General features: G+C 72.6%; 55 protein-coding genes, 4 tRNA genes and 1 pseudogene (2 of these 60 only partly in view). 17 read left to right on the forward strand and 43 right to left on the reverse strand.

Going from position 1 to position 56,213, the window contains the following annotated elements; translation table 11 throughout:
- Positions 1–425, forward strand: the 3' portion of a protein-coding gene (locus BUE43_RS00550; RefSeq protein ID WP_073479355.1) for a hypothetical protein. 79 nt of this gene lie to the left of the window's left edge; 425 of the gene's 504 nt are visible here — the last part of the coding sequence; its start codon lies beyond the left edge, outside the window; its stop codon occupies positions 423–425.
- Between the two features lie 40 nt (positions 426–465).
- Here the strand turns inward: BUE43_RS00550 and BUE43_RS00555 are convergent, their stop codons facing one another.
- The 6 genes from BUE43_RS00555 to BUE43_RS00580 all read right to left on the reverse strand — a co-directional run bounded on the left by BUE43_RS00555 (position 466) and on the right by BUE43_RS00580 (position 4,779).
- Positions 466–2,829, reverse strand: a complete 2,364-nt coding sequence (locus BUE43_RS00555; RefSeq protein WP_073479356.1) for a cation-translocating P-type ATPase — start codon at positions 2,827–2,829, stop codon at positions 466–468.
- 77 nt (positions 2,830–2,906) lie between these two features.
- Entirely contained in the window at positions 2,907–3,113 is a 207-nt protein-coding gene (locus BUE43_RS00560) for a DUF397 domain-containing protein (RefSeq protein ID WP_073479357.1), read from the reverse strand.
- A gap of 17 nt (positions 3,114–3,130) precedes the next feature.
- On the reverse strand, positions 3,131–3,379 hold the full coding sequence (locus tag BUE43_RS00565; protein WP_234995461.1) for a DUF397 domain-containing protein: 249 nt from the start codon (positions 3,377–3,379) through the stop codon (positions 3,131–3,133).
- 33 nt (positions 3,380–3,412) lie between these two features.
- Positions 3,413–3,649 carry a DUF397 domain-containing protein gene (locus BUE43_RS00570; protein WP_327083417.1) on the reverse strand — a complete coding sequence of 79 codons (237 nt, stop codon included), beginning with the start codon at positions 3,647–3,649 and terminating at the stop codon, positions 3,413–3,415.
- Positions 3,650–3,712: 63 nt separating this feature from the next.
- Positions 3,713–3,919: a DUF397 domain-containing protein gene (locus BUE43_RS00575; RefSeq protein ID WP_073479360.1), complete on the reverse strand. Its 207-nt coding sequence runs from the start codon at positions 3,917–3,919 to the stop codon at positions 3,713–3,715.
- A gap of 17 nt (positions 3,920–3,936) precedes the next feature.
- Positions 3,937–4,779 carry a helix-turn-helix domain-containing protein gene (locus BUE43_RS00580; RefSeq protein WP_234995462.1) on the reverse strand — a complete coding sequence of 281 codons (843 nt, stop codon included), beginning with the start codon at positions 4,777–4,779 and terminating at the stop codon, positions 3,937–3,939.
- Positions 4,780–4,969: 190 nt separating this feature from the next.
- On the opposite strand from BUE43_RS00580, the gene BUE43_RS00585 reads away from it, so the two are divergent.
- Positions 4,970–5,275 carry a hypothetical protein gene (locus BUE43_RS00585; protein WP_143173884.1) on the forward strand — a complete coding sequence of 102 codons (306 nt, stop codon included), beginning with the start codon at positions 4,970–4,972 and terminating at the stop codon, positions 5,273–5,275.
- A gap of 70 nt (positions 5,276–5,345) precedes the next feature.
- Here the strand turns inward: BUE43_RS00585 and rplA are convergent, their stop codons facing one another.
- The 5 genes from rplA to BUE43_RS00610 all read right to left on the reverse strand — a co-directional run bounded on the left by rplA (position 5,346) and on the right by BUE43_RS00610 (position 8,162).
- A complete protein-coding gene (gene rplA, locus BUE43_RS00590) occupies positions 5,346–6,062 on the reverse strand; it encodes a 50S ribosomal protein L1 (RefSeq protein ID WP_073479361.1) in 717 nt (238 codons plus the stop codon).
- Between the two features lie 96 nt (positions 6,063–6,158).
- Positions 6,159–6,593, reverse strand: a complete 435-nt coding sequence (rplK, locus tag BUE43_RS00595; protein ID WP_073479362.1) for a 50S ribosomal protein L11 — start codon at positions 6,591–6,593, stop codon at positions 6,159–6,161.
- A 94-nt stretch (positions 6,594–6,687) separates the two neighbouring features.
- Positions 6,688–7,524 carry a transcription termination/antitermination protein NusG gene (nusG, locus tag BUE43_RS00600; protein ID WP_073479363.1) on the reverse strand — a complete coding sequence of 279 codons (837 nt, stop codon included), beginning with the start codon at positions 7,522–7,524 and terminating at the stop codon, positions 6,688–6,690.
- A 118-nt stretch (positions 7,525–7,642) separates the two neighbouring features.
- On the reverse strand, positions 7,643–8,056 hold the full coding sequence (secE, locus tag BUE43_RS00605; protein WP_073479364.1) for a preprotein translocase subunit SecE: 414 nt from the start codon (positions 8,054–8,056) through the stop codon (positions 7,643–7,645).
- Between the two features lie 33 nt (positions 8,057–8,089).
- Positions 8,090–8,162: transfer RNA gene (locus BUE43_RS00610), tRNA-Trp, on the reverse strand.
- 304 nt (positions 8,163–8,466) lie between these two features.
- Between BUE43_RS00610 and BUE43_RS00615 the strand changes: the two genes are divergently transcribed.
- Positions 8,467–9,711, forward strand: a complete 1,245-nt coding sequence (locus BUE43_RS00615) for a pyridoxal phosphate-dependent aminotransferase (protein WP_073480139.1) — start codon at positions 8,467–8,469, stop codon at positions 9,709–9,711.
- Between the two features lie 100 nt (positions 9,712–9,811).
- Here BUE43_RS00615 and BUE43_RS00620 read toward each other — a convergent pair whose 3' ends face one another.
- The 7 genes from BUE43_RS00620 to BUE43_RS00650 form a co-directional block, all read right to left on the reverse strand.
- Complete coding sequence (locus tag BUE43_RS00620; protein WP_073479365.1) at positions 9,812–10,237, reverse strand: MaoC family dehydratase; 426 nt, start codon at positions 10,235–10,237, stop codon at positions 9,812–9,814.
- The gene (locus BUE43_RS00625; protein WP_073479366.1) at positions 10,234–10,707 is read right to left on the reverse strand and encodes a MaoC family dehydratase N-terminal domain-containing protein; all 474 of its coding nucleotides are present in this window, start codon (positions 10,705–10,707) and stop codon (positions 10,234–10,236) included. The genes BUE43_RS00620 and BUE43_RS00625 overlap by 4 nt, the downstream gene beginning before the upstream one ends.
- Before the next feature lie 178 nt (positions 10,708–10,885).
- Complete coding sequence (gene rpmG / locus BUE43_RS00630; protein WP_073479367.1) at positions 10,886–11,050, reverse strand: 50S ribosomal protein L33; 165 nt, start codon at positions 11,048–11,050, stop codon at positions 10,886–10,888.
- A 490-nt stretch (positions 11,051–11,540) separates the two neighbouring features.
- A tRNA-Met gene (locus BUE43_RS00635) sits at positions 11,541–11,613 on the reverse strand.
- Positions 11,614–11,682: 69 nt separating this feature from the next.
- A tRNA-Thr gene (locus tag BUE43_RS00640) sits at positions 11,683–11,755 on the reverse strand.
- 64 nt (positions 11,756–11,819) lie between these two features.
- Positions 11,820–14,441, reverse strand: a complete 2,622-nt coding sequence (locus BUE43_RS00645; protein ID WP_073479368.1) for a putative bifunctional diguanylate cyclase/phosphodiesterase — start codon at positions 14,439–14,441, stop codon at positions 11,820–11,822.
- A 401-nt stretch (positions 14,442–14,842) separates the two neighbouring features.
- Positions 14,843–15,637 carry a PhzF family phenazine biosynthesis protein gene (locus BUE43_RS00650; protein WP_073479369.1) on the reverse strand — a complete coding sequence of 265 codons (795 nt, stop codon included), beginning with the start codon at positions 15,635–15,637 and terminating at the stop codon, positions 14,843–14,845.
- Between the two features lie 54 nt (positions 15,638–15,691).
- Here BUE43_RS00650 and BUE43_RS00655 point away from each other — a divergent pair, with 54 nt between their 5' ends.
- The 4 genes from BUE43_RS00655 to BUE43_RS00675 all read left to right on the forward strand — a co-directional run bounded on the left by BUE43_RS00655 (position 15,692) and on the right by BUE43_RS00675 (position 18,553).
- Positions 15,692–16,072 (forward strand): hypothetical protein, encoded by a 381-nt coding sequence (locus BUE43_RS00655; protein ID WP_143173885.1) that lies wholly within the window; start codon positions 15,692–15,694, stop codon positions 16,070–16,072.
- On the forward strand, positions 16,012–16,935 hold the full coding sequence (locus tag BUE43_RS34915) for a thioesterase, FlK family (protein WP_234995463.1): 924 nt from the start codon (positions 16,012–16,014) through the stop codon (positions 16,933–16,935). The genes BUE43_RS00655 and BUE43_RS34915 overlap by 61 nt, the downstream gene beginning before the upstream one ends.
- A 74-nt stretch (positions 16,936–17,009) precedes the next feature.
- Complete coding sequence (locus BUE43_RS00670; RefSeq protein WP_073479373.1) at positions 17,010–17,540, forward strand: flavoprotein; 531 nt, start codon at positions 17,010–17,012, stop codon at positions 17,538–17,540.
- A 182-nt stretch (positions 17,541–17,722) separates the two neighbouring features.
- Positions 17,723–18,553 (forward strand): DUF998 domain-containing protein, encoded by an 831-nt coding sequence (locus tag BUE43_RS00675; protein WP_234995464.1) that lies wholly within the window; start codon positions 17,723–17,725, stop codon positions 18,551–18,553.
- A gap of 242 nt (positions 18,554–18,795) precedes the next feature.
- Here the strand turns inward: BUE43_RS00675 and BUE43_RS00680 are convergent.
- Positions 18,796–18,877: transfer RNA gene (locus BUE43_RS00680), tRNA-Tyr, on the reverse strand.
- Between the two features lie 114 nt (positions 18,878–18,991).
- On the opposite strand from BUE43_RS00680, the gene BUE43_RS00685 reads away from it, so the two are divergent.
- Complete coding sequence (locus BUE43_RS00685) at positions 18,992–19,483, forward strand: YajQ family cyclic di-GMP-binding protein (RefSeq protein WP_073480140.1); 492 nt, start codon at positions 18,992–18,994, stop codon at positions 19,481–19,483.
- Between the two features lie 17 nt (positions 19,484–19,500).
- On the forward strand, positions 19,501–20,382 hold the full coding sequence (rfbA, locus tag BUE43_RS00690) for a glucose-1-phosphate thymidylyltransferase RfbA (protein ID WP_073479375.1): 882 nt from the start codon (positions 19,501–19,503) through the stop codon (positions 20,380–20,382).
- Between the two features lie 79 nt (positions 20,383–20,461).
- On the opposite strand, the gene htpX is transcribed toward rfbA, so the two are convergent.
- From htpX to BUE43_RS00710, 4 genes are all read right to left on the reverse strand, one after another.
- Positions 20,462–21,340: a zinc metalloprotease HtpX gene (gene htpX, locus BUE43_RS00695; protein ID WP_073479376.1), complete on the reverse strand. Its 879-nt coding sequence runs from the start codon at positions 21,338–21,340 to the stop codon at positions 20,462–20,464.
- 225 nt (positions 21,341–21,565) lie between these two features.
- Positions 21,566–22,108: a 4Fe-4S binding protein gene (locus BUE43_RS00700; RefSeq protein WP_083959206.1), complete on the reverse strand. Its 543-nt coding sequence runs from the start codon at positions 22,106–22,108 to the stop codon at positions 21,566–21,568.
- On the reverse strand, positions 22,105–22,686 hold the full coding sequence (locus tag BUE43_RS00705; RefSeq protein ID WP_073479377.1) for an NADH-quinone oxidoreductase subunit C: 582 nt from the start codon (positions 22,684–22,686) through the stop codon (positions 22,105–22,107). Before BUE43_RS00705 ends, BUE43_RS00700 begins: the two co-directional genes overlap by 4 nt.
- The gene (locus tag BUE43_RS00710) at positions 22,683–23,135 is read right to left on the reverse strand and encodes an NADH-quinone oxidoreductase subunit B (protein ID WP_073479378.1); all 453 of its coding nucleotides are present in this window, start codon (positions 23,133–23,135) and stop codon (positions 22,683–22,685) included. Before BUE43_RS00710 ends, BUE43_RS00705 begins: the two co-directional genes overlap by 4 nt.
- A gap of 97 nt (positions 23,136–23,232) precedes the next feature.
- On the opposite strand from BUE43_RS00710, the gene BUE43_RS00715 reads away from it, so the two are divergent.
- The gene (locus BUE43_RS00715; protein WP_073479379.1) at positions 23,233–23,475 is read left to right on the forward strand and encodes a DUF2630 family protein; all 243 of its coding nucleotides are present in this window, start codon (positions 23,233–23,235) and stop codon (positions 23,473–23,475) included.
- Positions 23,476–23,553: 78 nt separating this feature from the next.
- On the opposite strand, the gene BUE43_RS00720 is transcribed toward BUE43_RS00715, so the two are convergent.
- Complete coding sequence (locus tag BUE43_RS00720) at positions 23,554–23,859, reverse strand: hypothetical protein (RefSeq protein ID WP_073479380.1); 306 nt, start codon at positions 23,857–23,859, stop codon at positions 23,554–23,556.
- Positions 23,860–24,029: 170 nt separating this feature from the next.
- The gene (gene ddaH / locus BUE43_RS00725; protein WP_407697072.1) at positions 24,030–24,923 is read right to left on the reverse strand and encodes a dimethylargininase; all 894 of its coding nucleotides are present in this window, start codon (positions 24,921–24,923) and stop codon (positions 24,030–24,032) included.
- A 75-nt stretch (positions 24,924–24,998) separates the two neighbouring features.
- On the opposite strand from ddaH, the gene BUE43_RS00730 reads away from it, so the two are divergent.
- The 4 genes from BUE43_RS00730 to BUE43_RS00745 all read left to right on the forward strand — a co-directional run bounded on the left by BUE43_RS00730 (position 24,999) and on the right by BUE43_RS00745 (position 29,738).
- Entirely contained in the window at positions 24,999–25,445 is a 447-nt protein-coding gene (locus tag BUE43_RS00730) for an Lrp/AsnC family transcriptional regulator (RefSeq protein WP_073479381.1), read from the forward strand.
- A gap of 98 nt (positions 25,446–25,543) precedes the next feature.
- Positions 25,544–26,305 (forward strand): enoyl-CoA hydratase, encoded by a 762-nt coding sequence (locus BUE43_RS00735; protein ID WP_073479382.1) that lies wholly within the window; start codon positions 25,544–25,546, stop codon positions 26,303–26,305.
- Between the two features lie 455 nt (positions 26,306–26,760).
- Positions 26,761–28,674, forward strand: a complete 1,914-nt coding sequence (locus BUE43_RS00740; RefSeq protein ID WP_073479383.1) for a 2-oxoacid:acceptor oxidoreductase subunit alpha — start codon at positions 26,761–26,763, stop codon at positions 28,672–28,674.
- Positions 28,671–29,738: a 2-oxoacid:ferredoxin oxidoreductase subunit beta gene (locus BUE43_RS00745; protein ID WP_073479384.1), complete on the forward strand. Its 1,068-nt coding sequence runs from the start codon at positions 28,671–28,673 to the stop codon at positions 29,736–29,738. Before BUE43_RS00740 ends, BUE43_RS00745 begins: the two co-directional genes overlap by 4 nt.
- A 395-nt stretch (positions 29,739–30,133) precedes the next feature.
- Here BUE43_RS00745 and BUE43_RS00750 read toward each other — a convergent pair whose 3' ends face one another.
- Both BUE43_RS00750 and BUE43_RS00755 read right to left on the reverse strand, forming a co-directional pair.
- Positions 30,134–33,193, reverse strand: a complete 3,060-nt coding sequence (locus BUE43_RS00750; protein ID WP_073479385.1) for a sunset domain-containing protein — start codon at positions 33,191–33,193, stop codon at positions 30,134–30,136.
- 12 nt (positions 33,194–33,205) lie between these two features.
- Positions 33,206–34,333, reverse strand: a complete 1,128-nt coding sequence (locus BUE43_RS00755; protein WP_073479386.1) for an OmpA family protein — start codon at positions 34,331–34,333, stop codon at positions 33,206–33,208.
- Between the two features lie 128 nt (positions 34,334–34,461).
- Between BUE43_RS00755 and rarD the strand changes: the two genes are divergently transcribed.
- Positions 34,462–35,412, forward strand: coding sequence for an EamA family transporter RarD (rarD, locus tag BUE43_RS00760; protein WP_083959207.1), 951 nt, complete (start codon positions 34,462–34,464; stop codon positions 35,410–35,412).
- A gap of 216 nt (positions 35,413–35,628) precedes the next feature.
- On the opposite strand, the gene BUE43_RS00765 is transcribed toward rarD, so the two are convergent.
- The 16 genes and pseudogenes from BUE43_RS00765 to BUE43_RS00840 all read right to left on the reverse strand — a co-directional run bounded on the left by BUE43_RS00765 (position 35,629) and on the right by BUE43_RS00840 (position 54,631).
- Positions 35,629–36,603: a polyprenyl synthetase family protein gene (locus BUE43_RS00765; RefSeq protein WP_073479388.1), complete on the reverse strand. Its 975-nt coding sequence runs from the start codon at positions 36,601–36,603 to the stop codon at positions 35,629–35,631.
- A 70-nt stretch (positions 36,604–36,673) separates the two neighbouring features.
- On the reverse strand, positions 36,674–38,245 hold the full coding sequence (nuoN, locus tag BUE43_RS00770) for an NADH-quinone oxidoreductase subunit NuoN (protein WP_234995465.1): 1,572 nt from the start codon (positions 38,243–38,245) through the stop codon (positions 36,674–36,676).
- A gap of 40 nt (positions 38,246–38,285) precedes the next feature.
- Entirely contained in the window at positions 38,286–39,851 is a 1,566-nt protein-coding gene (locus BUE43_RS00775; protein WP_268844403.1) for an NADH-quinone oxidoreductase subunit M, read from the reverse strand.
- Entirely contained in the window at positions 39,848–41,818 is a 1,971-nt protein-coding gene (gene nuoL, locus BUE43_RS00780; protein WP_083959209.1) for an NADH-quinone oxidoreductase subunit L, read from the reverse strand. Before nuoL ends, BUE43_RS00775 begins: the two co-directional genes overlap by 4 nt.
- Positions 41,819–41,843: 25 nt before the next feature.
- Positions 41,844–42,143 (reverse strand): NADH-quinone oxidoreductase subunit NuoK, encoded by a 300-nt coding sequence (nuoK, locus tag BUE43_RS00785; RefSeq protein ID WP_073479389.1) that lies wholly within the window; start codon positions 42,141–42,143, stop codon positions 41,844–41,846.
- Between the two features lie 395 nt (positions 42,144–42,538).
- Positions 42,539–43,381, reverse strand: a pseudogene (locus BUE43_RS00790) (NADH-quinone oxidoreductase subunit J); the annotation flags it as partial.
- Positions 43,378–43,938, reverse strand: a complete 561-nt coding sequence (gene nuoI / locus BUE43_RS00795) for an NADH-quinone oxidoreductase subunit NuoI (protein WP_073479390.1) — start codon at positions 43,936–43,938, stop codon at positions 43,378–43,380. The gene nuoI and the pseudogene BUE43_RS00790, both read right to left, overlap by 4 nt.
- Positions 43,925–45,382 carry an NADH-quinone oxidoreductase subunit NuoH gene (nuoH, locus tag BUE43_RS00800; RefSeq protein ID WP_083959211.1) on the reverse strand — a complete coding sequence of 486 codons (1,458 nt, stop codon included), beginning with the start codon at positions 45,380–45,382 and terminating at the stop codon, positions 43,925–43,927. The genes nuoI and nuoH overlap by 14 nt, the downstream gene beginning before the upstream one ends.
- Positions 45,379–47,961, reverse strand: coding sequence for an NADH-quinone oxidoreductase subunit G (locus BUE43_RS00805; RefSeq protein ID WP_073479391.1), 2,583 nt, complete (start codon positions 47,959–47,961; stop codon positions 45,379–45,381). The genes nuoH and BUE43_RS00805 overlap by 4 nt, the downstream gene beginning before the upstream one ends.
- Complete coding sequence (gene nuoF, locus BUE43_RS00810) at positions 47,961–49,247, reverse strand: NADH-quinone oxidoreductase subunit NuoF (RefSeq protein WP_073480147.1); 1,287 nt, start codon at positions 49,245–49,247, stop codon at positions 47,961–47,963. The genes BUE43_RS00805 and nuoF overlap by 1 nt, the downstream gene beginning before the upstream one ends.
- Positions 49,248–49,329: 82 nt before the next feature.
- Positions 49,330–50,127, reverse strand: coding sequence for an NADH-quinone oxidoreductase subunit NuoE (gene nuoE / locus BUE43_RS00815; RefSeq protein WP_083959326.1), 798 nt, complete (start codon positions 50,125–50,127; stop codon positions 49,330–49,332).
- Positions 50,128–50,144: 17 nt separating this feature from the next.
- Complete coding sequence (locus BUE43_RS00820) at positions 50,145–51,506, reverse strand: NADH-quinone oxidoreductase subunit D (RefSeq protein ID WP_073479392.1); 1,362 nt, start codon at positions 51,504–51,506, stop codon at positions 50,145–50,147.
- Positions 51,503–52,279, reverse strand: coding sequence for an NADH-quinone oxidoreductase subunit C (locus BUE43_RS00825; protein ID WP_073479393.1), 777 nt, complete (start codon positions 52,277–52,279; stop codon positions 51,503–51,505). Before BUE43_RS00825 ends, BUE43_RS00820 begins: the two co-directional genes overlap by 4 nt.
- Positions 52,280–52,284: 5 nt before the next feature.
- Positions 52,285–52,836 (reverse strand): NuoB/complex I 20 kDa subunit family protein, encoded by a 552-nt coding sequence (locus tag BUE43_RS00830; protein WP_073479394.1) that lies wholly within the window; start codon positions 52,834–52,836, stop codon positions 52,285–52,287.
- 17 nt (positions 52,837–52,853) lie between these two features.
- Positions 52,854–53,219: an NADH-quinone oxidoreductase subunit A gene (locus BUE43_RS00835; protein WP_073479395.1), complete on the reverse strand. Its 366-nt coding sequence runs from the start codon at positions 53,217–53,219 to the stop codon at positions 52,854–52,856.
- 524 nt (positions 53,220–53,743) lie between these two features.
- Positions 53,744–54,631, reverse strand: coding sequence for an SCO4651 family lipoprotein (locus BUE43_RS00840; RefSeq protein ID WP_143173886.1), 888 nt, complete (start codon positions 54,629–54,631; stop codon positions 53,744–53,746).
- 159 nt (positions 54,632–54,790) lie between these two features.
- Here BUE43_RS00840 and BUE43_RS00845 point away from each other — a divergent pair, with 159 nt between their 5' ends.
- Entirely contained in the window at positions 54,791–55,369 is a 579-nt protein-coding gene (locus BUE43_RS00845) for a DUF4291 domain-containing protein (protein ID WP_073479397.1), read from the forward strand.
- 332 nt (positions 55,370–55,701) lie between these two features.
- Positions 55,702–56,213: the start of an LPXTG cell wall anchor domain-containing protein gene (locus BUE43_RS33195; RefSeq protein WP_159447670.1), read on the forward strand. 631 nt of this gene lie beyond the right edge of the window; only the first 512 of its 1,143 coding nucleotides appear in the window; the start codon lies at positions 55,702–55,704; its stop codon lies off the right edge, out of view.

The following is a 56,213-nucleotide window of genomic DNA, read 5'->3' on the forward strand; positions in this document are numbered from 1 at the left end:
TGAGCGACGACAGCGACCCCGGCACCGGGCAGGGCGGCCCGACCTACAGCCCGGTCTACTGGTCCAACCCGAAGGACGCCGTGCTCGCGGTGTACCAGTTCACCGCCCACGGCGACGCGGGCAAGGCGTGCGCGTTGTTCTCGCCGGAGGGCAGGACGGCCTTCGCCAGGAACTCGGGCGGTGGGGACTGCCAGCAGGCGGTCCAGCGGCTCCACGGCCAGGTGACGAACCGGACCAGCTACGCCAGCCCCGGTTTCCCCGAGGGCGCCGTCACCATCCAGGGGGACCGGGCCGACGTGCGGTCCTGCCAGATGCGGGTGGAGGGCGGCCAGCGGCTGGGGGCCTTCGTCCTGAGCCGACTGCCCAACGGCACCTGGGCCATCTCCGGCCACGAGGCCGAGCCCGCCGACTGCCGCACCGGCTGACGCCCGCCCAGGCGCGACCCTGGCGCGCGCCGGACTCTCGTCACTCCACCAGGCGTCGGCGCTCGCCACGCAGCCAGCCGTCCACCCACCAGCCCAGCTCCAACAGGGCGATGGCGACGGCCGCGCAGGCCAACGCCGTCAGCACGTGCCCGGTGTGGGTCGGGTCGAGCTCGAAGAACCGCTGGCCGACCGGCGTCAGCAGGGCCAGCAGGAACGCCGCGCCCATCGTGCCGACCAGCGCGATCTTCCACCACGTGTACGGGCGGGCCACGATCGCCAGCGCCCAGGTCGCCACGCAGTACAGGGCGATCACCGCGGCCGTGCGGTGCTCCACCTGGGTCGCGGTGTCGTCGACCCGCACGACCCAGTACGTGACGAAGGTGGTGATGCCGGCGACGATCCCGGCCGGCACCGCCATCCGCAGCACCCTGGGCACGAACCCGGGGCGGGCGCGCTCGGTGTTCGGCGCGAGCGCGAGGAAGAACGACGGGATGCCGATGGTGAGCGAGCCGATGAGCGTCAGGTGCAGCGGCTGGAACGGGAACGGGACGCGCACGACGCCGATGAGGATCGCCAACAGCACCGAGTAGACCGTCTTGGTCAGGAACAGGTTGGCGACGCGCTCGATGTTGCCGATGACCCGCCGGCCCTCCGCCACGACGTGCGGCAACGTGGCGAACCGGTTGTCGAGGAGGACGATCTGGGCCACGGCCCGGGTGGCCGGGCTGCCCGCGCCCATCGCCACCCCGATGTCGGCGTCCTTGAGCGCCAGGACGTCGTTCACGCCGTCGCCGGTCATCGCCACGGTGTGGCCGCCGGACCGCAGCGCGCCGACCATGTCCCGCTTCTGCGCCGGCGTCACCCGACCGAACACCGTCGACTGGTCCAGGCGTCGCGCCAGCTCCGCGCGGTCCTCGGGCAGCTCCCGCGCGTCGACGGGGTGCCGGGCGCCGACCAGGTCGAGCGAGGCCGCGACCGCGCCCACCGAGCGGGCGTTGTCCCCCGAGATGACCTTCACCGCGACGTCCTGCTCGGCGAAGTACCGCAGCGTGGGCGCGGCGTCCGGCCGGACCTTCTGCTCCAGCACGACCAGGGCGGCCGGCTCCACCCTGCCGGGCGCGGCCTCGTCGTCGACCCGCACCTCCGCCCGACCGAGCAACAACACGCGCAGGCCCCGGTCGTTCAGCTCCTCGGCGGTGCGCAGGGCGTCGCTGTCCTCGGGGAGCAACACGTCCGGGGCGCCGAGCACCCAGTCGCCCCGGCCGTCGAAACTCGCGCCGCTCCACTTCCTGGCCGACGAGAACGGCGCGACGGCGGTGGCCCGCCAGCCGTCCGACGGCGGATGGGCCTCGGCCACCGCCTGGATGCTGGCGTTGGGCCTGGGCTCGGTCGCCACGAGCGCGGCGAGCACCTCGTCGACCGGCGCGGAGTGGTCGATCCGCCGCACCTCGGCCAGCCGCATCCCGGCGTCGGTGAGCGTGCCGGTCTTGTCGGCGCACACCACGTCGACCCTGGCCAGCCCCTCGATCGCCGGCAGCTCCTGGACCAGGCACTTCCGGCGGCCGAGCCGGACAACGCCGACCGCGAAGGCGACGCTGGTCAGCAGCACCAACCCCTCCGGAACCATGGGCACCAGCGCCGCGACCATGCCCCGGACGGCGTCCGCGAGGCGCTGGGCGCTATGGAACTGGCTCCAGATGATCAGCGCGCCGGCCGGGACCAACAGCCAGGTGACGAACCGCAGGATCTGGTCGATGCCCGACCGCAGCTCGGACCGGACCAGGGTGAACCGGCTCGCCTCCTCGGCCAGCCGGGCCGCGTAGGCGTCGCGGCCGACCTTCGTGGCCCGGTACCGACCCGTTCCGGCGACCACGAAGCTGCCGGAGAGCACCTCGTCACCGGGGCGCTTCACCACCGGATCGGACTCACCGGTGAGCAGGGACTCGTCGACCTCCATGCCGTCGGCGGCGGTCACCTCGCCGTCCACCACGACCTTGTCGCCGGAGCCGAGCTCGATCACGTCGTCCAGCACGACCTCGTGCGGCGCCAGCTCGACGGACTCGCCGTCCCGGAGCACCCGGGGCCGGGCCTCGCCGATGATCGCGAGCCGCTCCAGGGTCCGCTTCGCGCGCAGCTCCTGCACGACGCCGATCAGCGTGTTGACGACGATGACCAGGCCGAACAGGCCCTGCTTGACCGGCCCGACCACCATGATGATCACGAAGAGCGCGCCGATGATGGCGTTGAACCGGGTGAACACGTTCGCCCGGACGATATCGCCGAAGCTCCGGCCGGCCCTGGCCGGCACGTCGTTCGTCCTGCCGTCGGCGACCCGCCGCTCCACCTGCGCGGAGGTCAGGCCCCGCTCGACGTCGACCTCGTCCACCTGCGAAGACCCCGACACCCGGCGATGGTATGCGCGTCCGCCGCACCCGGCCCATCCACCGATCGGCCACTCACCGGTCGACCCACCACCACCGGTCAGCCCAGATCAAGCGCCCCCGACCTGACCGAACGAACGAACGACCCCCACGACCCGGCACCGAACATCAGCACCGGCCCGGCCGGGTCCTTCGAGTCCCGAGCCGCCACCGCCCCGGACAGCCGCCCGACCTCGACACAGGTGCCGTTGTCGGCGCTGTAGCTGCTCTTCCGCCACCGCACGTCAGCCAGATCCAGGGCACCCATGGTTCCTCCAGTGCTGATCAGATTTGTCGCGTGCTCCCGATGCGGGGGCTCGGCAGGTCTCCCCCGAGGACCCTGCCGAGGAAGTCGTCGAACTGGCCGGCCGTGAACACCAAGTGGTGATCACCCGAGGTTCCGAACGCCTTCTTCGAGTCACGCACCCCAACCCAACCGTCACGCCGTGCGACGTGCACGCACTCCTTGGTGGGCTGACTCCGGCCGGCCTTGCGGAACTCGGGTTGGGAGAACGTCGGGCGGGCATTGCTCATCATCTGGCCTCCCGGGTCCGCCGACCAACGCGATCAGCTCTGGCCAAGCTCCCCATGCCTGAGCAACCGAACGAACGAGTTCCACGACCCGACACCGAACATCAGCACCGGCCCGGCCGGGTCCTTCGAGTCCCGTGCAGCCACTGCCCTGGGCAGCGGCCCGACCTCGACACAGGTGCCGTTGTTGGCGCTGCGACTACTCTTCCGCCACCTCACGTCGGCCAGATCTGGGGTGTCCATGGCTCCTCCAGCTGCTGCGCAGGCCCGCATGGAGTCGATGAAGGCTGATCGGATCGGCCAGATCACGGCCGCGAGTTGATGTTCCTCCAGCCGTCAGCGGAGGTCGAGCCGCCCGGACCTGATCACCCGGACGAACGAACCCCACGACGGGGGACCGAACACCAACGCCGGTCCCGCCGGGTCCTTCGAGTCCCGAGCCGCGACCACGCCCGACAGAGACGCCACCTCAACGCAGATACCGTTGTTGGCGCTGCGGCTGCTCTTCCGCCACTTCACGTCGGCCAGATCTGGGGTGCCCATGGTTCCTCCAGTGCTGGTCAGGCATTGAGCATGGAGTGGATGAACGCGATGGACTGGTCAGGACCAAGCGCCACCCGTTGAAGATTCTCAGCGACCAGCGTACAGGAGTGCACCTGATCGGGGTCCTGAATATAGATCGCTCCGTCATGTAGCTCTGCGTAGCCAATCGACCGGACGTGCTCGAAGTCCAGGACCACGAACGGCCCGGTCATCGCGGTGTGCAGCCCGTCCTCGGGACGGACCACCTGGATCGTGACGTTGGATCGTTCGGCGATGTCCACGAGATGCTGAAGCTGGGCCCGCCGAAGTTCGGGCGTACCCACACGCAGCCGGAGGGCAGCCTCGCCAATCACCGCGTGCAGATGGAGCGGTTTCTCCTGGTCAACAAGCCGTCGAGTGCGAGCCATGCGGAAGCCAACAAAACGCTCACCGTGGTCAGCGCGCACCCGGGGCGTCCCGTTGGTAATCGCTCGCGCGTAGTCCTCGGTCTGGAGCATCCCGGGGATCACGAGTGGCTCGTAGGAGAACTCGCGCTTGGCCAGGCCCTCCAGGCCGACGAAGGTCTTCAGCCAGTCCGGCACGACCTGTGCCCAGGGCGCCCACCAGGTGGAGTCGTCGGCGCGACCGGTGAGGGAGGTCAGGCGGTCGATGTCGCGCTGCTCGGCGCCGTAGGCCCGCAGCAGGGTCGCGATGTCGTCCGGGTCCTGCTGCTGGCGGCCGGTCTCCAGGTGTCCCAGCTTCGGTTTGCTGATCCCCGTGGCGGCACTCGCCGCCGACAGGCTCAGCTGTGCGGCGTTGCGGTAGCGGGCCAGCTCGACGCCGATCAGCCAACGCAGGGCGGAAGGCTCGCTGCGAACCACGGCACCCCTCCACTTCACCCGATTAGGTAGGCGTCTCATGATACGAATCACGCTACTCTTCGAGCGCGGTTCACCACGGACCGTACTCGGGCGGGTGGACACCCCTGGCGTGACCCCGGACGAACGAGTGGGAGAACGGGCACGGTCACCCGCCGCGACAGCCATGGGGGATTGGCGTGGAGGTGTGGGGATGAGCGTGCTCAAGGGCGGGAACGGGTGTGGCCGGTGGGACGAAGCGCGGTTCACGAAGCTGTTGACCCAGTTGGCGGTCGTCTGCGCGCCCAGGCGGTTCGCGCTGTGCGAGGTCCACGGCGACCGGGACGACGGCACGATCGCATGGTGGGGCATGGCGGACGCGGAGCGGGCCCACATAGTGAGCGTTGACGGTTTGTGCACGGCGAGCTTCGATTCCGCGGAGGACGCGCTCGACCGGTTCTCCCACATCGGCGAGATGCGGCTCGTCTGGATTGACGGCCCGCGCGAGCGGGAGGAGTGAGCGGAAGGGCCGGGAATGCGCGAGGGGCGCATCCCGTGCTGGGATGCGCCCCTCGTGTGGCTCGGTGCGATCAGGCGGTGGCCTCGTCGCTGAGCAGGTTGCGGGTCCGGTTCGGGTCCACCGGGATGCCCGGGCCCATGGTGGTGGAGAAGGTGATCTTCTTCAGGAAGCGGCCCTTGGCCGCCGCCGGCTTGGCCCGCAGGATCTCGTCCAGGACCGCGGCGTAGTTCTCCACCAGCTTCTCGGTGTCGAACGACGCCTTGCCGATCACCAGGTGCAGGTTGGCCTGCTTGTCCACCCGGAAGTTGATCTTGCCGCCCTTGATGTCCTTGACGGCCTTGGTCACGTCCGGGGTGACCGTGCCGGTCTTGGGGTTCGGCATGAGGCCACGCGGGCCCAGGATGCGGGCGATGCGCCCGACCTTCGCCATCTGGTCCGGGGTGGCGATCGCCGCGTCGAAGTCGAGCCAGCCGCCCTGGATGCGCTCGATCAGCTCGTCGGAGCCCACGGCGTCCGCGCCGGCGGCCTCGGCCTCGGCGGCCTTGTCGCCGGTGGCGAACACGATGACGCGTGCGGTCTTGCCAGTGCCGTGCGGCAGGTTCACGGTGCCACGGACCATCTGGTCGGCCTTGCGGGGGTCCACGCCCAGCCGGATCGCCACCTCCACGGTGGCGTCCATCTTGGTGGCGCTGGTCTCCCTGGCCAGACCCGCCGCCTCGAGCGGCGAGTACAGCTTGGTCCTGTCGACCAGCTCGGTGGCCTTGCGGTAGGCCTTGCTGCGCTTCATGTGCTGTTCCTCTTCGGATCAGTCGTGGTGTTCAGGCCAGCGCCCGGCCTTCCCACGGTGACGTGCTCGGTGGGGTGCGTGACCCCGGGGTCGAACTCAGCCCTCGACGGTGATGCCCATGGAGCGGGCGGTGCCAGCGATGATCTTCGCGGCCTGGTCGATGTCGTTGGCGTTGAGGTCGGCCATCTTCTGCTGAGCGATCTCGCGCACCTGGTCCATGGTCACCTTGGCGACCTTGGTGGTGTGCGGCTCGCCGCTGCCCTTCTCCACGCCGGCGGCCTTGAGCAGCAGCTTCGCCGCGGGCGGGGTCTTGAGCTTGAAGTCGAACGAGCGGTCCTCGTACACGGAGATCTCGACCGGCACCACGGTGCCACGCTGCGACTCGGTCGCGGCGTTGTAGGCCTTGCAGAACTCCATGATGTTGACGCCGTGCTGACCCAGCGCGGGGCCGACCGGCGGGGCCGGGTTGGCCTGGCCCGCCGTGATCTGCAGCTTGATGATCGCTGCGAGCTTCTTCTTCTTGGGCGGCATCTCGTGCTTCCTCTATTTCGTGAGGTGTTCCGCGCGTCGGCCCTGCCACGCCGCCACGCGGCCGATCCGCTCCCCGCCTGCGCGGGGACCGCGGTCAGATCTTGGAAACCTGGCTGAAGGAGAGCTCCACCGGCGTCTCCCGACCGAAGATCGAGACCAGCACCTTCAGCTTCTGGGCGTCCGGGTTGACCTCGCTGATCGTGGCCGGCAGCGTGGCGAACGGGCCGTCCATGACGGTGACCGACTCGCCCACCTCGAAGTCGACCTCGATGGTCGGCTTGGCCACGGCGGCGGGGGCCTTCTTGCCGGGGGCCGCCGGCGCCTTCTCCTTCTCCACCTGCGGGGCGAGGAACTTGAGCACCTCGTCCAGGGTCAGCGGCGACGGCTTGGAGGTCGCGCCGACGAAGCCGGTCACGCCCGGCGTGTTGCGCACCGCGCTCCACGAGGCGTCGTTGAGCTCCATCCGGACCAGGATGTAGCCGGGCAGCACCTTCCGCTGAACCTGCTTGCGCTGGCCGTTCTTGATCTCGGTGACTTCCTCGGTGGGCACCTCGACCTGGAAGATGAAGTCCTCCATGTCCAGGGTCTGGATGCGCGTCTCGAGGTTCGCCTTGACCTTGTTCTCGTAGCCGGCGTACGAGTGCACGACGTACCACTCGCCGGGAGCGCGGCGCAGCGCGTCCCGCAGCTCGGCGACCGGGTCCACCTCGACCTCGTCGTCGGCCTCGCCCACGGCCTCCTCGGCCGGCTCCGCCTCGTCGGCGGCCTCCGAGACCTCGCCGGCCTCCTCGTCAGCCGGCTGCTGCGGCTCGGCGGCCGCCCCGCCGACCGACTCGACGTGGTCGGCGTCGGCCGCGTCACCGGACACGGCGGCGGCGTCCACCTCGTCGATCCGGCCGGTCAGCTCCTGGCTGCCGTCGTGGGAGGTCACTGTCGGTCTCGCTTCCTCTCGTGCGTCGCGTGCCCTGGTCCTCGCCCCGGGTCCGAAGCCTGGTGCGGGTGTCCCGCGGGCCGCCCGGTGCGGGTGTCCCGCTGGCTGCGGTCGGCCGTCAGCCGAACAGCCAGAGCATGCCCTTGCCGAAGGCGAAGTCCAGCCCCGCCACCAGCAGAACCATGAAGGCAACGAAGACCAGCACCACCGCCGTGTAGGTCACCAGCTGCTTGCGCGTCGGCCAGATGACCTTGCGCAGCTCGGCGACGACCTCCCGGACGAACCGGCCCAGCCGCTTGAACGGCGAGCCCTTGCTCTCCCGGCGCTCCCTCGACGGCGTCGGCCGGCCCTTCGCCCCGTTGGCGTTCCCGCCCTCGGTCGCGCCCCCGGCCTTCGAGCCGACGGCGCGGCTGGCCCGGTCCTGCCGGGCGGCCGGGCGTGCGGAGGCGCGGCGCTCACGCCGCGCCGCGGCGGTAACCGGGCGGGAAGCGTCACGCTCCTCGGCCCGCTCCTGCTCGCGGTCCTCGCTCACGCCTGCATCCTCCGCTCGCCGTCTACTACGACGCAGGGGTGACAGGACTTGAACCTGCAACCTGCGGTTTTGGAGACCGCTGCTCTGCCAGTTGAGCTACACCCCTTCGCGCTGCCCCTCGCCCGGGCCAGTGCACCGCACAGCCTACGCGAGGATCACGCTCCTGGCCGCCTTCCACCCTCCCCACGTGGACCGTGGGGCGGTGTTCGGACGTTCCAGGTTGGCGAGTCTACGACACAGACCGCCCCAACCTCCAACCGCTTAGGTCAGAGGCCCTTTTCCACCCTCTCCGGCACCTCCTCGACACCCCTTCCGGCACCCTCCCGACACCTGTCAGGGAACCGTCAGAACACCCCCAGGATCTGCCCGCGCCGGCGGGGCGGGAGGTGTTCTCTGCCACGATGCTCGCCATGGCCGCACCCCACACGAACCACACCGCAGACAGCGACACCGGCCACCGCCGGGTGTCCGCCCGCGTCGGTGGCATCAGCGAGTCCGCGACGCTCGCCGTGGACGCCAAGGCGAAGGCGCTGCGCGCCGCCGGCCGGCCGGTGATCGGCTTCGGCGCCGGCGAGCCCGACTTCCCGACGCCCGCGCCGGTCGTCGAGGCCGCCGCCGCGGCCTGCGCCGACGCGCGCAACCACCGGTACACCCCGGCCGCCGGCCTGCCCGAGCTGCGCGAGGCGATCGCGGTGAAGTCCGAGCGCGACTCCGGCCTCCGCGTCCAGCCGAGCCAGGTGCTGGTGACCAACGGCGGCAAGCAGGCCGTCTACCAGGCGTTCGCCACCCTCCTCGACCCCGGCGACGAGGTCCTGCTCCCCGCGCCGTACTGGACCACCTACCCCGAGGCCATCGCCCTGGCCGGCGGCCGCGCCGTGGTCGTGCCCACCGACGAGACCACCGGCTACCAGGTCAGCGTCGCGCGCCTGGAGGCCGCCAGGACGCCGAGGACGAAGGTCCTGCTCTTCTGCTCACCGTCCAACCCGACCGGCGCGGTCCACCCGCCGGAGCTGGTCGAGGAGATCGGCCGCTGGGCACTGGAGCACGGCATCTGGGTGGTCACCGACGAGATCTACGAGCACCTGGTCTACGACGGCGCCCAGCACGCCTCCATGCCGGTGCTGGTGCCCGAGCTGGCCGACACCTGCGTCGTGCTCAACGGCGTGGCCAAGACCTACGCCATGACCGGCTGGCGGGTCGGCTGGATGATCGGCCCGACCGACGTCGTGCGGGCCGCCACGAACCTGCAGTCGCACCTGTCCTCGAACGTCTGCAACGTGGCCCAGCGGGCCGCGCTGGCGGCCGTGAGCGGGCCGCTGGACGCCGTCGCGCAGATGCGCGAGGCGTTCGACCGGCGGCGCAAGCGCATCGTCGAGCTGCTGTCCGCCATCGACGGCGTGACCTGCCCGGTCCCGCAGGGCGCGTTCTACGTCTACCCGTCGGTCAAGGGCCTGCTGGGCAGGGAGATCCGCGGCCGGCGCCCCGCGACCAGCGCGGAGCTGGCCGAGCTGGTGCTGGAGGAGGCGGAGGTCGCCGTGGTGCCGGGCGAGGCGTTCGGCACGCCGGGCTACTTCCGGCTCTCCTACGCCCTCGGCGACGACGACCTGGAGACCGGGGTCACCCGGATGGCCCAGCTCCTCGCCGAGGCCCGCTGACCGCTCGCTGACCCCGCCGGGTGGCGCGTCGACGACGAGCCGACGCGCCACCCGCGCGAGCGACAGGGGCGTGGCTGGCGTGGCTTCGGGAGAAGTGGGGTCAGGCGAGCCGGACGAGGGCGTTGGCGCCGCCGAGCACCGTCTGGCCCTGGAACCGGGCGGTCAGCGTGATCTTCACCACGTTGTCCTCCAGCTTCCTGGCGACCTTGCCGGTGACCTCGACGACCGCGCCCGCCTCGTCGTCGGGCACCACGACCGGCCGGGTGAACCGCACGCCGTAGTCCAGGACCGCGCCCGGGTCGCCGACCCAGTCGGTCACCGCGCGGCCGGCCAGCGCCATGGTCAACATGCCGTGCGCGATGACGTCGGGGAGCCCGACCTCCCGCGCGAAGCGGCCGTTCCAGTGGATCGGGTTGAAGTCGCCGGAGGCGCCCGCGTAGCGCACGAGGTCGGCGCGGGTGACGCGGTACTCCGTCGTCGGGAGCTGGTCGCCCTCGGCGACCTCGGCGAAGCGCGGCGGCGTCATGCCGGGACCCCTTCCTCGGCATCGGCGGCGGTGCCCCTGGCGACCAGGGTCGCCCGCGAGGTGCACACCCGCTCGCCGTCCTCCGTCGTGATCTCGGCGCGCATCGACAGGAAGTCGTTGCCGGCCCTGGTCCGGATGTCGTCGACGTGCGCGGAGGCGACCAGCCGGTCGCCGGCGCGGACCGGGCGGTGGTGGGTGAACCGCTGGTCGCCGTGCACCACCCGGCTGTAGTCCAGGCCCAGCTCGGGGTCGGCGATCACCACGTCGTGCGCCCGCAGGGCGAGGATGACGGCGAAGGTGGGCGGGGCGATGACGTCCGGGTGGCCGGCGGCCCTGGCCGCCTCCGGGTCCCGGTAGATCGGGTTGTCGTCCCCGATGGCGTCGGCGAACTCACGGATCTTCTCGCGGCCGACCTCCCACACGGGCATCGTGGGGAAGGCCCTGCCGATGAACGACTCGTCGAGGGGCACGTGCGGCAGGCTAGCCGCTCCCCCGCCGGGGGCCGGCGGCCGCCCCCGGCGCTGACCAGCGCCAACCAGGCCACCCGCCGCGCCGGCGGCCGGGCGAACCACCCGCCAACGCGACGAGCCGCCCCGCGGGAGGCGGGGCGGCTCGTCGAACAAGATCAGCGTCGCTGACCGGACGCGGTCAGCGGGTCTCCTTGTGCACCCGGTGCGTGTTGCAGTTCCGGCAGTACTTCTTCACCGCGAGGCGATCCGGGTCGTTGCGCCGGTTCTTCTTGGTGATGTAGTTCCGGTGCTTGCACTCCTCGCACGCCAGCGTGATCTTGGGGCGGACGTCGGTGGCGGCCACGGGGTGCCTCTCCTTCTCGTGCTCGCACCCCCGGTGACGGGGGCCCAGGGGCCTGCCCCTGGATGGGGTCTGGGGGCTTCCCCCCAGAGAACCTGCCCGCTCGCACCCCCTGACGGGGGTCCGGGGACTTCCCCGGCTCCGGGCGTGGGCGCTCGGCCCAGGACCACGGCGTGCGAGCCGTCTTCACGGTACCCGCTCACGCCCCCGGGTCGAGGGCCCGGGTCTCCCCGGCGTGGGTGTGGAGGCGCAGCCCCCACGATGACGCGAAGCGAGCGCTCCACCTGCGGCGGAACCGGATCGCTTCCGGGTGTCGAGACCTGGGCAACCAGGTCCCTGGAGCCCCACACCGCGAAAGCCCACCGAAGCGGAAACCCTCACGCCCCCTGGCGGGGGTCCGGGGGCATGCCCCCGGCGCGGGGTGTGGGGGCCCGGCCCCCACAAGCTGCGAAGCGAGCCGGCCCACACCTGTGGGCACACCTCACCCATCGCGTAGCGGTGGCCGGACTTGAACCGGCGACACAGCGATTATGAGCCGCTTGCTCTACCACCTGAGCTACACCGCCATGGGATGACCAGCATCCCACAAGAACGAACCGCGGCACCCGCTCTGCGAGTACCGCGGTCGTTCGTCGAGCCCCAATACGGAATCGAACCGTAGACCTTCTCCTTACCATGGAGACGCTCTGCCGACTGAGCTATTGGGGCGTGCTCTCGCGGAGCGATGTGAACTCTACACAAGACCGCCGCGGAGCCAAAATCCGGGGGCCGGTCAGCGGACCAAAGTGAGCACGGTCTCATCGCGGCGGCCCCGCGCGCGCACCGTCCTGGCCCGCAACCAGGCCTCGAAGCGGTCCTCGGAGAGCGGCCGGGAGATCAGGTAGCCCTGGGCGACGTCGCAGCCCATCTCCACGAGCTGGTCGCGCGCCGCGTCCTCCTCCACGCCCTCGGCGACCACGGTCAGGCCCAGGGAGTGGCCGAGCTCGACGATGGAGCGCACGACGGCCATGTCGCCGAGGTCGGTGCCCATGCCCAGCACGAAGCTCTTGTCGATCTTCACCTCGTCCACCGGGAGCTGGCGCAGGTAGGCCAGCGACGAGTAGCCGGTGCCGAAGTCGTCGACGGCGAGCACCACGCCCAGCGCGTGCAGCCGGCGCAGGACCGGCAACGCGCGCTCGGGGTCGGCCATCACGCCGGACTCGGTCAGCTCGAAGGTGAGCAGCCGGGGCGGGACGTCGTGCCGGCGCAGCGCCTCGGCCACCCGGTCCGGGAAGCTCTCGTCGGCGAGGTTGCGCACCGAGAGGTTCACGGCGGCGGACAGCCGGAGGCCGCGGTCCAGCCAGCCCCGCACCTTCGCCAGGGCGTTGTCCATCACGAACGACGTCAGCGCGTCCACCAGGCCAGTCGCCTCCACGGCCGGCACGAACTCGTCCGGGTCCAGCCGGCCGAACTCGGGGTGGACCCAGCGGACCAGGGCCTCCACCCCCAGCACCTCCCTGCCGGGCAGGGCCACCTTGGGCTGGTAGTGCACCCGGACCTGGCCGGTGTCCAGCGCCTGCCGGAACTGGGTCACGAGCTGGAAGCGGCGCAGGAAGATCTGCCCCATGCTCGGCACGTAGCCGCGGACGGTGTCGCCCGCGTTGCGGGCGGCCCGCAGGGCCACGTCGGCCCACTGGAGCAGGGTGTCGACGTCGGCGTCGGCGTCCCCGTCGTCGGCCGGCTCCACCGGCACCTGCACGTAGCCGACCACCGCGTCGGCCTCGACGCTGAGCCGGTCGACCGGGTACGGCGCCGCGAGCTCCTGGTGGAGCTGCTCGGCGATCCGGCGCCCCTCCTCCTCGTCGCAGTCCACGAGCAGGGCCGCGAACGTGCCGCCCTCCAGGCGCGCGAGCGGGACCTCGGAGCCCAGCGCCTCGCGCAGCCGCCCGCCGGCGGCAATGACCATCCGGTCGCCCCAGGAGTGGCCGAGGGCGTCGCCGACGGCGGAGAGCACGTCGAGGTCGATGCGCAGCACCATCGAGCCCGCGTGCCGGCGCAGCCGGTCGACCGCGGCCTCCCGGAAGCCGGGCCGGTTGAGCAGGCCGGTGAGCGGGTCGTGGTAGGCGTCGTGGCGGAGCCGGGCGAGCAGCCGGCGGTTGTCCATCGCGGTGGCCAGGTGGCTGGCCAGGGTGCGCAGGAGCTGGACGTCGGAGCGGCCGAAGCCCCGCCACCGGCTGAGCCGGTCGTGCGCCTCCACCGCGCCGAGCAGTTGGTTCGAGCCCCTCAGCGGGACGACGAGCGCCTCGTGCGCGGCGCGCTGGGCCAGCGCCTCCCGCACGTCGTCGGCCGCGTCCAGGCTGCGGAAGTAGCGGACCTGGCTGCCGGGCAGCTGCAGGATCGGGTCGTCCCTGGACGGCGGCGCGTCCTCGGGCAGCGGTTTGCCGGCCACGAGCGTGCGGACCGGGGCGACCGGGTCCAGGCGCAGGCGGAGCACCACGCGCTTGGCCGAGAGCTGCTCCCTGATCCGGTCGGCGATCTTCTGCCACTCGTCGGTGTCGGCCTCGGCCAGCGCGCCGTCCAGCAGGTTGCCCGGCTTGCCCGCCACGCGCTGGCCGGACCTGGCCACGCTCAGGCTGACGTCGCTGAGCGTCTCCAGGTCGCGTTGCTCCCGCAGCAGGCCGTAGTAGCCCCGGTAGAGCGCCACCAGGGCCGCGACGACGAGCACGTCGAGCGCCCAGCCCCATGGCGCGGAGACGGCGACCTCGTAGCCGACGACGCCGACCGAGGTGTTGAGCAGGCCGACGACGAGGGTGTGCGCGGCCAGCCGGAGGGCGGCGGGCAGCCGGGGCTCGCCGCGCAGGATGTTCAGCGCGGTGACCGCGAGCGCGACGCTGATCAACGAGGACGCCAGGGTGCCCAGCACGGCCGCGGTCCACCTCGGCGCGCCGTCCGGCAGCACCTCGGTGGCCAGCGCGTAGACGGCGAACGGGCCCGCGATCTCCAGGCACATCACGCCGACGTTGTAGACGAGGTTGCTGGTCAGGCGGCGGACGAGCTGGCTGCCGACCCCGGCGACCAGGTGGGCGGCGAGCACGACCTCGAACGGCGCGGTCAGCAGGCCGAGCACGAGCGGGATCTCGGTGAACGAGATCGCCCAGCCGACCTGGCGGATGTCGACGTCGATGGTCAGGTGCTCGGCGAGCAGGAAGCCCAGCACGAGCAGCGGCCCGAGCCACAGGAGCTGGGAGTGCGTCTGGGTGGGCTGGGTCCAGGCCACGCCGACCGCGGCGAGCGTTCCGACCACCAGCACCGTGCGGGAGAAGGTGAGGTAGACGAGCCGCCGCCGGGGGTCCATCTGCGCCCGGTCGGCCAGGCGCGACGCGTCCGGGTCGTGTGGGCGGTGGTGCTCGGACATCCACCCCTCCTCGTCGCGCTGCGAATACAACGACGCGATGAATCTGTCGCCCGATCGTGACGGACGGCCGCAACCTTGGCCAGACCACCACGCTCCGCAGTCACCTTTCGGAGTGACGTGGACCACGGCGGGCGGCGTTGTCGAGTGGGCCGTCCTGGCCGGAACTGGTCACGACGGGTCATCCCGCCTCGGTCAGTCGGGGGCACGTGCCTTTTGGCAATTGCCACGACTGATCTCCTGAATACCCCCGCCGGGTGGTGCGAGGCAACGCCGGGTGAAGGAGTGGGCCAGCACGGAGCGTGGCGTTCCACCGACCGGACGAGCACGGCGTTCCCACCCTGTGGCCGGTTCACCAGCTTGATCGACATGTGGTGAAGCCGACACCGGATCGGCCGGGGGCGTCAGACGAGAAGTTCACCCCGGAGGACGCTGACCGCCCGCCCGGCCAGGCGCACCCGGTCCCCCTCGACGGTCATCCGGACCGTGCCCCCACGAGGTGACGCCTGCTCCCCCACCAGGGTCGCGCGGCCCAGCCGCGCCGACCACCACGCGGCGAGCGTGCAGTGCGCCGAGCCGGTCACCGGGTCCTCCGGAACGCCGTAGGCCGGGTAGAAGCATCGGCTCACGCAGTCCACGCCCGGAACGTCCCCGGGCGCGGTCACGACCACACCCCTGGCGTCGATCTTCTCGATGAGGTCGAGGTCCGGCCGGAGGGCCCGCACCTCGGCCGCCGACGACGCCTCGACCAGCACGTCGAACCGGCCGCGCAGCACCGCGCGGGCGGTGACTCCCGGCAACGCCGTCAACGGGTCCGGCTCCACCGTCGCGGGCGTCGGCGGGTCCGCCGGGAAGTCCATCTCGATCCACCCGTCGCCGACGGGCGTGCAGACCAGCTCGCCGCTCGCCGTCGCGAACCGCCGAACCCCGCCGAGGACGTGCGCGGCGGCCAGCGTGGCGTGGCCGCACAGGTCCACCTCCGCGGTCGGGGTGAACCAGCGCAGCGGCAACGCGCCGTCGACCGGCCCCTCGACCGTGCTGTTCATCACGACGAAGGCGGTCTCGGCATGCTTGAGCTCCGCCGCGACCGACTGCATCCACGCCGGGTCCGCGGGTTCGCTCAGCAGGACGACCCCGGCGGGGTTCCCCGCGAAGGACCGGTCCGTGAACGCGTCAACGACATGCACCTCAACAGTCATGTCCAGCAACCTAGATCGTCGAGTGACGCCGAACACGTCTCTGAAGGAAGCAACGTGGACCTGGACGAAGTGCGTGCCGCACATTCCGCGCGGCTGCGCGCACTGGACCCCTTACTGCCCGATGCCCCGCCGCTCCCCGACGGAACCCTGTTGTCCGCCGACCTCGGCGCGACCCGTGCTGTGGGAATGGCCACGATCGACCGTCTGCCCGCCGACACACCCGAGGCGGAGGCCGTGCTGGCCGACCAGGCGACGCGGGGTGACTGGGAGCACAGCGCCACCGTCACCGTCCCGAGCCGGGACACCCTCCTGGTGGAACCCCTGGTCCAACACGGATTCACCCCCAGCGTCGCCACCGCCGTCCGCTCCGGCCGGTGCGCCCCGACGAGGACGACCTCCTCGCCTCGGCGACCCGCCTGCACCTGGAGCAGGTGACCTACGACACGCACTTCGGGTCCGTCTCCCTCCGGCCGGGCGCCGCCGGGCACCTCGCGCGGGAGATCAGGACAGCCCTCGACACCGGCGACGGGCTGTGGTTCGCCGAGCGCGCGGCCCGGCCGGTGGCGTTCGTCTCACTCCAACCCCCGCCCCGGGCCGGCTGGGCCGCCCCGCTCGTCGCGGCGCGGGCGCCCGCCTACCTCGGGTGCCTCGCCGTCGCGGAGGGCGAGCGCGGCCGCGGGGTGGGCGTGGCGCTCGCCGACCTGGCGCCACGACGCGGCTCGGGAGAACGGCGCGGACGTCGTCCTGGTGCACCACGCCGTCATGAGCCCGTTGTCCGCCCCGTTCTGGCACCGACGGGGCCACCGCCCGCTGTGGACGACCTGGCACCGACGCCCCGCACTGCGCTGACCAGGTGGTTTTCTCCACCCGTCGGCGCTGCCGTGCCTAGCCTCGGTGGCATGAACGTCGTGGTGGGGCTCCAGGCGACGGTCGAGCTGGTGGTCGACCGGTCCGACACGGCCGGCGCGGTGGGCAGCGGCGACGTGCCGGTGCTCGCCACGCCCCGGCTGCTGACGCTGGCCGAGGCCGCCACCGTCGCCGCCCTGGCCGGCCGGCTGGCTCCGGCGACGACCACGGTGGGCAACCGGGTCGAGCTGGAGCACCTCCTGCCGAGCCCGGTGGGCGAGCGGGTCGCGGTGCGGGCCACTCTCGTCGAGGTCGACGGGCGGCGGCTGCGGTTCGAGGTGCGCGGGGTCGACGGGCGGGGCGAGCTGATCGCGCGCGGCGGCATCACCCGGGTCGTGGTCGACCGGGCGCGGTTCCTCACCCCTCCGAACCCCCCGTCGCCGTCGAGCTGACCCGTTCGGGCACGGTGGTCACCTGCTCGCGCGCCCGGGCGTCGGGGGCGCGTTCCGGGTGAGGGGAGAGCGCGGTGTCCGCACAACCAGTGCTGAGCGTGGTCGCGTCGGCAGCCGGGGGCGTCCAGGGCCTCCGGGTGGGCCTGGTCGAGCCCGCCCTCGCCGCCGGGTGGCGGGTGACCGTGACCCTCACCCCGACCGCCGCGCGCTGGCTGACCGACCTGGGCGAGGTCGACCGGCTGGCCCTGGCGACCGGCCTGCCGGTGCGCTGGGACTCCCGGCTGCCCACCGAGCCCCGCCCGCACCCCGACCCGGACGTCGCCGTCCTCGCGCCCGCCTCCGCCAACACCGTCGCCAAGCTCGCCCTCGGCATCGCCGAGAACCAGGCGCTCACCCAGCTCTGCGAGGCCGTCGGCAACCCGGCGGTGCCGGTCGTCGTCCTGCCCAGGACCAACGCGTTCCAGGCCCGGCACCCCGCGTGGAACGGCCACCTCGCCACGCTCCGCTCGGCGGGCGTCCACCTGGTCGACGCGCGACCGGGCGCCGACGGCGCGCTCCCGTGGCCGGCCGTCCTCGACTCCGTGTCCCGGGCCGCCCGGGCGTGACGGGCGGCCATCACCGTTTCGTGGCGCGCTGCCGTCCGGTCGGGGAGGCGCGTTCGGGTTAGCGTCAGGTGTGGGCGGCCACACACTCGCCCATCCCGCCAGCCCTGACCCACCGCGACGGCGAACCGCCACCCCTGTGGAGTCGCCGACCCCCGCCCGTGACCCCTCGGTGCCAGGAGGTGGTGGACGTGGACGCGTGCGCACCAGAAGGACGAGGACCCGGCGACGTCGCGCCGCCGGCGATCCGGGCACGGCTGGCGTTCCTGGTCGGGAGCGACCGGGTCAGCCGGGCGCTGGCGGCGACGGGCACGGCGTTCGTCGTCCTCGGCCACACCCTGCTCGTCGGCCTCCACCTGCTGCCCGACCTGGGCGGGGTCGACCCCGTGCGGGATCTGCTCAGCGACTACGCGCTGGGCCCGACCGGGTGGGTCTTCACCCTCGCGATGTGCGCGGGCGCGCTCGGCTCGGCGGCGCTGGTGGTGGCGCTGTCCTCCCTGGCCGTGCTGCACGGGCGGGGGACGACGGCGGTGATGGCGGTCTGGTGCGTCGGCCTCGTCGGCGTGGCCCTGATCCCGCCCGGCCCGCTCGTGGTCGGGCCGCCCGCGATCGGCTCGCTCGTGGTGGGCCCGCTCGTGGTCGGCCCCGTCCCCGGCCCGGCCGACACGGCGGTGGCCGCCCACTTCTGGCTCGCCGCGACGACGTGCGTGAGCCTGCCCGCCGCCGGCGCCGTCGTCGGCTGGCGGCACCGCCGGCACGACCACTGGCGGCGGTTCGCGCTCCCGACCCTGGGCCTGTGCCTGGCCGACGCGCTCTGCCTGCTCCCGATCGCGGTCACCGTCACCGCCCACCGGCTCCTCGGGGGCTCGTGGCCGCTGGCCTCCGCCTTCGGCCTGCTCGAACGCCTCGCGGTCGCGCTCGACACCGTGGTGCTCGTCGTCCTCGGGCTCTGGGCGTGGCACTGCGCTCGCCCCGTCCGGGACAGCCGTCGCCACGAGCTCCCCGGCCAGCCATGAGCACGCGGCTGTGGCCTTCACCACGACCCGGCGTCAGCCGGGCTGAGCAGGGCCGCACACAGCGTCTTCAGCTCCTCCGCGCGGCCCGCGACACCGCACGGCCGAGGTGTGCCGCCCGGGACGGAAGCGAGCTCCGGCGCCACTCCGGCGCCAGCTCCACACGGGACGTCCGTTCCCAGCAAGGGAACGAAAAACGCCCCCGGGACCTGTTTTCCCAGGTCACGGGGGCGTTCTCCGTGGTGTGGCAGGTGTTGGATTCGAACCAACGTAGGCTGAGCCGACGGATTTACAGTCCGCTCCCTTTGGCCACTCGGGCAACCTGCCGTTGCCGCCCCCGTTCGGGGGCTGCGGTCCAGAAGCATACATACCTCCCCCGCTCGGGAGCCAATCGGCCCCCGGTAGCGTGGCGAGCCGGATCCGAGACGAAAGGGCGTGCACGTGGCGGACCCGTCGTTCGACGTGGTGAGCAAGGTCGACCGGCAGGAGGTCGACAACGCGCTCAACCAGGCGGCCAAGGAGATCACGACCCGCTTCGACTTCCGGGGCACCGGGGCGCAGGTGTCCTGGGCCGGGGAGGAGGCGGTGGCCATCCAGGCCGAGACCGAGGAGCGGTGCAAGGCCGCGATCGAGGTCTTCCGTGACAAGCTGGTCAAGCGCGGCATCTCGCTGAAGGCGTTCGAGGTCGGCGAGCCCGCCGTGTCCGGCAAGATCTACAAGGTCACCGGGAAGATCCTGCAGGGCATCGCCTCGGACAAGGCCAAGGAGATCGCCAAGGCCATCAGGGACGAGGGCCCGAAGGGCGTGCAGGCGCAGATCCAGGGCGACCAGCTCCGGGTCTCCGGCAAGAAGAAGGACCACCTGCAGGAGGTCATCGCGCTGCTGAAGGCGAAGGACTTCGGCATCGCCCTGCAGTTCACCAACTACCGCTGACGCGTCTGGGGGACGAGTTGAGGGGGATCATCCTCGCCGGGGGCAGCGGCACCCGGCTGCACCCGATCACGCAGGCCGTGTCGAAGCAGCTGCTGCCCGTCTACGACAAGCCGATGGTGTACTACCCGCTGTCGGTGCTGATGCTGGCCGGCATCCGGGAGATCCTCATCATCTCCACCCCCACCGACCTGCCGCTGTTCCGGCGGCTGCTCGGCGACGGCTCGCAGCTGGGGCTGCGGCTGGAGTACGCGGAGCAGCCCCAGCCGAACGGGCTGGCCGAGGCGTTCGTCATCGGCGCGGACTTCGTCGGCGACCAGGACGTGGCGCTGGTGCTGGGCGACAACATCTTCTACGGCCAGGGCTTCTCGCGGCTGCTCCAGCAGGAGGCCGCGAAGCTGGACGGCTGCGTGTTGTTCGGCTACCCGGTGAAGGACCCGGAGCGGTACGGCGTCGGCGAGGTCGACGCGGACGGCCGGCTGGTGTCGATCGAGGAGAAGCCGGAGCGGCCGAGGTCGAACCGGGCGATCACCGGCCTGTACTTCTACGACAACCGGGTCGTGGAGATCGCCAGGGGCCTGCGGCCGTCCGAGCGGGGCGAGCTGGAGATCACCGACGTCAACCTGGCCTACCTGCGCGAGGGCCGGGCCCGGCTGGTGGACCTGGGCCGCGGGTTCGCCTGGCTGGACACCGGCACCCACGACTCGCTGCTGGAGGCCGGCCAGTTCGTCCAGGTGCTGGAGCACCGGCAGGGCGTGCGCATCGCCTGCCTGGAGGAGATCGCGCTGCGGATGGGCTTCATCGACGCGGAGGCGTGCCACGCGCTGGGCGCCAAGCTCGCGAAGTCCGGCTACGGCCAGTACGTCATGAACGTCGCGAAGCTGGCCGGCGCGGCCGGCTGAGCCACTCCGCTCCCCAGACGACGAGGGCGCGTTCACCGGTGCGGTGAACGCGCCCTTCTCGTGCGCGCCCCGGCCGCTCTCACCAGGGGTGGCGGCGCTCGGCGAGTTCCTCCAGCCGCCGGACGCGGTCGGCGATCGGCGGGTGGGTGGAGAAGAGCCTGGCCAGCTGCTCCCCCGGCCGGAACGGGTTGGCGATCATCAGGTGCGCCTGGTTCACCAGGCCCGGCTCGGGCGGCAGCGGACGCGCCTGGGTGCCCTGCTCCAGCTTGCGCAACGCCGAGGCCAGCGCGAGCGGGTCGCCGGTGAGCGCGGCGCCGGACGCGTCGGCCTGGTACTCCCTGGACCGGCTGACCGCCATCCGCACGATGCCGGCGGCGATCGGCCCCAGGATCGAGATCAGCAGCAGCGCGATCGGGTTCGGCCGGTCGTCGTCGTCCCCGCCGTCCCCCCCGAACAGCCCGGCGAACATGGCGATGTTGGCCAGGAAGGTCACCACGCTGGCCAGCGCTCCGGCCACGCACGAGGTGAGGATGTCGCGGTTGTACACGTGCGCCAGCTCGTGCGCGAGGACCGCCCGCAGCTCGCGTTCGTCAAGCAGCGCCAGGATGCCGCTGGTGCAGCACACGGCCGCGTTGCGCGGGTTCCTGCCGGTGGCGAAGGCGTTGGGCGCGTCGGTGGGGCTGATGTAGAGCCGGGGCACGGGCTGCCGCGCGGACGTCGCCAGCTCCCGCACGATCCGGTACATGGCGGGCTGCTCGGCCTCCGACACCGGACGCGCGTGCATGGCCCGCAGCGCCAGCCGGTCGGAGTTGAAGTACGCGAAGGCGTTGACGCCCAGCGCCACCAGCAGGCCGACGACCAGGGCGGTCCGGCCGAAGAACGAGCTGACCACGACGATCAGCGCGCCGAGGCCGCCCAGCAGCAGCGCGGTCTTCACCCCGTTGTAGTGCCTGTGCACGTCTTGTCGCCTCCGAGGTGCTCGCCACACCCGGGTTACCCGGAACGTCGCATCCACCCGGTCAACGCCCGGTGCGCGCGGCGGGTTCCACGACCACAACTGATCAACGCCCAGGTCGGAGGGCGACGCCGTGGTCCCGAGGGAGTGGGGCGGAGGCTTCCGCCACCCGCGAACACCGGCCGGAGGCCGAGCGCCCGGGCGGGTCCGGCGGGCGCGCGCGTGGGGTCAGAGCGTCCCGCGTCCGCCGACACCGCCCGGCCGGGGCGGGCCGCCGGGACGCCGGGTGGCGGCCTCCGGGGCCGGCTCCGCGGCCGGGTCCAGCGGCGGCGGCGGGGGCACGTCGGTCAGCCAGTCCGCCAGCCGGTCGCGTTCGTGCACCAGCTCCGCCACCGCGCCTTCGCCGGTCGGTGATCCGGTGCCCGGATACCCGAAGTCGGGCGCCCAGTGCAGGGCGTCGAACGGGCAGACCTCCACGCAGATGCCGCAGTACAGGCAGTGCCCGTAGTCGATGGCGAACCGGTCGAGGACGTTGCGCTGCCGTGGGCGGGCAGCGCCGGGCTGCTGCACGGTCTCGGTGTGCGACGCGATGTGGATGCACCAGTCTGGGCACTCCCGGGCGCACAACATGCACACCGTGCAGTTGGCCTCCAGCAGCGCGATCACGCCGCGGGAGCGCGCCGGCAGATCGGGGGCCGGCAGGTCGGTCTCCGGCACGTCAGTGGCCGGCGAGTCGGGAGCCGACAGGTCGGGGCCGCGCTCGTCCGTCATTCGCTCTCCCTCCTCGGACCCCACTCCGGACCCGGCACGCCGGGCGGCGCCAGCCGTCGGCGGCTGGGCGCGGCGGTGCCGTCCTCCCCCGGCTCCAGCCGGCCCGGCCACGGCCGGACGACCCGGGAGGCCAGCACGAAGTCCTTGCGCAGCGGATGACCGGCGAACTCGGCCGGAAGCAGCAGCCGACGCGGGTCCGGGTGGCCGGCCAGGGCGACGCCGAACATCTCGGCCACCTCGCGCTCGTGCCAGGCCGCGCCGGCCCACACGCCCGCCACGCTGGGCAGCGCCGCCCCCGCCGCCACCTCGGTGCGCAGGAGCAGGCCGTCCCAGGAGGCCGGCGCGAGCACGTGCAGCAGCACCGCGTGCCGCTCGCCGACCGAGCCCGGCCGGCCGGCGTCCTCGGCCCCGAGCCAGTCGAAGGCCCCGCAGCCGAGTTCGTCCCTGGCCGTCGTGGCGGCCTCGACCCACCGCTCGACCGGGACGTGGACGACGGTCTGCCCGAACGCGGTGCGCGCGTCGAGGTCGGGCAGCAGGTCGACGAGGCGGTCGGCGAGCCGCTGGCTGCCCGCCGTCACGCCGCCACCTCCCCGGTGACCATCCGGTGGAGGGCGACCAGGCCCTCCAGCAGCGCCTCCGGTCGGGGCGGGCAGCCCGGCACCGCCACGTGGACCGGCAGGACCTGGTCGACGCCCTTGGTAACGGAGTAGGAGTCCCAGTACGGGCCGCCGGTGTTCGAGCACGCGCCGACGGAGAGCACGTACCTCGGCTCCGGCATCCGCTCGTAGGTGGCCAGCACGGCCGGGAGCATCACGTCGGTGACGGTGCCGGAGACCACCAGGACGTGGGCCCGCTCGGGGGCGCCGGCGCCGGAGACCGGCCGCACGCCGAGGTCGGCGGGCCGGTCCTGGTCGTCGCCCCGGCCGTGCAGCGCGGCCATCACCTCGACGCCGCAGCAGGCGAGGCCCAGGTCGAGCACATCGACCTCGTAGGTCGTGCCCCAGTCCAGGGTGAAGCGGGTACCCACGAAAGGAGGGTATGCCAGCGCCGGGAGCGCGCCCCGCGGGTCACCCGTCCCGGTCAGGGCCGGCCCCGGCGAACGACGAGCATGGGGAGCGAGCGCGGTGACCGACGACGACGTGATGAACCGGATCCAGAAGCTCGTCGAGGAGGAGCACCAGCTCCGGGAGCGGGCGGTGGGCGAGGGGGTCTCCGAGGACGAGACCGCCCGGCTGCGCCGGCTGGAGGAGGCGCTGGACCAGTGCTGGGACCTGCTGCGGCAGCGCAGGGCCCGGCGGGACACCGGCCAGAACCCGGACGAGGCGCGGCCCCGACCCCCGGCCGAGGTGGAGGGCTACCTGCAGTAGCCGGCGACCGGGCGCGGCAGGTCTCGGGAGCCCGTCTCCCGGGCGTGCGGACGCGGGCGCCGCGGTGGGGCGGCCGTGCTAGGGCAGGAGGTGCCGGGCCAGGACGCCGCGCCACGGGTTGGCGCAGCAGGTGGTGTCGAGCCGGCGGCCGGCCTCGACCGCGTCGATGATGATGCGGATCTGGTCGGCGGTCGCCCCTGCCTTGTTGACCGGCCCGGTGGCCACGGAGCGCAGGGTCGCGGCCAGCGCGTCCAGCACGAGCACCGCGTTCCGTAGCGCCGCCTCCGACACCACCCGGACCGGCTCCGGCAGGTCCTCGGCGAACTCCTCGTCGACCCCGCCGTCGGTGAGCTCGTCCACGCACCGCGCGTTGATCTTGTGCATCGCCGCGATGCTAGGCCGTTCAGCCCAGCAGCGACACGAATCTCACCCGGTCAGGCGATCGTCGGCACCCCACCGGAGCCAGCCCCTCGACTGCCTCCGCTGAACGGCGGTGGAAACACGAGGGGCTGGGAGCGCGTGAGCGCTCCCAGCCCCGGCGTGGGATCAGGAGATCAGCCGCGCAGCTCCATCGTGCAGCACTTCGGGCCGCCACCGGACTTGCGCAGCTCGGAGATGTCCACGAAGACGGGCTCGAAGCCGCGCTCCGCGATCCGCTCGGCGAGGTGCGTGGCCTCCACCGGCAGCACCACGTTGCGGCCGTCGGACACGCCGTTGAGGCCCAGGCACTCGGCGTCGGCGTCGTTGGCGATCACCGCGTCCGGGAACAGGCGGCGCAGCACCCGCTGCGAGCCGGCCGAGAACGCCTTCGGGTAGTACGCGACGAGCGGCCGCTCGGACTGGTCGTCCAGCACGAACAGGGCGACGTCGAGGTGGTAGTACCTCGGGTCCACCAACCGCAGCGAGACGACGGGGACGCCCAGCACCTCCTGGGCCTCGGCGTGCGCGCCGGGGTCGGTGCGGAAGCCGGTGCCGGCCAGCAGCAGGCTGCCCGTCCAGGCGAAGTCGCCCTCCGCCTCGTTGATCTTCTCGGGCATGACCACGCTGCGGTAGCCGTGCTCCAGGAACCAGCGCCGGAAGTGCTCGGCCTCGGCGGAGCGCTGCTCGGCGCGGAACCGCGAGCCCAGCACCCGGCCGTCGATCACGGTGCCGGAGTTGGCGGAGAACACCATGTCCGGCAGGCCCGGCTGCGGCTCGATCGTCTCGACCTGGTGGCCGAGCCGCTCGTAGGTCCGCTTCAGCTCGGTCCACTGCTCGACCGCCAGCTCGGTGCTGACCGGCTGGTCGGGGCGCATCCACGGGTTGATCACGTACTCCACGGTGAAGTACCGCGGCTCGCACATGAGGTACCGACGGCGGGTCGGGACCCGCTCCTGGGTGGCGGCGAGGGCGCCGGGGGCGGTCTCCGGCGCGGGCGTCGCCAGCGGCGCGTCAAGGGTGGACGACATGAATCGAAATCTAAGGTCCGCCTTCACCACCACTCAACGCCGCTTTGTTGCGACATGTGGTGCAGAATCTTGCGTATGGACGCCATCGACCAGCGGATCATTTCGTGCCTCGTCGCCGACGCCCGCTCCAGCTACGCGGAGATCGGCGCCGTGGTGGGCCTGTCCGCCCCCGCGGTGAAGCGCCGGGTGGACAAACTGCTGGACACCGGCGTCCTGCGGGGGTTCACCGCGGTGGTCGACCCGGAGGCCCTCGGCTGGGGGACGGAGGCGTTCGTCGAGGTGCACTGCCGGGGCAACGTCACGCCCGGCCAGATCCGGATCGGCCTGGAGCCGCTGCCCGAGGTCGTGGCCGCCTACACCGTCTCGGGCGCGGCCGACGCCATCGTGCACCTGCGCGCCGCCGACATCCACCACCTGGAGAGCGCGCTGGAGAGACTTCGCGCGGTCGAGTTCATCGAGCGCACCGTGTCGACCGTGGTGCTGTCCCGGCTGCTGGAGCGCCCGCCCGCCCCCGGGGCGTGACGCCGCCGGCCGGACAGCCGGACAGCCGGACGGACAGCCGCGACAGACGTGCGCCAGGCCACAGTCCGGCCGGACGGGCGAGTGGCAAGATCCCCGGCATGAGCGGAGACGTCCTCGTCGAGCGGCGCGGCGGCGTCGCCGTCCTCACGGTGAACGACCCCGAGCGGCGCAACGCCCTCACCCTCGACCTGTCGGCGCGGCTGGCCGACGCGGTGGTCGACTGCTCCGAGGACGAGCGCGTGCACGCGGTGGTCGTGACGGGCGCTCCGCCGGCGTTCTGCGCGGGGGCGGACCTGACCGCACTGGGCGACGCGCGCGAGGAGGGCCTGCGGCGGATCTACGCCGGGTTCCTGGCCGTGGCGTCCTGCCCCCTGCCGACGGTGGCCGCGGTGAACGGCGCGGCCGTGGGCGCCGGGCTCAACCTCGCGCTGGCCTGCGACGTGCGCCTGGCCGGCCCCCGCGCCCGGTTCGACGCGCGGTTCCTCCAACTCGGCATCCACCCCGGCGGCGGGATGACGTGGATGCTCCGGCGCGCCGTGGGCCCGCAGACCGCCACCGCGATGGCGTTGTTTGGCGAGGTGTACGACGCCGAAGAGGCCGTGCGGGTCGGTCTGGCCCTGCGCGCGGTCGACGGCGAGCCGGAGGACGTGGTGGACGCCGCCGTGCGGCTCGCCGCCACCGCCGCGCAGGCGCCGCGCGAGCTGGTGCTGGCCACGAAGCGGACCATGCGGACGACGGCGGTGCTCGACGACCACGCCACCGCGGTCGAGGTCGAGCTGGCGCCACAGGTCCGCTCGATGGACAACCCGGCCTTCGCCGAGCGGCTCGCCGCGATGAAGGCCCGTATCAGCGGCCGCTAGCGCGCCTCCTCTCCTCACAAGCCCCGCGTCGGCCCCCGAACCGTGTGGGGTGGGCCACCACGCCGGGCTCGTCACGTGTGCGACCTCCACGCCGTCCAGGGACAGACCGGCACACACCGGCTCCGGGACGGGTGAGGACGGGGTCTTGCGCAGAGGTGTTACTGGAAGTAACAGTTACCCCTTATTCCAGCCCACGCGGCCGGCCCGATGTGACGCGCGTTGCATCGGCCGACCCGCGAGGCGGGGCGTCCCTACCTTGGAGGGGTGGCAGTGGGTGTGACGGGCCCAGCGGCCGCGCCACCGGCGAACGGGAACAGGTCTCACGGGCCGGAACGCGATCGAGTGCCCACTACGCTCGTCACCGGAGCGGGGAGGGCGCGCCGGAACCGGCGTGCCGGACATTCGCACGGGTTTCGACGCCCGGCTGACACGCGTGAGAGAGGGACCCCGAGCCCATGACCGCAGACGTGGGAAGCAGCCCAACGGTGTCTCACGGGACACCCGCACCCGGACGATCCGCCGAGGTCCGCAAGCTGGACCGGGTCGTCATCCGGTTCGCCGGGGACTCCGGCGACGGCATGCAGCTCACCGGTGACCGGTTCACCTCCGAGGCGGCCGCCTTCGGCAACGACCTGGCCACCCTGCCCAACTTCCCCGCGGAGATCCGCGCCCCGCAGGGCACCCTGCCCGGCGTCTCCAGCTTCCAGCTCCACTTCGCCGACTACGACATCCTCACCCCCGGCGACCGGCCGGACGTGCTCGTCGCGATGAACCCCGCCGCGCTCAAGGCCAACCTCGGCGACCTGCCCCCGGGCGGCACGCTGATCGTCAACACCGACGAGTTCACCAAGCGGAACCTGGCCAAGGTCGGCTACGACGGCGACCCGCTGGAGGACGGCTCCCTGGAGGCGTACACGGTGCACCGGGTGGCCATGGCCACCCTCACCAAGGGCGCGCTGGAGGAGACCGGCCTGACCAAGAAGGACGCGGAGCGCGCGAAGAACATGTTCGCGCTCGGCCTGCTGTCCTGGATGTACCACCGGCCGACCGAGGGGACCGAGCGCTTCCTCCGGGAGAAGTTCGCGAAGAAGCCGGACATCGCCGAGGCCAACATCCTCGCCTTCCGCGCCGGCTGGAACTTCGGCGAGACCACCGAGTCGTTCGCGGTGACCTACGAGGTCGCCCCGGCCGCCCTGCCCACCGGCACCTACCGGCAGATCACCGGCAACACGGCGCTCGCCTACGGCATCGTCGCCGCCGGGCAGCTCGCCTCGCTGCCGGTGTTCCTCGGGTCCTACCCGATCACCCCCGCCTCGGACGTGCTGCACGAGCTGGCCAGGCACAAGAACTTCGGGGTCACCACGTTCCAGGCCGAGGACGAGATCGCCGGCGTGGGCGCCGCGCTGGGCGCGTCCTTCGGCGGAGCGCTCGGCGTGACCACCACCTCCGGCCCCGGCCTCGCGCTGAAGTCGGAGACCATCGGCCTCGCCGTGATGACCGAGCTGCCGCTGCTGGTCTGCGACATCCAGCGCGGCGGCCCGTCCACCGGCCTGCCGACCAAGACCGAGCAGGCCGACCTGCTGCAGGCGATGTTCGGCCGCAACGGCGAGGCGCCGTTGCCGATCATCGCGCCGTGCTCGCCGGCGGACTGCTTCGACGCCGCCGTCGAGGCCGCGCGGATCGCCCTGACCTACCGCACCCCCGTGCTGCTGCTGTCCGACGGCTACATCGCGAACGGCTCGGAGCCGTGGCTGGTGCCCACCGTCGACGAGCTGCCGCCGATCGAGGTCGGGTTCGCCACCGAGCCCAACGCCCCGGACGGCTCCGGCGAGTTCTGGCCGTACCTGCGCGACCCGGAGACCCTGGCCCGACCGTGGGCCGTGCCCGGCACCCCCGGGCTGGAGCACCGGATCGGCGGCCTGGAGAAGGCCGAGGGCAAGGGCAACATCTCCTACGACCCGGACAACCACGACCGGATGGTGCGCATCCGCCAGGCCAAGGTGGACGGCGTGGCCGTGCCCGACGTGGAGGTCGACGACCCGACCGGGGACGCCGACCTGCTCGTGGTCGGCTGGGGCTCCACCTACGGCCCGATCGGCGCGGCCTGCCGGCGGGTCCGCCGACTGGGCATGACGATCGCCCACGCCCACCTGCGCCACCTCAACCCGCTGCCGGGCAACCTCGGCGACGTGCTGCGGCGCTACCGCAGGGTGGTCGTGCCGGAGATGAACCTGGGCCAGCTGGCGATGCTGCTGCGCGCGCGGTACCTGGTCGACGCGATCAGCCACACCAAGGTCGCCGGGCTGCCGTTCAAGGCCGAAGAGCTGCAGGGTGTGTTCACCGAGATCATCAAGGGGGTCGCGGCATGACGGCGATCGACCTGGGCCTGCCCGAGATCGGCGGGTTGGCGGGGGTCCCCACGACCGACGCCAGGCAGACCGCGAAGGACTTCACCAGCGACCAGGAGGTCCGCTGGTGCCCCGGTTGCGGTGACTACGCGATCCTCGCGGCGGTGCGCTCGTTCCTGCCGGAGCTGGGGCTGCGCCGGGAGAACATCGTGTTCGTCTCCGGCATCGGCTGCTCCTCGCGCTTCCCGTACTACATGAACACCTACGGGATGCACTCCATCCACGGCCGCGCCCCGTCCATCGCCACCGGCCTGTCGGTCTCCCGGCCCGACCTGTCGGTCTGGGTGGTCACCGGCGACGGCGACGCGCTGTCGATCGGCGGCAACCACCTGGTGCACGCGCTGCGCCGCAACGTCAACCTCAAGATCCTGCTGTTCAACAACCGGATCTACGGGCTGACCAAGGGCCAGTACTCGCCCACCTCCGAGGTCGGCAAGGTCACCAAGTCGACCCCGATGGGCTCGTTGGACCACCCGTTCAACCCGATCTCCCTCGCGCTCGGCGCGGAGGGGACCTTCGTGGCGCGCGCCCTCGACTCCGACCGCAAGCAGCTCACCGAGGTGCTGCGGGCGGCGGCCGAGCACCGGGGCACGGCGCTCGTGGAGATCTACCAGAACTGCCCGATCTTCAACGACGGCGCGTTCGACGTCCTCAAGGAGGCCGGCGAGCGGGAGCGGCGGATCATCCCGCTGCGGCACGGCGAGCCGATCCGGTTCGGCGCCGATGGCGAGTACGGCGTGGTGCGGGACGCGGCGACCGGCGTCCTCCAGGTGCGCAAGGTGGCCGAGGTCGGTGAGGACGCCGTGGTCGTGCACGACGCCACGCTCGACGACCCGTCCTACGCGTTCGCCCTGTCGCGGCTGGGCGGCCAGGACCTGGACCACACCGTCACCGGCGTGTTCCGCTCGGTCTCCCGCCCGAGCTACGACGACCTGGCGCGAACCCAGGTGGACGAGGCCAAGGCGGCGAAGCCGGCCGACCTGGGCGCGCTGCTGCGCGGCAAGGACACCTGGACCGTGGCGTAGGGGCGCAGGGGCTCTCCAGCACGCTCGACGAGGCGCTCGGCCGGATCTTCCGGTCGAGCGCCTCGCGCGTTTGCTGTTCCAGGTCCAACTGGCCGTTGATGGTGTGGTCGACCGACTCCGGACTTCGGCGTTCGGCGGTGATCAGCGGATCGGACGACGGTGCCGGGCCGCGCTCTTGGTCGCGGACCGCCCTGAGCACCTGCCGTTGGTCGATCCCCGGGCCCAGGTGAGTGGCAGCCCGGGCATCGGGCGGGCAGCGACCACGGCCACCACCCCGACCTACGCATCAGTTGTCCAGTGCTGGTCCGCCAGCCAGCCCCGGGGAGCCGGACAGGGCGCGAAAGAGGAGGGCGGGCGCCCCCTGAGGGAACGCCCGCCCTGGTCCTGCTCCGGGGTCAGCGCGGCTGGTTCCATGCGCGGAAGCCGGCGCGCTCCGCCTCCTCCGGACTGCGGAACCACACCTCCGCCCTGGTCCGCGCGTAGTACGGCGAATCGGCGGTGTGGAACAGCATCGACGACGCGCTCGCCTTCACCCGGAACTCCGCGGCCGGCGCCGAGCCGTCCGGGTTGGGCAGCGCCGAGCCCGGCCCGAAGGGCGAGGGCGGCGCGGCCGGCGGCCGGGGCGCGGCTGGCGCGCTCTCGGCGGCCGCGACCTGCCGCGGGGCCGCCGGAGCGGGCGCGGCCGGCGCGGCGGGCGCGGGAGCGGCCTCGACCGCCGAGGCGACCTGGCGCTTGGGGAGCGGGGCCGCCGGGCCGGGCGCCGGCTGGGGCGTCCAGCCCGCGCCGGCGGGCGCTGCCGGCGCGCCACCCGGCCACGACGGCGGCTGGGCGGGCGCCGCCGGCTGCGGCGACGCGGCCTCCCGGCGCTGCGGGGCGATCTGCTCAGCCGGGGTCGGCGCGGCCGGCTGCGGGTAGGTCGCGCCCGAGCCAGCCGGGGCGGGCCCGGTCGCCACGCGCTGCGGCGCGGAGGCGGCCGGCGGGGTGCCCTGGCGGGCGGTGTCCGGGTCGACCACCGGCTCGAACAGCGAACGCGGGCGATCCGCCTCGACGGGCGCCGATGCCTGCGGGGCGGGCGGCGCCACCGGCGGCTGCGGAGCTGACGGCTGCGCGGCCTGGGGCGGGGTCACCGGCTGCTGGACCGACGTCGGCGGCGTCACCGGGGGCTGGGTCACCGGGGACTGGGTCACCGGGGACTGGGCCACCGGGGACTGGGCCACCGGCGCCTGGGGCACCGGGGACGGGGCCTCGGTGCGCGGCGGGGCCGGCGCGTCCGCGGGCGCGGCGCTCGACCGGAACGCCGCGGCCAGCCCGTTGCCGGGGCGCTCACCCTGCGGAGTCCACGGCTGGGACGCCGGGGCGGCCGACGCCGCCTCGACGGGCGCCGTGGGCGGGACGGCCGGCGCGGGGTCGATCGGAGCCGGCGCCGGCGACCCGAACCCGGCCGGCGGCCGGGGGTCACGCTGGCCCTGCTCGGTCGGGCCCGCCGCGCCCGGGGCGGGCTGGTCGCCCCACGGCTCGCCCGCGGCCTGGCCCCTCGGCGGGGTCGGCGGTTCGGTCGGTTCCCTGTCGGCGCGCGCGGGGCCGGTCGGCGTCCGGCGCTCGGACTCCGCGCCAGCCAGGCCGATCAGCTCGTCGTGGGTGGGCAGGGGTGGCATCTCCGTGTGCTCGTGCACGGTGTCCTCCCGGTCTCGGGAAGCAGGCCCGACCCGGTCCCACGGCGCGGACGTCGGCGGAGTGAGGGGCTCGTCCGTCCCCGCCGGACGCTCGGGGAGGTGCGCACCCGGCTCGGCCCCGCGCTCCGCCTCGGCCGCCCGGGCCTCGGCGCGGCTGGTGGCCGCCGCCTGGTAGGGATCGTCCTCGTCGCGGTCCACCGACGCCTCGGGCGCGACGCCGCGCCCCGGCTCGACCCCGGCCCCGGAGTCGGGCAGCGCGTGCCGCGCGCGGGTGGCGCGCTCGGCGGCCTGCTCCTCGGCCGCCGTCCTGGCGGCCAGCTCGTCCTCGGCGATCTCCTGGTCGATCAGCTCCCGTTCGGTCAGGCTGTGCTCGGTCAGGCCGGGCTCGGTCAGGCCGGGCTCCGCCAGGCCGGGCTCGGCCGGCTCCCCGAACTCGGCGGAGTCGACCCCGCCAGCCCGTCGCACCTGCTCGGCGATCATCGCGGCGGACACCGGCCCGGTCCGCTCCGCCTCCGGCTCGGCCTCGTCGTCCTCCAGGCCGGTCGGCGGCTCGGCGTCGACCAGCTCCGGCTCCGGCGGGGCGTGCATCTCCCCGGTCACCGGCGGCTGCGGCTCGCCGGCTGGCGGCTCGGTGGGGTAGCGGCCGCCCGCCGGCTCGGCCGGGGCGGACGGGCCGGACTCCACCGGCGCGGGCTCCGGCCCCCGCGGGGGCTCGCCGCCCTGCACGGTCAGCGGCTGCCACCGCTCGTCCAGCTGGGCCCGCTCGTAGGTGGCCGGCTCGTCCACGACGGCCGGGCGCGGCGCCGGCGTGACCCACTGGTCGACGTCCGGGATCCCGGCGCCGGGCTCGCCGGCCGTGATCTCGTCCTCGGGCCGGCCGGCGAGCGGCTCGTGGTTCTCCCGGCCCGTCCACGCGGCCAGCGGCTGCTCCGCCTCCCGCGGCACGGCCCACCCCGCGGTGGCCTCGACCGGCGCGGCGGACTCGGGCGCGGGCTCCGGCGCGGGCGCGAAGGCCATCGGGGGCACGCTCACCCGGCGCGGCGTGGGCCGCGGCGGCGCGAACCCGGCGCGCTCGGCGCCGTTGGGGCCGCCAGGGCCCTCGCCCTCCAGGCCGCCCAGCGCCGCGGCGATCGACTCCGTGCTCGGCGGGGTCGGCGGCCGCTCGCCGGCGAACGGCGCGGGCTCGACCGGCTGCCCGGGGCGCGGGAAACCGACGTCGCCGGGCGGCGCGTGCTCCTGGGGCGCCGACTGCCCGGGGGACGCGGCCGCGGGCCTGGCCAGGTCCTCCCTGGTGAGGTCAGGGGCGGGCCGGCCGTCCTGGTGGGCCGGGATGACCGCCGTCATCTCGGCCGACTCGGGCGAGCCCGGGACCCCGGCGGCGACCGGCGCCACCGGCTGCGGCGGCGTTGTCGGGCGCGGCGGAGCCGCCGCCGGCTCGACGGCCGGCGCCTCGGGCGCGCGGCCCCTCGGCTCCCCCGCCGGCTCGGCGGAGTGCTCCGCGACCGGTTCCCTGGGCGCCTCGGCGCCCCACGGCTCTGCCCGCGGTGAAGGGGCGGCCAACGGGGCCGGCGCGACCCGGGGACCGGCGCCGGTGTCGGCGCGGTCCTCCTGGTCGGGATAGCCCTCGCGCGACCCGGACAGCGCGGGCTGTGCCGGGCCCTGGTCCGCCAGCTCGGCGAGCCGGCGGCGCGCCGGGCGGGCGAACAACAGCCAGGTGATGAGCGCTCCGGCCAGGAACGCCACCGCGCTCCACAGCCAGACCTGCCCGAACAGCCACGTCACGGGAAGTCCCTCCTACCGTACGGTGATCTCGACCCGACGGTTCGCCGCCTTGCCCTCTTGCGAGTTGTTGTCGGCCCTGGGTCGAGCGTCACCGAACCCCTTGGCCACGATCCGCTCCGCCGGCAGGCCCTGGCGGACGAGCTTGTCACGGACAGCGTCTGCGCGCTGCTGGCTCAGCCGAAGCGCGTTGCTCTCCCCTCCGGGCCCGGCCGCCACGTGCCCACCGACCTCAACGGTGCGGTCCGACACGTCGCGCAGCAACCGGGCGACCCGGTGGACGGCGTCGAGGCCCTGCGGGGTGAGCACGGCGCTGTTCGCGTTGAACGTGATCGGGTGCTCGATCAACATCCGGTCGAGTTGTTCCTGCGTACCAGCGGTTTCCACGGCCTGGGCCGAGCCGTCCCTCGTCACCACGAGCTGGCTGTGCACCTCCACCCCGGGCAGCGCGTTCCGGACCGCCTCCTCGATCCGGCCACGGCTGGCCGGATCCGGGACTGTACCGGTCAGGGTGACCCCCAACAGTGTCCAGGACACCGTGCGTTCGCCGGGGACGGCGCCCACGGCCCGCGCCAGGTCCCCGAACGCGGCGGGTGGTCCCGGCATCGGGGCGGTGGGCGTGACCCGGAGGCCCGGGACGACCTCGCGGTCGCTCGCGCGCTCGACGGCGGCCCGGACCGCGTCGCGGGTCGCCTCGTCGGGCACCGCGCCCACCAACGCGACCCGGTTGCCGGTGAAGGTCATCCCGAGGGGCTCGGCCGGCGGCCCCGGCGGGGGCGTGACGGGCGCGGCCTCGCTCACCCGCACCGCGCGGACGCCGTCGACGGCCTGGACGACCTGGCGGGCCTGCTCCCCCCGGCCGGCTGGCACGTCGACCACCTCGCCGTCCCGGCCGTCGAAGGCCACCCGGCCGCCGACGCCGGCGACCCGCAGCGCCTGCTGGGCCCGCTCGGTGAGCTCCCGTTGGATGCGCTGGCCGGTGGTGGCGGTGGCGGCCCCGGCGACGGCCGCGGGGCACAGGACGGCGGCCAGCAGCCAGCCGACCCAGCCCGCCCGGTCCCCGAGGCCGCGTCGGCTCCCGGCCGGCGGCTGAAGTTGATCTTCTCCGTCGCGGTCCCGGTCGGAGTGCGGGGGCTTGCCCACTGCCGGGCCTCCGTTCCGGTGCGCGTTCCAGGCGGTACCCATTTCACCCGATTGCGCCCGGTGATCGAACCGGCCCATGTCGGGTCACACACGGACGGCATTTCGAGCACTCCCCGTAAGCTGCGTGCATGCCGCCGCTAACGAACGATCCTTCGCCGGTGGCGGCCCCGGGGCGGGCCGCCCACGGGGGCGACGGCCTGGGCCTCGCCCTCGGCGCGGGCGCGTACCTCCTGTGGGGACTGTTCCCCGCGTTCTGGCCGCTGCTGCGGCCGGCGGGGCCGTTCGAGATCCTCGGGCACCGCCTCGCCTGGACCTTCATGGTCATGAGCATGCTCGTTCTGGCCACCGGCCGCTGGCGGACTCTGCGAGCGTTGCCCAGCCGGGGTTGGTTGCTGGTCACCGCCGCGGCGGTCCTGATCGCGGTCAACTGGGCCACCTACATCTACGGGGTCAACAGCGGGCAGGTCGTCGAGACCGCGCTGGGCTACTTCGTGAACCCGCTCTTCAGCGTGCTGCTGGGCGTGGTCGTGCTCGGGGAGCGGCTGCGCGGCGCGCAGTGGGTCGCGCTGGCCGTCGCCGGCGGGGCGGTCGTGGTGCTCACCGTGGACTACGGCCGGGTGCCGCTGATCGCACTCACCCTCGCGGTGACCTTCGGGATCTACGGCCTGATCAAGAAGACGGTGCCGCTGGACTCGGCGAGCAGCCTCGCCGCGGAGAGCGCGGTGCTCGGCCCGCTCGCCGCCGCCTACGTGCTGTGGCTCGAGTGGACCGGCGCCGGCACGTTCGCCGGGGGCGGCGTCGGGCACGCGTTGCTGCTGGTGCTGACCGGCCCGATCACGGCCGTCCCGCTGGTGCTGTTCGGCGCCGCCGCCCGCCGGGTGCCGCTGGTCACCATCGGCATCCTCCAGTACCTGGCACCGATCCTGCAGTTCGCCTGGGGCGTCCTGGTGGTGCGCGAGGACATGCCGGCCTCCCGCTGGCTGGGCTTCGGGCTGGTCTGGGTGGCCCTGGCGATCTTCACCGTCGACGCGGTGCGCGCCGCCCGGCGCGCCAGGACCGGAGCCGGCGCCACCGGCTGAGCCGGCCGCCACCGGCACCCGCCTCGCCCGGTGCCGCCCCACCCCACGGAGGCGTGGGTGGGGCTCCCCCGGGAGGGCCCGACGCCCGGGCGCTCCCCAGCGATCTCCCTCGGCGATCTTCGTCAGCTGACGGAACGCCGCCCGGCCGGCGTCCGGCCGTGTTCGGCTGTGTTCGTTCATAGTCCGGCCGACCGGACGTTCCGCGGCCCCGATGGCTCAGTGGGACCGGGCGACCATGTAGTCGGTCAGCGACTCCAGCGCGTCGCGCGCCGGGCAGGACGGCAGCACCGCCAGCTCGGCCCGCCCCCGGTCGGCGTACTCGACCAGGGTCGCCCGCGCCCGCGCCAGCCCGGTGGACTCGCGCAGCAGGTCGAGGGCCTCGGTCACCAGCGCGTCGTCGGTGATCGGGGCGGCGAGCAGCTCGCGCAGCCGGTCGCCGCGCGGCCCCTCCTCCTCCAGCGCGTACAGCATGGGCAGCGTGAGCACGCCCTCCCGCAGGTCCGTGCCCGGCGTCTTGCCCGACTCGGTCGCCGGTGAGGCGATGTCGATGACGTCGTCGGAGATCTGGAAGGCGGTGCCGATCACGTCGCCGAACCGCTCCAACGCCGCCACGTGCTCCGGCGCGGCCCCGGCGAACATGCCGCCGAACCGGCCGCAGGCCGCGATGAGCGAGCCGGTCTTCTCCGCGACCACGGTCAGGTAGTGCCGCACCGGGTCGTCGCCGTCCGACGGGCCCACCGTCTCCCGGAGCTGACCGGTCACGAGCTGGGAGAACGTCTCGGCGAGCAGCCGACCCGCCTCGGTGCCCAGGTCAGCGACCAGCCGCGAGGCGTGCGCGAACAGGAAGTCGCCGGTGAGGATCGCGACCGTGTTGCCCCAGCGCGCGTTCGCGCTGGCCGCGCCCCGGCGCATCGTGGCCTCGTCCATCACGTCGTCGTGGTAGAGCGTCGCCAGGTGGGTCAGCTCGATCACGGCCGCGGCCGTGACCACCTCGTCCCGCGTCGGGTCGCCGAAGTGCGCGGAGAGCAGGGTGAACAACGCGCGGAAGCGCTTGCCGCCCGCGTCGACCAGGTGCAGCGACGCCTCGGTGAGCAGACCGAAGTCGTGCTGCACCACGGAGTGCAGCAGGGCCTCCACGCGGTCCAGCCCGGTCCGCACCCCGTCGGCCAGGACGGGGTCGGCCAGGTCCATGCGGGCGTTGTTGTGCCCGCCCCCCGTTGATGTACTCGTCGTCACGTCTCCGTCGCCCTCATCGCCGCTGTCACGGGGCGAATGCGAGCCCGGGGCCGGCCCAGTCGAGGGCGACCGCGGGGTACACACCCAGCAGCAGCGTAACCAGGACTCCGAGTGTGATGGCCACGGTGGTGAAAACTCCGGGCACCGTGACGGTCGGGCCGTCGGTCGCGGGCTCGCTGAAGTACATCAACACGACCACGCGGAGGTAGAAGAACGCGGCGATCGCGCTGGCCACCACGGCCACCACGACCAGGGGCGCCATGCCGTCGTCCACCGCGGCCGTGAACACCACGAACTTGCCGACGAAACCGCTGGTCAGCGGGATTCCGGCGAGCGCGAGCAGGAGGAAGGTGAACACCGCCGCCGTCAGCGGCGACCGCTTGGCCAACCCCGCCCACTGCGACAGGTGCGTCGCCTCGCCGTTGCCGTCGCGCACCAGGCTCACGATGCCGAACGCGGCGAGCGTGGTGAACCCGTAGGCCAGCAGGTAGAACAACGTCCCGGAGCGCCCCTGCTCGGTCAGCGCGATCGAGCCGACCAGCAGGAACCCGGCGTGGGCGACCGACGAGTAGGCGATCATCCGCTTGATGTCGGTCTGGGTGAGGCCGAGCACCGCGCCGATGACCATCGAGGCGATGGCCACCGCCCACAGCACGCCCCGCCACTCCCAGCTGCTGGCCTTGAAGGCGACGTTGAGCACCCGCACGATCCCGCCGAAGGCGGCGACCTTGGTGCAGGCGGCCATGAACGCCGTGACCGGCGTGGGCGCGCCCTGGTAGACGTCCGGGGTCCAGGTGTGGAACGGGCCGACCGAGCCCTTGAACAGCAGGCCGACCACGAGCAGGCCCAGGCCCACGTAGAGCAGCGAGTCCGAGCGGTCGTTGCCGGCGGTCGCCTCCGCGATGGCCGACAGCTTGACCGAGCCGGCGTAGCCGTAGAGCAGCGCCAGGCCGTACAGGAAGAACGCCGAGGCGAACGCGCCGAGCAGGAAGTACTTGACGGCCGCCTCCTGGGAGAGCAGCCGGCGCCGGCGGGCCAACCCGCACATCAGGTAGAGCGGGAGGCTGAGCACCTCCAGCGCGACGAACATCGTCAGCAGGTCGTTGGCGGCGCAGAAGACCATCATCCCGCCGAGGGCGAACAGGGTCAGCGGGAAGATCTCGGTCTGCATCCCGCTGGTCGCCGCCTGCGCGCGGTCCTGGACGGTGCCGGGCCGGATGGCGGCCTGCGCGACGAACGAGCCGCCCGGCTCGACCGACCGGTCCGCGATCAGCAGCACCGCGCCCAGTGCCAGGGCGATCAGCGTGCCCCAGAGGAACAACGTGGGCCGGTCGATGGCGAGGGTCCCCGACAGGGTGGTCACCGGGGCCGCGGACCGGCCGACGTACCAGCCGAAGGTGACGCCGGCCGCGCCGAGCGTCAGCAACGTCAACGCGACCTGCGACGACCACCGCACGTGCCGGGGGAAGAACGCCTCCACCAGCACGCCGAGGCAGGCGCCGGCGAACACGACCAGCATCGCGCCGATCGCGCCGTAGTCGACCTCCGGCGCCGGCACCGAGCCCTGGGCGAGCACGGTCCACGACGCACCCGACACGGGCGTACCGAACACAGCGGACACGCTCAGTGCGCTCACCTCACTTGCCTCCCTGCGCGACCGGGTCCGCCAGGCCGACCTCGGTCATCGTGGCCGAGACCGACGGGGTGACCACGTCGAGCACCGGCTTCGGGTAGATGCCGAGCCCCAGCACCAACACCACCAGCGGGGCGAGCACGACCAGCTCGCGCGCGGACAGGTCGGACACCTTCGCCCTGGCGGGGTCCTCGACCGCCCCGGGTCCCGAGGCCAGCCCGACCAGGGCGTCGCCCCGGACCGGGCCGTGGAACAACCGCTGGTACAGCCAGAGCACGTAGACCGCGGCCAGGACCATGCCCAGGGCGGCGAGCACCGTGTAGACGGGCTCGCGCGGGTAGGAGCCCAGCAGCACCAGGAACTCGCTCACGAAGGAGTTCGTGCCCGGGAGGGACAGCGTGGACAGCCCGGCGAGCAGGAAGAGCCCGCCCAGCACGGGCGTCAACCGGGCCATCCCGCCGTAGTCGCTGATCCGCGTGGACCCGCCGCGCGCGATCACCATGCCGATGACCAGCAGCAGCATGCCGGTGGCGACGCTGTGGTTGATCATGTACGAGACCGCGCCCACCTGGGACTGCGTGCTGAAGGCGAACACGCCCAGCGCCATGAACCCGAAGTGCGCGATGGACACGTACGCGATGAACCGCTTCAAATCCCGCTGGCCGGTCGCCAGCAACGAGCCGTACAGCACACCGACCACGGCGAGCACCAGCACCAGCGGCGCGAGCTCCTGGCTGGCCTTCGGGAACATCGGCAGCAGGTACCGCAGGAAGCCGAACATCCCGACCTTGTCCAGCACGCCGACCAGGATCACCGACACCACGATCGGCGCCTCGGCGGCCGCGTCGGGCAGCCAGGTGTGCACCGGCACCAGCGGGGCCTTGATGGCGAAGGCCGCGAAGAAGCCGAGGAAGAGCCAGATCTGGGTGGACAGCGGCGCGTCCCGCACGACGGCCACCAGCGTGGCCCAGTCGAAGGTGCCCCTGCCGAGCCGGCCGGCGGCGTAGACGTAGGCGCCGATCGCCGAGGCCAGCATGAACAGGCCGCCGAGGAACGAGTACAGGAAGAACTTGACCGCCGCGTACTGCCGGCGGGCGCCGCCGTAGCCGCCGATCAGGAAGTACATCGGGATCAGCATGATCTCGAAGAGCACGTAGAACAGGAACACGTCGGTGGCGGCGAAGACGCCGACCACCAACCCCTGCTGGACCAGGATCAGCCCCAGGAACCCGCCCGCCGTGCGGGCGGCCGGCAGCTTCTCCCGCCAGGCCGCGCCGACCACGACCGGCCCCAGCAGCGCGACGACCGCGATCATCACCAGCGCGATGCCGTCCACCCCGAACGACAGGTGCACGCCGAACGCGGCGATCCAGTCCACCGAGCTGGTCAGCTGCAACCGCGCGCCCGCCGGGTCGTACCCGGCCCACAGGACGGCGGCGAGCACCAGCTCCACCAGCGAGAAGCCCAGCGCGACCTGCTTGGCCAGCCGGTCGTTGCCACGCAGCGACGCCACCACCGCGCCGCCCAGCAACGGCAGCACCATGAGCGTCACCAGGGAGGCTGCGTTCACGCGAACCTCACCACCATCAGCGCCGCGACCACCAGGACCGAACCTCCCAGCATGCTCAGCGCGTAGGAGCGCACGAAACCCGTCTGCAGCCGGCGCAGCCGGCCGGAGGAGCCGCCCAGCAACGCGGCCAGGCCGTTGACCAGACCGTCGACGCCCTTGTTGTCGACGTAGACCAGCGCCCTGCTCAGCCAGACGCCGGGCCGGGCGACCAGGGCCTCGTTCAGCGCGTTGCCGTACAGGTCGGCCCGCGCCGCCCTGACCGGGAGGGACACCCGCCGGGGGCGCTCGACCGGCACCGGCTTCCGGCCCACGACCAGCCACGCCGCCAGCGCGCCCAGCGCGGACAGCGCGACCGTGAGCACCGGGACCAGCGCGTGCGGCAGGACGCCGTGCTCGGCCTTGCCCAGCTCGCCCAGCGAGGGCGTCAACCAGGTCGCGAGCCGGTCGCCGGAGGCGAGGAACACGCCAGCGCCGACCGAGCCGACCGCGATCAGGATCATCGGCACGGTCATCACCGCGGGCGACTCGTGCGGGTGGTAGTCCCGGCCGTCGGCGGACTTCAGCCGCTCCCACCGCTTCTCGCCGAGGAACACCAGCAGCATCAACCGGGTCATGTAGAACGCGGTCAGCCCCGCGCCGAGCAGGGCCGCGCCGCCGAACACCCAGCCGCGCCAGCCCTCCTGGCCGAACGCGGCCTCGATGATGGCGTCCTTGGAGAAGAAGCCGGACAGCCCGGGGAAGCCGATCAGGGCCAGGTAGCCCAGGCCCCAGGTGGCGAAGGTGATCGGCATGTGCCGCCAGAGGCCGCCCATCCGCCGGATGTCGCCCTCGTCGTTCATGCCGTGCATCACCGAGCCGGCGCCGAGGAACAGCCCCGCCTTGAAGAAGCCGTGCGTCAGCAGGTGCATGATGCCCAGCGCGTAGCCGAACGGGCCGAGGCCGACCGCCAGGATCATGTAGCCGATCTGGCTGACTGTCGAGTAGGCCAGCACCTTCTTGAAGTCGTCGTAGGCGCAGCCGATGACGCACCCGACCAACAGCGTGAACGCGCCGACGGCGGTGACCACCAGCCGGCCGTCCGGGCTCAGGTCGTAGATCGGGTTGGACCTGGCGATCAGGTACACGCCGGCCGTGACCATGGTCGCGGCGTGGATCAGCGCGGAGACCGGGGTGGGGCCGGCCATGGCGTCGGGCAACCACGCCTGCAGCGGGAACTGGCCCGACTTGCCGCACGCGCCGAGCAGCAGCAGGAGGGTGATCGCCAGCAGCTCGCCCGAGGAGAACTCGCCGGCCCTGGCGAAGACCTGGTCGTACTGGGTCGTGCCGAGGGTCCGGAACATCATGAAGATCGCGATCGCCAGGCCGACGTCGCCGACCCGGTTCATCACGAACGCCTTCTTGGCCGCGGTGGCCGCCTCCGGCCGGTGGTGCCAGAACGCGATCAGCAGGTACGAGGCCAGGCCCACGCCCTCCCAGCCCAGGTACAGCGTCACGAAGCTGTCGCCCAGCACCAGGACCAGCATCGCGGCGACGAAGAGGTTGAGGTAGGCGAAGAACTTCCTGCGGTTGTCGTCCCCGGCCATGTAGCCGACCGAGTAGACGTGGATCGCCGCGCCCACCCCGGTGATCAGCAGGACGAACACCAGCGACAGCGGGTCGAGCCGCAGTCCGAAGTCCACCTGGAGCGCGTTGACCGGGATCCAGGAGAACAGGTGCAGCCCGCGCACCCGCTCCCCGGCGGGAAGCCCGGCGCTGTCGAGGAACAGCGCCAGCCCGTAGCCGAACGCCGCGATCACGGTGAGGCAGCCGAGCAGGTGGCCCCACGCGTTGGTGCGGCGACCGCCGAGCAGCAGCACCGCCGCGCCGAACGCCGGCAGCGCGACCACCAGCCAGGCGAACTGGGCGACGCCGGTGGCCGCGCCCGCCTCGGCGGCGACGGCGGCGGCCGGGCCGTCGGCCAGGATCATTCCCGTCCTCGTCACGTGCGCCCCTCTAGTACTTCAACAGGTTGGCGTCGTCGACCGAGGTCGAGCGACGGGTCCGGAAGATCGCCATGATGATCGCCAGCCCGACCACCACCTCGGCGGCCGCGACCACCATCACGAAGAACGCCATGACCTGGCCGTCCAGCGACCCGTTGATCCGGGCGAAGGTGACCAGCGTCAGGTTCACCGCGTTGAGCATCAGCTCGACGCACATGAACACCACGATCGCGTTGCGGCGGACGAGCACGCCGACCGCGCCGATGGTGAACAGCAACGCCGACAGCAGCAGGTAGTAGGTCGGGGTCACCGCGAGACCTCCCCCGAGGGCTGGGCCGCCGATGGCGGGACGGACCGGTCGTCCTGGGCGTCGGGCGCGCCGCGGGCGTCCGGCGTGCCGTCAGCCGGGCCGCGGTCGGCGTGGCCGTTGCCGGTGTGCTCCGCGGGAGCGGGCTCGGCCGGCGGGTCCTCCGCCGGCACCCCGTCCCCGGGCTCCGCCCCGGTCGGCCGCTCGCCCCCGCCCGGCTGCTCGGCGCCCTTCTGCTCAGCGTCCTTCTGTTCGGAACCCTTCTGCGCAGCGCCCTTTTGTTCGGGGCCCTCCTGCTCCGCGCTCCCCTGGTCGCTGTCGGTTTGGGCGGCGCTGTCGGTTTGGACGGCGCTGTCGGCCTGGTCGGCACTGTCGGTCCGGCCCGCACCGCCCTGGTCGGCGGCCGTCCGCTCCGGCCCGTGCGGCGCCAGGGCGTGCGCGTCGGGGCCTGGCAGCTCGTCGGCGACCTCGGCGATGTCGGCGTCCAGCCGGCGGCGCGAGGTGGACTCGATGATCTCCGACAGCGACTCGGGCGCGACCGAGCCGTCCGGCAGCAAGGCCGGCACCGCGACCGAGCTGGCGGTGGCGAACACGCCGGGGCCCGGCAGTGGCGAGGGGCGGGCGTGCTCGCCGCGCAACCTGGCCTCGACCAGCTCCCGCTGCGTGCGCCGCGCGCCCGAGCGCTTGTCCACGAAGGCCAGCACCATCGCGCCGATGGCCGCGGTGATCAGCAGCGCCGAGGTGAGCTCGAACGGGAAGAGGTAGTCGGTGAAGATCGCCCGGCCGAGGTTCACCACGTTGCCGTTGCCGGCGTTGACCTGGGCCAGGCCGGCCGGCTGCACCTCGACCAGCGCCCTGGCCAGGCCGGCGGCCAGCAGCGCGGCGAACCCGACGCCGAGCAGGCCGGCGGCCAGCCGCTGGCCGCGCAGCACCTCGACCACCGAGTCCGAGCTGTCCCTGCCCACGAGCATGAGCACGAACAGGAAGAGCATCATGATCGCGCCGGTGTAGACGATGATCTGCACGAAGCCCAGGAACGGCGCCTGCTGCACCATGTACAGCACGCCCAGGCACAGCATGCTGAGCACCAGCCACAACGCGGAGTGCACCGCGTTCCTGGCGAAGATCATGCCCAGTCCGCCGGCCACCGCCAGCGGGCCGAGCACCCAGAACGCGACGGCCTCACCGGTGCCGACGGCGTCGGTGGCGGCCTGCGCGGCGAGGGTCAGTCCCGCGGTCACTGCGCGTCCTCCGCGTCCCCGGGGCCGTTGGTGAACGTCTGCCCGGCCCTGCGGGCCAGCTCCGGCCCCTTCACGTAGTAGTCCTGCTCGTCGGCGCCCAGTCGCATCGGGTGCGGCGGCTGCTCCATGCCGGGCAGCAGCGGCGCGAGCAACTGGTCCTTGGTGTAGATGAGGCGCTGCCGGTCGTCGTCGGCCAGCTCGTACTCGTTGGTCATGGTGAGCGAGCGGGTCGGACACGCCTCGACGCACAGGCCGCAGCCGATGCACCGCAGGTAGTTGATCTGGTACACCCGGCCGTACCGCTCGCCGGGCGAGTACCGCTCGTCCTCGGTGTTGTCACCGCCCTCGACGAAGATCGCGTCCGCGGGGCAGGCCCACGCGCACAGCTCGCAGCCGACGCACTTCTCCAGGCCGTCGGGGTGCCGGTTGAGCTGGTGCCGGCCGTGGTACCGCGGCGCGGTGACCTTCTTGACCTCCGGGTACTCCTCGGTCACCACCTTCTTGAACATCGTCGAGAAGGTGACGCCGAAGCCCTTCAGCGGATCAAGCAGTCCCATCGCCGTCCTCCTTCGCGGGGTTGGCGTCGTCGCGGGCGGGGCCCCCGCTCGCCGACGCCGGCACGGCCGCCCGGTCGGCGACCGGGAGCTGCGCGACCGGCACGGCCGGCCGGCGGGCCGGCGGCTTCGGCACCCGCAGGTCCAGCGGCGGCAGGGGGTAGTCGCTGCCGGCCAGCGGCACCTCGTCCTCGGGGCGCGGCGCCGGCCGGTCCGGGATGAGGAAGACCACCAGCAGCAGCACGGCGAGCACGATCCCGCCGATCACCAGGATCTGCTGGCTGGTGATGCCCTGGGTGTTGCGCAGCACGCGGATCGTGGTCACGGCGAGGATCCACAGCAGGCTGACCGGGACCAGGACCTTCCAGCCCAGCCGCATGAACTGGTCGTACCGCAGCCGGGGCAGGGTGCCGCGCAGCCAGACGAAGACGAACAGGAAGACCAGCGTCTTGCCGAGGAACCACAGCAGCGGCCACCAGCCGGTGTTGAGCACGCCGTCGCCGACGGCCGACAACGGCCACGGCGCGCGCCACCCGCCCAGGAACAGGGTGGTGGCCAGCGCGGAGACCGTGACCATGTTGATGTACTCGGACAGGAAGAACAGCGCGAACTTCAGCGACGAGTACTCGGTGTGGAACCCGCCGACCAGCTCGGACTCCGCCTCGGGCAGGTCGAACGGCGCGCGGTTGGTCTCGCCGACCATGGCGATGACGTAGATGACGAAGCTGACCGGCAGCAGCCAGGCGTACCACCGGTCGGCCTGGGCGGCCACGATCCCCGAGGTGGACAGCGTCCCGGAGTAGAGGATCACCGCCACGAACGACAGGCCCATCGCGATCTCGTAGGAGATCACCTGCGCGGCCGAGCGCAGCGAGCCGAGCAGCGGGTACGGCGACCCGGACGACCAGCCGGAGAGCACCACGCCGTAGACGCCCATGGACGAGCAGGCCAGCACCACCAGAACGCCGACCGGCAGGTCGGCGAGCTGGAGCGCGGTCCGCTCACCGAAGATCGACACCTCCGGGCCGAGCGGGATCACCGAGAACGCCAGGAACGCGGGGATCGTGGAGATCACCGGGGCCAGGAAGTACACCCACCGGTCCGCGAGGACCGGCCGGATGTCCTCCTTGAACGCCAGCTTCAGGCCGTCGGCCAGCGACTGGAGCAGGCCGAACGGGCCGACCCGGTTCGGGCCGGCCCGGTGCTGCATCCTGGCCACGACCCTGCGCTCGAACCAGATCATGAGCAGGGTCAGCACGACCAGCAGGGCGAAGATCGCGACGACCTTGACCACGATCAGCCAGAGCGGGTCGTCCGCGAGCAGCTCGGGCACCGTGTTGCGCGGTCCCTCCGCATAGCTCGGGTGCGGGTGTCCCGCGAGATCCTGCGGGTGCGGGTGTCCCGCTGGGATCAGGTCCAGCTGCCCCGCGCGAAGCGGCGCGCTCATGCCTCACCTCCGGTGGTGGCGCCGGCGCCGGCCGGCGCCACGGGCTCGTCCTCGCTCCCGGCCGGCGTCACGGTGACCAGCGCGCCGTGTCCGCCCAGGCTGCGCCGGACCGTGGCGGGGCCGGAGTTCGCCGGCAACCACACCACGTCGTCGGGCAGGTCCCCGGGCTCGGCGGGCAGCGTCACCGACCCCCGGTCGCCGGCGACGGTGACCGGACGGCCGAAGACCACGCCCAGCCGCTCGGCGGTGGCCGGGGACATCCTGACGACCGCGGGGCGGGCCGTGCCGGCCAGGTGCGGTTCGCCGTCCTGGAGCGAGCCGTTGTCCAGCAGCTGCCGCCAGGTCGCGAGGAGCACCCGGCCGTCGGTCGGAGGGAGAGCCGGCGCCGGCTCCCGGCGGGGCGGCTCGGCCCGTTGTCCACTGTGGACGACGTCGGTCAGCCGGGCCAGGTCGGTGGCCGCGGCCTCCGGCGTCTGGGTGAACAGGTCGGCGTCCATCTCGATGGCGAGCGTGTCGAGCACCCGGCAGTCGGACAGGGCGCCGGTGCCCTCCAGGATCGTGCGGAAGTCCCGCCGCCGGCCCTCCCAGTTGAGGTAGCCGCCGGACTTCTCGACCGCCGGCGCCACCGGGAGCACGACGTCGGCGTGCTCGGTGACCGCGCTGGCCCGCAGCTCCAGGCTCACCACGAAGCCGACGGCGCGCAGCGCGCGGTCGGCCAGCTTCGGGTCGGCCAGGTCGTACGGGTCCACCCCGCCCACCACCAGGGCGGACAGCTGGCTGTTCGCCGCCGCGGCGACGATGCCGTCGGTGTCGCGCCCCGGCCGGTCGGGCAGCGAGCCGGCCGGCAGGCCCCACGCGTTCTCCACCTCGGCCCGCGCGGCCGGGTCGGCGACCAGCCGGCCGCCGGGCAGCAGCGTCGGGGCCGCGCCCGCCGTCAGCGCGCCGCGCTCGCCGGCGCGACGCGGCACCCAGGCCAGCCGCGCGCCGGTGGCCTCGCCGAGCCGCACCACCGCCGACAGCAGGCCGGGCACCTCGGCGGCCCGCTCGCCCACGAGCACCACCGCGCCGGGCTCGCGCAACGCCTCGGCGACGTCGGCGCCCTCGGGGTGGGAGACCAGCGCCGCGACCACGGCCGCCTCGGCGCCCGGCGCGCACGCGAGCAGCCCGCCTCCGGCCGGTCGGCGCTCCGGCCCCAGCTTGGTCGCCGTCTTCTCGACGGCGGGGGTGGACCACTGTCCGATGTGGAAGACCCTGGTCCGGCCCTTCCGCGCGGCCTTGCGCAGCCGCAGGAAGACGATCGGCGACTCCTCCTCGGGCTCGAAGGCCACGCACAGCACCGCGGGCGCGGCCTCCAGGTCGGCGTAGGTCACCCCGCCGGTGTCCGGCGTGGCGCCCACCACCGCGGCGGCCAGGAACTCCAGCTCCTCGGCGGAGTGCGGGCGGGCCCGGAAGTCGACGTCGTTGGTGCCCAGCGCCACCCTGGCGAACTTCGCGTAGGCGTAGGCGTCCTCGACGGTCAGCCGCCCGCCGGTCAGGACGCCGACCCCGCGCTCCTCCCGCGCCGCCAGCAGGCCCTTCGCCGCGACGGACAGTGCCTCGGTCCACGACGCCGGCCGCAGCTCACCGCTGTCGCCGTCGCGGACCATCGGCCGCGTCAGCCGGTCGGCGGCGGTCGCGTAGGTGAAGGCGAACCGGCCCTTGTCGCAGTTCCACTCCTCGTTCACCGCCGCGTCCTCGCCGGCGAGGCGGCGCATCACCTTGCCGCGCCGCCAGTCCGTGCGCTGGGCGCAGCCGGAGGCGCAGTGCTCGCAGACGCTCGGCGTCGACAGGAGGTCGAACGGGCGGGCGCGGAACCGGTAGGCCGCGCTCGTGAGCGCGCCCACCGGGCAGATCTGGATGGTGTTGCCGGAGAAGTAGCTCTGCTCCCCGGACCCGGCGGCGCCCTCGATCTCCGCCGTCCCGGCCGTGCCGACCTGCTGGTCGGCGCCGCGCTCCAGCAGGTCGAGGAACCGGTCCCCGGCCACCTGGGCGGAGAACCGCGTGCACCGCTGGCACAGCACGCACCGCTCCCGGTCCAGCAGCACCTGCGCCGTGACCTGGATCGGCTTCGGGAAGGTCCGCTTCCGGTCCACGAACCGGGAGTCCGAGCGCCCGTGCTTCAGCGCCTGGTTCTGCAGCGGGCACTCGCCGCCCTTGTCGCAGACCGGGCAGTCCAGCGGGTGGTTGATGAGCAACAGCTCCATCACGCCCTGCTGGGCCTTGTCCGCCACCGGCGAGGTGCGCTGCGTGCGCACCACCATGCCGTCGGCGACCGTCATCGTGCACGAGGCCTGGGGCTTCGGCATCGGGCGGCCGCCCATCTCCACCTCGACCAGGCACTGCCGGCAGGCGCCGGCCGGGTCGAGCAGCGGGTGGTCGCAGAACCGGGGGATCACCACCCCCAGCCGCTCGGCGGTGCGGATCAGCAACTCGCCCTTGGGCGCGACCACCTCGACCCCGTCGATCGTGAGGCGGACGTGCCCCTCGGGGACGGGCGGCTGGTCGGTGTCCCGCTGGGACTTCTCCGGGGCAACGGTCATCAGTGGGCTCCCGCCAGTGCCGTCTCGGTCGCCTGCCGCGCCGGCTGGTTCCGCTCGCACAGCTCGACGAACTCGTGCCGGAAGTACCGGATGGCGCTGGTGATCGGGCTCGTCGCGCCGTCGCCGAGCGCGCAGAACGACCGGCCGAGGATGTTGTCGCAGATGTCCAGCAACGTCTCGATGTCCGCCGGCGTGCCCTCGCCCGCCAGCATGCGGCGCAGGATCTGCACCAGCCAGTAGGTGCCCTCCCGGCACGGGGTGCACTTGCCGCAGGACTCGTGCTTGTAGAACTCGGTCCACTTCATCACGGCCCACGGCACCGACACCGTCTCGTTGAACACCTGGACGGCGGTGGTGCCGAGCATCGAACCGGCCGCCGCCGCGCCCTCGAAGTCCAGCGGGACGTCGAGGTGCTCGCGGGTGAACAGCGGGGTGGACGAGCCGCCGGGGGTCCAGAACTTCAGCGGGACGCCGCCCTTCATGCCGCCGGCCAGCTCCAGCAGCTCGCGCAGCGTGGCGCCCATCGGCGCCTCGTACTGGCCCGGCCGCTCCACGTGCCCGGAGATCGAGTAGATCTTCGGGCCGGGCGACTTCTCGGTGCCCATCGCCCGGAACCACGGGGCGCCGCCGAGCACGACGTACGGGACGCTCGCGATGGTCTCGACGTTGTTGACCACGGTCGGCGAGGCGTACAGGCCCTCGGTGGCCGGGAACGGCGGCTTGAGCCGGGGCTGGCCGCGCTTGCCCTCCAGCGAGTCCAGCAAAGCGGTCTCCTCGCCGCAGATGTAGGCCCCCGCCCCCGCGTGCACGACGACGTCGAGGTCGAAGCCCGAGCCGAGGATGTTCCGACCGAGGTAGCCGGCGTCGTACGCCTCGCGCACGGCGGCGTGCAGCCGGCGGATGCAGTGCAGCACCTCGCCCCGCACGTAGATCGCGGCGAAGTTCGCCCTGATCGCGTAGGAGGCGATGACGATGCCCTCGATCAGCGAGTGCGGATCGGCCATCATCAGCGGCACGTCCTTGCACGTGCCGGGCTCGCCCTCGTCGGCGTTGACCACGAGGTAGTGCGGCTTGCCGTCGTTCTGCGGGATGAAGCCCCACTTCAGGCCGGTCGGGAAGCCCGCGCCGCCCCGGCCCCGCAGGCCGGAGTCCTTGATCAGCTGGATGAGCTGGTCGGGGTGGGCGGCCAGCGCCCTGCGCAACGCGACGTAGCCCTCAAGCTGTTCGTAGGTGCGCAGGGTCCACGAGCGCGGGGACAACCAGCGGCGGGTGAGCACCGGGGTCAGCGGGCTGGTGGCCCGGCCGTCCCCGCCGTTCCCGGGGTTCCCAGGGTTCCCGGGGTTCGCAGTGTTCGTCACGCCGCCCCCTCTACTTCTTCTCGGGCAGGTCGGGCAGGGGCGCCTCGTCCGGCATCGGCGGGGCGGTCCACTGCCGTTCGTTGGCGATCCGGGCGCCGCGCACCGTCTCCGGCGCGGCCGACGGTCCGTCCACGTCGGACTCCCGGCCGGTGAAGAACCCGGCGAGCTGCAGCTCCGCCTGGCGGAAGTCGGTCAGCGGGGCGCCGCGCGTCGGCTGGGGGCGCCCGCCCGCCCGGAGCTCCTTCACCAGCTCCAGCGCGGACTCGGGCGTCTGGTTGTCGAAGAACTCGTAGTTGACCTGGAGCACCGGGGCCAGGTCGCACGCCGCCAGGCACTCGGCGTGCTCCAGCGTGACCGAGCCGGGCGCGCCCGGCTCGCCGGCGGTCTCCTCGTGGCCGAGCGGCCGGCCGTCGCTGCCCAGGTAGGTGGCCAGCCGGCGGTAGATCGCGTCGCCGCCCAGCACCGCGCACAGCGTGTTGGTGCAGACGCTCACCAGGTGCTCGCCGCAGGGCCGCCGCTTGTACATGGTGTAGAAGGTCGCCACCGCGCTGACCTCGGCGAAGGACAGGTCGAGCTGCTCGGCGCAGAACGCGACGCCGGCCTGGCTGACGTGCCCCTCCACCGACTGCACCAGGTGCAGCATCGGCAGCAGGGCCGACCGCGACCTCGGGTACCGGGCCGCAATCTCCTTCGCCCTGGTCCTGGTCTCCTCGTCGAAGACACCGGTGTCGATCGTGTCCGGCGTGCCCTGGGCGGTCGCGGCGCCCGGGGCGGACGGCGGGCCGCCCGCCGCGCCTGCGGTGTTCATGGAGGTCTCCTCGTCGCTCACCGGTCCACCCCGCCCATCACCGGGTCGAGGGAGGCCACGGCCGCGATCACGTCGGCCACCATGCCGCCCTCGCACATCGCCGGCATCGCCTGGAGGTTCACGAAACTGGGCTCGCGCACGTGCACCCGCATCGGGCGCGTGCCGCCGTCGGAGACCACGTGGTAGCCGAGCTCGCCCCTCGGCGACTCGACCGGCACGTAGACCTGGCCGGCCGGCACGTCGAAGCCCTCGGTGACCAGCTTGAAGTGGTGGATCAGGGCCTCCATCGACTGGCCCATGATCCGGCGCACGTGCTCCAGCGAGTTGCCGAGGCCGTCCGGCCCGATGGTGAGCCGCGCCGGCCAGGCGATCTTCTTGTTCTCCACCATGACCGGGCCCGGCTCCAGCTTGTCCAGGCACTGCCGGACGATCCGCAGCGACTGGTGGATCTCCTCCACCCGCAGCAGGTACCGGGCGAAGCAGTCCGCCTCGGTGGCCGTCGGCACGTCGAACTCGTACTCCTCGTAACCGAGGTAGGGCTCGACCTTCCTGAGGTCCCACGGCAGGCCGGCCGACCGCAGCACCGGGCCGGTGATCCCGAGCTGGAGGCAGCCGTCGAGCGGCAGGTACCCGATGCCGCGCAACCGCTTGTGCCAGATCGTCTGGCCGGTGAGCAGCTTGTCGTAGTCCGGCAGCCGGGAGTCCATCACCCGGATGAAGTCGAGAATCCGCTCCCGGTAGCCCTCGGGCAGGTCCTGCGCCACGCCCCCCGGCCGGACGAACGCGTGGTTCATCCGCAGGCCGGTCAGGAACTCCAGGAGGTGCAGCACCTCCTCGCGCTCGCGGAAGCCGGAGGTCATCGCGGTCAGCGCGCCGAGTTCCATGCCGCCGGTGGCCAGGCAGACCAGGTGCGAGCTGATCCGGTTGAGCTCCATCAGGAGCACCCGGATCACCTGCGCCCGCCGGGGAGCCTCGACGCCGAGCAGCTTCTCCACCGCCAGGCAGTACGCGGTCTCGTTGAACAGCGGAGCGAGGTAGTCCATCCGCGTCACGAAGGTGACGCCCTGGGTCCAGTTCCGGTACTCGGTGTTCTTCTCGATGCCGGTGTGCAGGTAGCCGATCACCGAGCGGGCCTCGGTGACCGTCTCGCCCTCCAGCTCCAGCACCAGCCGCAGCACGCCGTGCGTCGACGGGTGCTGCGGACCGAGGTTGATGACGATCCGCTCGTCGTGGGTGGCGTCCTCCAGCACCGCGTCCCAGTCGCCGCCGGTGACCGTGTACACCCGGCCCTCGGTGGTCTCCCGCGCGCTGGCGTACGGGTCGGGCTGGCCGTCGTGGTCCTGGGCGTGGTGGGGGGTGCGGTCGGTGTCGGTCGTCATGAGTAGGCCCTCCGCTGGTCGGGCGGTGGGATCTCCGCGCCCTTGTACTCCACCGGAATCCCGCCGAGCGGGTAGTCCTTGCGCTGCGGGTGCCCGTCCCAGTCGTCGGGCATCAGGATGCGGGTCAGCGCGGGGTGGCCGTCGTAGACGATGCCGAACATGTCCCACGCCTCCCGCTCCTGCCAGTCGGCGGTCGGGTACACCCCGACCACGCTGGGCACGTGCGGGTCCGCCACGTCGACGCAGACCTCCAGCCGGATGCGCCGGCGGTAGGTCATCGAGGTCAGGTGGTAGACCGAGTGCAGGCGCTGCGGCACGTCCGGCCCGTAGTCCACGCCGGACACCGAGCTGCACAGCTCGAACCGCAGCGCGGGGTCGTCGCGCAGCGTCCGGCACACGTCGACCAGGTGCTCGCGGCGGACGTAGAAGGTGATCTCGCCGCGGTCGACCGTGACCTGCTGAAGCGCTTCGGTCGGCACGCCGCGCTCGGTCAGCGCCGCGTGCAGCTCGTCGGCCACCTGGTCGAACCAGCCGCCGTACGGGCGCTCCGCGGGCGGCGGGGTGTAGGCGGGCAGGCGCAGGCCGCCGAACCCGGAGGTGTCGCCGTAGCCCTCGACGCCGAACATCCCCTTGCGGGCCTTGCCGGACACCACGCGCTCGTCGCCGCCGGGTGCCTCCCGGGACGCGGGCTCCAGACCCGGTTCGGGGCGCTCCGCGCTGGAGTGCTCCTCCCCGGGCGCCGGGGTGCCCTTCTCCGACTCGTCGCTGCTCATACCGCTCACTTCTTCTTGGCGTAGCGGACCGAGGACGGGACCAGCTCGGTGCGGTGGCCGGCCGCGGCCAGCTGCGCGGCCCGCTTCGGCCCCAGCGGCTCGTCCATGATCTTCGCGTGGATCTTGAGGATCGCGTCGATGAGCATCTCCGGGCGCGGCGGGCAGCCGGGGAGGTACATGTCGACCGGGACGACGTGGTCGACGCCCTGCACCACGGCGTAGTTGTTGAACATGCCGCCGGAGGAGGCGCACACGCCCATCGCCAGCACCCACCTCGGCTCGGGCATCTGGTCGTAGATCTGCCGCAGGACCGGAGCCATCTTCTGCGTCACCCGGCCCGCGACGATCATCAGGTCCGCCTGGCGGGGCGAGGCCCGGAACACCTCCATGCCGAAGCGCGCCAGGTCGTAGCGGGGCGCGCCGGTGGTCATCATCTCGATCGCGCAGCAGGCCAGGCCGAACGTGGCCGGCCACAGCGACGACTTGCGGGTCCAGTTGACCAGCTTCTCCACGCTGGTCAGCAGGACGCCGTTGGGCAGGTGCTCCTCCAGACCCATGGCCGCTCCCCCTCCTCCTAGTTCCAGTCCAGGCCGCCGCGGCGCCACACGTACGCGTAGGCGAAGCCGACCGTGATGACGAACAGGGCGATCTCCACCAGGCCGAACAGCCCGAGCGCGTCCGCGGACACCGCGAACGGGTAGAGGAAGACCATCTCGATGTCGAAGAGGATGAACAGCATCGCCGTGACGTAGTAGGCGACCGGCATCCGGCCGCCGCCCACGACTGGTTGCGGCGAGGGCTCGATCCCGCACTCGTACGCGTCGAGCTTCGCCCGGTTGTACCGGCGGGGGCCGACGAACGGCGCGACCGTCACCGAGAACAACGCGAACGCCGCGGCGAGCGCGAACATCAACACGAGGGGGACGTAGGGCTGGAGCACGTCGTCCGCCGTCCTTTCCGCAACCGCTCCCCAGAGGGACCCGAACGCCACTCGCCAGCGACCCTAGGCGGGCGATCACGTTCACCCTTGGTGAGGGTTCCCTAACCCAGCGCATAGCTTGTGAACTGGTTCACGAGCCACTGGCAGGAAGTCTACGACGCGGATCGTGGCTGACGTCACCACCCCTGGCAGACCTGTTCAGTGCGCGGCGTCACACCTGTTCAGCCCACTTGTGATCTCGCTCACGAGTGGTCCGGACCACATCCTCCCGGCGGAGCCCCCATTACCCCAGGTGGCAGCCCCGCACAACCCGCCAAACCCGCTATTCAACCCCCACCATCGGTGGACCCGTTTTGTCAAGTCCGGAACGTCCCCACCTCCCCCACCCAAGGCCCCTCGTCCCGATCGCCCGCGTTCCCCACCGCCGGCGCCGAGTCGGAAGGAGCGGGAATGCGTGCTCATCCGCCGAACGCGGGGAGGGCCGCCGAGTCCCCCTCGGACTCGGCGGCCCTCCCCGCACCAGCTCACTTGCCGGACTTGTCCAGCTCCTGCTCCAGCTCGGCGATCTTCTTGTCGAGCTCGGCCATCTTCTTCTCGTACGCCTCCTTGAACCCGGGGATCTCCGGGAACTCGGCGACCTTCTCGGCCGGCGGCACCGCGACCTCGACCGGCTTGCCCCAGTCGGTGTAGGTGCCGCTGAACCTGGCCTCCACCGGCTTGTCACCCGCCTTCGGAGCCGGCACCTTCATCTCGAACCGCGCGGGGAGGTTGTCGGAGTTCACCCAGAACGTGGTGTGGAAGGCGCCGACGCCGGCCTTCTGCAACGCCAGGGCGCTCAGCTTCTCCATCCGCTCCTTGGCGTTGGCCCGCAGCACCTTCGGGTCGAACTCGACCTCGTAGCGCGTCAGGTCCTGCCCGTCCCGCTTCTCCTGCTCGGTCTTCAGGATCCTGGCGCCCTTGGGCAGCGACTTCTCGAAGTCCGTCACCTGGGCGACGCCGTCGAACATCTTGCTCATCATCGCCGCGAGCGGGTTGTTGGACCTGGTGTCCAGCTTCAGCCACGACTTGCCCGGCTCGATCTCGTCGGGCCCGTTGATGTAGACCACCTTGTCCTTGGCGAGCATCCGCATCTTCTGCGGAGCGCCCTTCTCCACCGACTCCATCTGGCAGTCGATGGCCTCGGCGTTCGCCCCGAACGCCACGGCGCAGTCGCCCGACATCTTCTCCTCGCCAGCGGCCATCTCGAACCGCATCCGCGCCGAGTTCCTGCCCTGCGTCGCCTGCTTGAAGCCCGCCGACAACGCCTCGACCGACTCGGCGACCTTCACCTTCGGCGCGCCGTCGCCACCCCCACAACCCACCAGCAACACCGACGCCGCCACACCGGACAACACGAGACCAGCACGACGCACAGAACTCCCCCTACCTGGAGATTCAGCAGAAACGGCCACTCCGACGACTGGCCGCACCCGAAGTATCCCCACACAGGGCAAACCTGTTACCGCCACCCAACCAGACCACTGCGACAAAAGCCCTTGACGGTAGCGGGCACCACCCACAACCTACAGGCCGTGAAAGAGCGCGAAATCCGAGCGCAGTTCGACAACGAAACCGTGACGGTCTACCAGGCCTACGGCCACGTGATCGCCGACCGGGCGCTCACGGCCGGCACCTTCGTCGCCCCCTTCAAACCCGAGCGAATGACCTGGATCAAACCGTCGTTCCTCTGGATGATGTACCGGTCCGGCTGGGCCACGAAACCCCAGCAGGAACGGGTTCTGGCCATCGACATCACCCACGAGGGCCTGCGCTGGGCGCTGGAGAACTCCTGCCTGAGCCACTACTCGCACCGCGTCCACGAGAGCCGCGAGTCGTGGCGCGCCCAGCTCTCCGCCAGCCCCGTCCGCGTCCAGTGGGACCCCGAACGAGACCTGTGGCTACGCCCCCAACCGCACCGCGCGATCCAGATCGGCCTCAGCCCCGAGGCAAGCCGTCACTATGTCGACGAATGGATCGTCCGCATCCGCGACGTCACCCCACTCGCCCACGAGATCCACGCCCTAGCCCAGGCCGGCGACATTCCGTCCGCCAACGCCAAACTCCCCCAGGAACGCCCTTGTCTACCTGATAGTTATTCCTGGAACCTGTGACAGGACAACCCCGTGTGGGCAATTCAAAAATGCTCACTCCCCTGGCTCGACATCGAGACGAGCGCCCGTACAGGCCCTTCTCTTCCCAGGGCGGACGGGTCTTCACAGCACCTCCTCCCTGCCGCCTGGGACAGCTCGTGAAGGCGACAGCAGCGGCCGTCCTGGGGTTGCTGAGGTCGCGATCCGCGTCACGAAACAGCAACGGGCCAGCAGGGGCTGAAACGTCAGACACTCATGCTTCGATCATCGGGCAGAGTAACGACGGAATCCAGCCCTCTGGAGCGCATGTGACGTCTCTTCTCCGAAGAGCCCGGCTGTCAGGAGCGCCGCTCGTGGCGCTCACGGGTTTCCTGCTCGTCGGCCCCGCTCTCGGGTTCGCGCACGCTCAGCAATCCAGCGAGAACGGTCCTGCTCCGGCATCCGCGTCAGCGCCTTCACCTCCACCGTCTTCTGAGGCTCCTCCCGCCGAGGCGAAGACCGAGAAGAAGGCGGAGGACAACGCGCCGAAGAAGGGAACTCCACAGGCGCCGCTGGCCGATCTCGCCGTATCAGCCAAGCTCGACCGGGACGACCCGAACAAGAATCCGTACCACGCTGGTGACACAGTCGTCATCACCGTCACTGTGACCAACATCGGCGAAGCCACCGCGAACGGTGTGAGGCATATCCGGTGGACCAGCCAGCCACCACCGGACGACCTGCGCATCGAGCCGGCGGCATGGGGCGATCTGGCGCCCGACGGGCCTGGCGTGTCGCTGGGAGCGGGCGACGTCCGGACAGTGACGTTGCGGACCACGGTTCCCGAATGGGCCGCCGACCGGGGCGGCTTCGCTTTCTTCACCGG

Source organism: Streptoalloteichus hindustanus (assembly GCF_900129375.1).
GTDB lineage: Bacteria > Actinomycetota > Actinomycetes > Mycobacteriales > Pseudonocardiaceae > Streptoalloteichus > Streptoalloteichus hindustanus.

Excerpts from the sequence above, each read along its gene's own strand:
- BUE43_RS00560 (WP_073479357.1), bottom strand. The coding sequence starts at position 3,113 with ATGGGTGCCCTGGATCTGGCTGACGTGCGGTGGCGGAAGAGCAGCTAC.
- BUE43_RS00565 (WP_234995461.1), bottom strand. The coding sequence starts at position 3,379 with ATGAGCAATGCCCGCCCGACGTTCTCCCAACCCGAGTTCCGCAAGGCC.
- BUE43_RS00570 (WP_327083417.1), bottom strand. The coding sequence starts at position 3,649 with ATGCGGGCCTGCGCAGCAGCTGGAGGAGCCATGGACACCCCAGATCTG.
- BUE43_RS00575 (WP_073479360.1), bottom strand. The coding sequence starts at position 3,919 with ATGGGCACCCCAGATCTGGCCGACGTGAAGTGGCGGAAGAGCAGCCGC.
- BUE43_RS00585 (WP_143173884.1), top strand. The coding sequence starts at position 4,970 with ATGAGCGTGCTCAAGGGCGGGAACGGGTGTGGCCGGTGGGACGAAGCG.
- rplA (WP_073479361.1), bottom strand. The coding sequence starts at position 6,062 with ATGAAGCGCAGCAAGGCCTACCGCAAGGCCACCGAGCTGGTCGACAGG.
- rplK (WP_073479362.1), bottom strand. The coding sequence starts at position 6,593 with ATGCCGCCCAAGAAGAAGAAGCTCGCAGCGATCATCAAGCTGCAGATC.
- BUE43_RS00615 (WP_073480139.1), top strand. The coding sequence starts at position 8,467 with ATGGCCGCACCCCACACGAACCACACCGCAGACAGCGACACCGGCCAC.
- BUE43_RS00620 (WP_073479365.1), bottom strand. The coding sequence starts at position 10,237 with ATGACGCCGCCGCGCTTCGCCGAGGTCGCCGAGGGCGACCAGCTCCCG.
- BUE43_RS00645 (WP_073479368.1), bottom strand. The coding sequence starts at position 14,441 with ATGTCCGAGCACCACCGCCCACACGACCCGGACGCGTCGCGCCTGGCC.
- BUE43_RS00650 (WP_073479369.1), bottom strand. The coding sequence starts at position 15,637 with ATGACTGTTGAGGTGCATGTCGTTGACGCGTTCACGGACCGGTCCTTC.
- BUE43_RS00700 (WP_083959206.1), bottom strand. The coding sequence starts at position 22,108 with ATGACGGACGAGCGCGGCCCCGACCTGTCGGCTCCCGACTCGCCGGCC.
- BUE43_RS00720 (WP_073479380.1), bottom strand. The coding sequence starts at position 23,859 with ATGCACAAGATCAACGCGCGGTGCGTGGACGAGCTCACCGACGGCGGG.
- ddaH (WP_407697072.1), bottom strand. The coding sequence starts at position 24,923 with ATGTCGTCCACCCTTGACGCGCCGCTGGCGACGCCCGCGCCGGAGACC.
- BUE43_RS00730 (WP_073479381.1), top strand. The coding sequence starts at position 24,999 with ATGGACGCCATCGACCAGCGGATCATTTCGTGCCTCGTCGCCGACGCC.
- BUE43_RS00735 (WP_073479382.1), top strand. The coding sequence starts at position 25,544 with ATGAGCGGAGACGTCCTCGTCGAGCGGCGCGGCGGCGTCGCCGTCCTC.
- BUE43_RS00740 (WP_073479383.1), top strand. The coding sequence starts at position 26,761 with ATGACCGCAGACGTGGGAAGCAGCCCAACGGTGTCTCACGGGACACCC.
- BUE43_RS00745 (WP_073479384.1), top strand. The coding sequence starts at position 28,671 with ATGACGGCGATCGACCTGGGCCTGCCCGAGATCGGCGGGTTGGCGGGG.
- rarD (WP_083959207.1), top strand. The coding sequence starts at position 34,462 with ATGCCGCCGCTAACGAACGATCCTTCGCCGGTGGCGGCCCCGGGGCGG.
- BUE43_RS00765 (WP_073479388.1), bottom strand. The coding sequence starts at position 36,603 with ATGGACCTGGCCGACCCCGTCCTGGCCGACGGGGTGCGGACCGGGCTG.
- nuoL (WP_083959209.1), bottom strand. The coding sequence starts at position 41,818 with ATGATCCTGGCCGACGGCCCGGCCGCCGCCGTCGCCGCCGAGGCGGGC.
- nuoI (WP_073479390.1), bottom strand. The coding sequence starts at position 43,938 with ATGGGACTGCTTGATCCGCTGAAGGGCTTCGGCGTCACCTTCTCGACG.
- nuoH (WP_083959211.1), bottom strand. The coding sequence starts at position 45,382 with ATGAGCGCGCCGCTTCGCGCGGGGCAGCTGGACCTGATCCCAGCGGGA.
- BUE43_RS00805 (WP_073479391.1), bottom strand. The coding sequence starts at position 47,961 with ATGACCGTTGCCCCGGAGAAGTCCCAGCGGGACACCGACCAGCCGCCC.
- nuoE (WP_083959326.1), bottom strand. The coding sequence starts at position 50,127 with ATGAACACCGCAGGCGCGGCGGGCGGCCCGCCGTCCGCCCCGGGCGCC.
- BUE43_RS00820 (WP_073479392.1), bottom strand. The coding sequence starts at position 51,506 with ATGACGACCGACACCGACCGCACCCCCCACCACGCCCAGGACCACGAC.
- BUE43_RS00825 (WP_073479393.1), bottom strand. The coding sequence starts at position 52,279 with ATGAGCAGCGACGAGTCGGAGAAGGGCACCCCGGCGCCCGGGGAGGAG.
- BUE43_RS00830 (WP_073479394.1), bottom strand. The coding sequence starts at position 52,836 with ATGGGTCTGGAGGAGCACCTGCCCAACGGCGTCCTGCTGACCAGCGTG.